Here is a 56,319-nt window from a genome sequence, read left to right as displayed (position 1 = left end):
CAGCGGCGTCCGCGGGGGCAACGACGGGGCCGGCGGGCGTTGGGAGCCGGTCTTCGCCGAGCGGTGATCGGGCGGTGTCGGGTGGTGGTCAGTCGGCGGTCAGTTCCTGGTAGGCCGTCAGCAGTCCGTCGATCGCCTTGCGGTCGGCGGGGCGCAAGGGGGAGCGGACCGGGCCCGCCGGCAGACCCAGCTCGTTGAGCAGGGCCTTGGCGGTGACCGTGCCGGGCAGGCCCGACGCCATCATCAACTCGATGAGCGGCGTGGCGCGTTGCTGGAGGCGGGCGGACACGGGGGTGTCGCCCGCCTCGAACGCGTCCAGGACCGCGCGGAGTCGGTCCGGTACGACATTGGCGACCGTGCTGATGTAGCCGGCCCCGCCCACCGCGTACAGCGCGAGATTGTGCTCCTCGCAGCCCGCGTAGTACGCCAACTCCGTGCGGGAGATGACCTTCTGGGCGCCGAGGAAATCGTAGGAGCAGTCCTTCACCGCCACGATCCGGGGATGCTCGGCGAGCCGGAGCATGGTGTCCGGCTCGATACGGACGCCGGTGCGGCCCGGGATGTCGTACAGCGCGAGCGGCAGCCCCGAGGCGTCGGCGATCTCCCGGAAGTGTGCCTCCACGGCGTCCTGCGGCGGCCGGCTGTAGTACGGCGTCACGACCAACAGCCCGTCCGCGCCCGCCTTTTCGGCCGCCAGGGCCAGTTCGACGGTGTGCCGGGTGTCGGAGGTGCCCACCCCGGCCACGATCGACACCCTGTCGCCCACCGCCTCCCGGACCGCCCGCACCAGCCGTGACTTCTCCTCGTCCGTCGTGGTCGGCGACTCGCCCGTGGTCCCGGACAGCACCAGACCGTCGCACCCCTCGGCCACCAGCCGCGCGGCGAGCCGCTGCGCCCCGTCGAGGTCGAGGGCGCCCTCGGTGGTGAAGGGCGTGATCATCGCGCAGAGGGCGCGGCCGAAGGGACGGGAGGGACGGGAGGGGTGGGAGGGCGAAGGCGTGGTCGTCATGGGAGTAGTGTCGGCGCAGCCACTGTGTAGCTCCACTTAATTTTTCTACGACATGGAAGTAAGCATCGCTAACGCTTTGGCTCCAGGCCCTATGTCCAAACGCGGGCGTCATGCGTCACCATGGCCGGGACGGTCAACGACCCCTGGTCCTGGGAGGCGTCATGAGGCTCGGCAAAGCACTCGCCACCGGAGTCGCGGAAGAGCGGCCGGAGTTCCCTGAGCACGAACTCGAACTCCCCGAAGCCGTCGAGGAGATCGAGGAGCCGAAGGCTCCCGAAGAGGCCCCGGCCGGCCGATGAGGCTGCGGCTTCCGGAGGAACGCCCGACGGAGCCGCCGACCGGATACAAGATCGCCCACCCGGTGCTGTCCCACGACGGCACCCGGGCCGGGTTCACCGGTGTGTCGCTGGGCGGCGCGCTGCCGTACGGAGTCCTCGCCGACGCGTCCTGCGTCTACGGCCTGCGGCACCGGGCACCGCACCGGCGCTGCGACTGCGGCTTCCACTGCGTGCACGACCGCACGGCAGCCGAGGCGCTGCTGTGCACGGCCGAGCACCGCACGGCCGTCCTGCTGGAGGTCACCGTCCTCGGCCGCTACCTCCGCTTCGAGCTGGGCTTCCGCTACGCCCGCCAGCGGGTGCGCACCGCCACCGTGGGCCCCTGCCCGTGCGGCGCGGCCGCCGCCGCTCTCGCCGACGCCGGCTGGGGCCGGCCGGGCTGGTGGGGCCTGGCCCCCTCCTGTGCGGGCTGCCTGCGCGGCCGTACGTCCGTCTCGCTCGCCGGATTCGCCCGGCTGGCCGGGGACGGGCTGCGGGTGGTCGCCGGGGCCGCGGTCCCGGGAGCCGTACGGCCGGCCGGGCTCGGTGTGCCCGAACTCACCGCCGAGGCGGCCCTGTTGCAGGCGCGCCTCGACTGGTTCCAGACCCAGCTGGCCCGGCTCGGCCGGCGCGGGCCGGGCGGCGGCCCGCAGGGATAGCGGGAGCCGGGCCGGGTACCCGGGGGGTCCGAACCGAGGGGACGAGAGGAGGGGGACACCGTGACCGGGACCACGGCCCCCGGGCCGGCACACGACGACCACCACTCGGTGGGTGAACTCGTCGGGCAGGCGACCGAGCAGCTCTCCCTGCTCGTACGACAGGAGATGGCCCTGGCCAAGGAGGAGCTGGCCGAGAAGGGGCGGCGCGCGGGCCGCGGCGGCGGACTGCTGGGCGCGGCGGGCGCCGTCGCCTATGCCGGTCTGCTCGCCCTGGCCGGCACGGCCGTCGCCGCGCTCTCGCTGGCGCTGTCCGTCTGGGCCGCGGCCCTCATCGTGACGGCGGTGCTGTTCGCCGTCGCGGGCGTGCTCGGCGCGACCGGCCGCGCCCAGCTCAAGCGCGCCGCGCCCCCCACGCCCGAGGAGGCCCTCGGCAGCGTCAGGGCGGACGTCGAGGAGATCAAGGAAAGGGCACACCGATGACCGACAAGGCGGCGGAGGGCGTCGGCCAGGGAGCCAAGGGCCCCGACGAGCTGCGCCGGCAGATAGCAGAGACCCGGGAACAACTCGGTGACACCGTCGAGGAGTTGGCGGGCAAGGCGGATGTGAAGGGCCGGGCCCGGGTCCGCGCGGCCGAACTGCGCGACCGGGCGGGCGCGATGACCGTACAACTGCGCAGCACCGCGGCCCAGGCGGGGCACGCCGTGCAGGACCGGGCGGCCCAGGCCGGGCACGCTGTCCAGGACCGGGCGCAGCAGGCCGGTCACGCCGTGCACGACAAGGCGGCCCAGGCCGGGCACACCGTGCAGGACCGGGCCACGCGCGCGGGGCAGGCCGTCGAGCACGGCGCCCCGCCCCCCGTCCGGACCGTCGTCCGGGCCGGGCTGCGGCACCCGGGGCCGGTGCTGGTCGCCGGTGCGGCGGTGGGCGCGGTCGTCGCGGTCGCGGCGGTACGGCGGCACCGCAGGCGCCACTGAGCGGGGACGGGGAGTGCGGCGACGGGCCAACCGCCGCCGCACTCCCCGCACTTGACCTCAAGCATGGTTGAGGTCGGAGGGTGGTGGTGCACAGACCACCGACGCACCCGGAGGCCGGCATGACCCGCCGTACCCACACCCACCCCGACCTCACCCGCCCCGAGTCCGGCGCCCCCTTCTTCAGCACCTGGCGCGTGGGCACACCGGAACGGCAGGCGCAGGCCGTCGAGGCCGTGGCCCGCACCTGGGACGGCCGCCCCTGGCCGACGAACGACCTGCTCGGCTACCACCTCTACACCGGCCGCGACGGCACCACCCTGCTGCACCACTCCCAGTGGCGGTCCGAGCAGGCCTACGAGGCCTTCGTCAAGACCCACCGCCAGGAGCGCAACGACGAGATCGACACCGCCGTGCCCGGCATCGAGCGGGTCGGACTCGACCGCTACCGCCGTTACCGCAGCAGGGAGCGGGCCGCCGGTGACACCCGGATACCGGGCCTGATCGTGATCGTGCGGATCGACTTCGAGCCGGACGCGGCCGGGAAGCGGGCCGACTGGGTCGACACCGTCCTCACCGCCCTGTCGAGCCCGGAGGCCGACCGGGGTCTGATCTCCGCCCACTTCCACCTCAGCACCGACGGCGGCCACGTCCTGAACTACGCCGAGTGGGAGAGCGACGACTCCTACGACGAGGCCGTCGCCGCGCCGGTGGGGCCGGAGTGGGTGCGGGTGCGGACGTATCCCGGCCTCAAGGGGTTCAGCGCCGTCCGCTACACGCACACCGTCGGGCTCGTGCCGTAGCCGGACCGGCGTGCGGGACCGCGTGGCGGGGCCGGCCGGACGGAGTGTCCGGCCGGCCCCGAGCGCACGCGTGTTACGGCTTGAACCGCAGCACCTGCGGGTCGTGGTCGCTGATCTGGTCGTGGAACTCCGCGTTGATGTGCACGCTGTCGTACTCGAAGTCGCAGCCGCGGCGGATCGACGGGGAGACCAGGATCTGGTCCAGGACCTGGCTGTTGCCCTGGTAGTCGTAGCTGTAACGCTCGCTCTTCGGCAGCGACTTGATCGCCGACCACAGCACGCCGCCGTCCTCCAGCAGCTTGGTGGTGTCGGAGAACTCGAAGTCGTTGATGTCACCGAGCGTGACCACGGCCGCGTTCTTCTGGGTCGCCAGGATGTCCTTGACGAACGCGTTCACGGCGGTCGCCTGGAGGTGGCGCTGGGTCTCCGAGCTGCGGACCGGCGGCTGGTACTGCGCGTGCAGCGCCTGGTCGCCGCCCTTGGAGGCGAAGTGGTTGGCGATCACGAAGACCGTACGGCCACGGAAGGCGAACTCGCCCACCAGCGGCTTGCGGCTGTCGTCCCAGGCCGCGTTCGCCGGGTCGATCCGGCCGGGCGACACCGTCAGGGCCGCCTTGCCGCCCTTCCTGGTCACGCCGGCCGCGGTGGTCGCGTCGCCGCCCGCGCGGTCCGTGAAGGAGACCCGCTTCGGGTTGAACAGGAACACCTGGCGGATGTTGCCGCCGGGCTGCCCGCCGTCGACCTTGTCGACCGGGTCGATCGAGCGCCAGTCGTACGCCGGGCCGCCCGCCGCGACGATCGCGTCGATCAGCTTCTGCATCGTCAGGTCGGCGGCGACCGTGCCGTCGTCGGTCGCGCCGTTGTTGTCCTGGATCTCCTCCAGGGACACGATGTCGGGCGACTTGAGGTTGTTCACGATCGCGGCGGCGTGGTCGTCGAACGTGGTGTCGGACGGGTCGAGGTTCTCGACGTTGTACGTGGCGACCGCCAGCTCGCCGTTCTTCTGCTTGCGGGTCGTCTCCCGCGCCAGGCCGCCGCTCTCCACGGTGCCGAGCGTGCTCGCGACGAGCGTGTAGCCGCCGAACCGGGTGTAGTCCAGCGGGCCGGTGGTGGTGCCGGCGAGGGTGTCGCCGACGTTCGCGGCGGGGAACGCGGAGGCCGCGCCGAGCGACTGGATCTGGAGGCGGCCGGTGTTCTGCGAGGTGTAGGAGCCGTACACCGTGCCGCCGCGGCGGTTGCGGTTCTCCCACGGCTTCACCGTGACCCACAGCTCGGCGAAGCGGTCCGTCGCGGTGACCACCCGGGCGTCGGAGACCTGGACGTTCATGCCCTCCAGGGACTCGTAGTAGTCCAGGGCGTACGTCGAGGGCCGCAGCGTCAGACCGTTGATCGAGCCGTTCGCGGCGGCGTCCCCGGCCGGGGTGTACGCGGCCGGCACCGACCGCGCGTCGACGACCGTGGCGGCCGGCACCGGGTTGCCGCTGGAGACGACGGTGAACACCGGCTTGGTGATCTCGGTGATCGACTGGTTGCCGGAGGAGGTGCCGCCCGGGACGAACTCCGACACGGTGCCGGACACGCTCACCGCGTCGCCGACGGCCACACCCTTGGGCGTGGAGCTGGTGAAGACGAAGATGCCCTCGCTGGTGGCGGCGTCGTCGTCGGCGTCCGGGTCCTGGATCCAGAAGCCGCGGGACGAGCCGTAGGTGCGTATGCCGGTGACGATGCCGGTCACGTCGGTGACCTGCTTGCCGGCGTACGGGGAGATGCGGGTGGTGCCCTGGATGTCATGGATGCGCACGGAATCGGCGTGCGCGGGGGACGTCAGGACGATGGTGGACGCCGCGGAACAGACAGCGGCGACGGTGAGCGCGGCGAGGCGCGCGGACGACTTGCTCGGCAACGGGATCCCTCCGGGGACGTGCGTGGGCGCCGGGACGAGGGTGGAGCGTGGAACGGCGGGGCCGCGACCGGTGGGGCGGCAACGGTGCATGCCGCGACCGGTGGGGCGGCGCGACGCGCGTAGAAATTACAGTGAACAGATGTCCAGCAGGTTTCTACGCGCGTAATCTCATGCCTGGTCAGGCCACTTGTCAAGGTTTCGGCCAGGTACGGCGGCCAACGGCCAGATGAACCGGGCGGCATGGGTCCAAATCCGTCTAGGCTGAGCGGCTGAGTGGTACGACGCGCCCCCTAGGAGAATCAGCCGATGTCAGACAGCTCCCCCCTGCCCCCGGTGCGGCTGCACCCCGAAGCGGAGCTGGCGCGGGACGCGCTGTCCACGCCCTTGCTGTCCCGTGCCGCCCGGCTCGCCCGCTGGGCCGGACCCGACACCCGGGTGGACGCCGGCGGCGGCCTCGCCGAGGACCAGCTCCCCGCCGCGGCCGAGGCACTCGGACTGACCGGGGACGACGCCGCCGCCAGTGCCAGTGAGGCCTGGCGCGTCGCCGTCGACACCGGGCTCGTCGAGATCACCGACGAGGAGACGGGCACCGTCACCGCGGGCGAGGACCTGGCGCTGCTCACCGGCGGCGCGCCGCAGGACGTGCTCGGCGTGTGGCTGGGCGCACTGGAGACCGTGCTCGCCGACGCGAGCGTGCCCGACCTGGACGACCTCGTCGACGCCATGGAGGAAGGCGGCGAGATCGACCTCTCCGCGCTGGACTGGGACCCCGAGGCCGAGGCGGAGTTCCTCGACGGGGTCCTCGGCAACCTGTACCTGCTGACCGTCAGCGACGACGGCCCCGGTGACGGGCCGGTCCCGCTGCCCGCCCTGGCCGCGTCGATGATCGTGCCCAGCGACATGGGGGAACCCACCAACGACGTACTGGAGCAGGTCTCCGACGCGATGATGCGGCTGGACGACCAGTTCCGGCTGCTGGAGCCCGTCGGACTCGTCGAGTTCCAGCCGGTCGACGAGGCGCTCATGGCCGACGCCGACGAGGAGCCGTCCGCGCCGGTCGACGACACGGACGTATCGCGGTACGGGATGGTACGGCTGACTCCGCTCGGCCTGTACGGGCTGCGGGCGCGGCTGCTCGACGCCGGGTTCGCGGCGCCCGCCGTGGGCGACCTCGCGGACAAGGGAGCCGACGCCCTGCTCGACGGCACGGCCTCCTACGCCCCGAACGCCGCCCGCGCCGAGACCGAACAGTGGCTGGCGCGACGCGAACCCCTCGCGGCCGCACGGGAGTTGCTCGCCGCCGCCCGCGGCGCGGACGCCGGGGCGCCGCTGCGCAGGCTGCGCTGCCAGCAGGCGCTCTCGCTCGTCGGACAGGAGGCCGAGCCCGCCCTGCGAGAAGTCCTCGACGACGCCGAACTGGGCGGGCTCGCCCGGGTGTGGCTCACCGAGCACGGGGCCACCGACGTCCCCGTGCCCTCGGAGGCGATGGTCTTCTGGCTGACCATCGACACGGTCGCCGCGCAACTGGCCGCCGAGGGCAACTCCGACGAACTCCAGGCACTGGTGGAGGGGCTCGCCCGCCAGCACGCCGGATTCTTCGCGGCCGCCTGGCGGGTCGACCACCCGGCCACGGCCGAAGTACTGGAAGCCATGGGGCGGCTGCACCCGGACAAGAAGGTGGCCAAGGAAGCGCGGAAGGCCGCGTTCAAGGCGCGGTCGCAGAAGGGCGATTGACCCCTCGCGCGCGGACCCCGCGTACGCCGGGAACCGACACCGCGTTGAGCGGTGTCGGTCCTCGCCGCCCGTATGCCCGGCGGTCTCAGCAGTGGTACACCGTCGTGTGCCTGAACGACGACGCCGCGCCGTTGAAGCCGTACGTCCCCCGGTACGCCGGCGGGTTCTGGTACTCGCCGACCACCGTGAGCGTCTCGGCGCAGGAGCCCGTGCCCGCACGCTTGGCGTCCAGCCTGATCGTCTGGCCGATGAAGCCGCCCGTGATGTTCCAGGGCGCCCCGCAGATGGTCCCCGTGATCTGACCGCCGGTGATCACGTGCGGGTAGGTGTTCGGGTTGTACTTCACCTCCATGTCGAAGGTGACCGAGCCGTTGTGCAGGACCAGCTTCGCCGCGGCGGACACCGCCTCGGGGGAGATTTGCTGCTGCAGCGCGAACGCCTCGTCGTGGGTCTTGACCTCCGCGCCCTGCGCGTTGTGGAAGTGACGCTCGGCCGAGGACGCGGCCTTCTGCTTGCGCGCCTGTGTCGTCATCGGATGCTCCTCCTCATGCCAGCTGCTCGGCGACCTCGACGCGCAGCAGCGCACGGACGTTCTCGATGTGGTTGACGACCGTCACCACCGACGAACCGGCGAACAGCAGCCCCACCGCCACGTTGTCGAGCGAGGTGACCAGGGACCCCGAGTCGCCGCCCGCGGAGATGTTCGTGGTGAGGATCTGGTCCTTGAAGCGGGCCGTCCCGGCCGTGCCGAAGTTGACGTCGATCGTCGCGTCGACCGCGATGATCCGGCCGAAACTGATGTTGGTCGTCCGGCCCGTCTTCCTCACCAGGTCCCCGACCGCCACATTGGCCTTGCGCCGCCAGGCGCGCGGCGCACCGCTGAAGTACTGCTCCCGGGTCGCGTCCTGGAAGTCCACCGCGCCCAGGGCCGCGTCGATGACGTTGTTGTGCTGCTCCAGCGGGATCTGCGGCGCGAACTGGATCGTCACGAAGCGGTCCAGGGTCGCGATCCGGTCCGCCGGGTCCGAGCCGCCGTCGAAGACACCCGGCTGCACGATCGGACTGCCCAGCTGTGCCCGGTTGGAGTCCGCGAGCACATGGTTGTTGGACAGGATGTAGAACTTCGCCGGAACGCCCAGACCCGGGCCGGGCGGATCGACCGTCGCGCCCGGCAGGAAGTCGTACACCACACTGCCGAGCGTGCCCGCCGTCACCCGCACGTTGCCGACCGAGAAGCCCGAAGGGCTCGGCCGCATACGGCGCTTGAGGATCTGCGGCTCGAACGCGCCGGCCGTGCCCAGCTCCTCCAGCAGCGGCTGCGACAGCCGCGCCAACTGCTCCTCGACGCTGCCGTCAGGGCCGTAGGAGACCCCTCGCCGCTCCTCGCGCCGGGCCCCCGACGCCCGCTGCTGGCGCTGGGCGGCGACATGGCCCACGGCCACCACGTCGGTGGGCGTGCCGTCGTCCATCCGGTACGGGATCACGTCCCGTTCCGGCAGCATCGACTCCGGGACCTTCTGGGTCACGAACACCAACACGGCCTCCTCGCCGGTCGGTTGACCCCCGCTCCACTTCACGCCGTGGCCGAAGCCGACGACGTTCGCCAGCGGCTGCTCACGCCGCAGGAAGTCCGACAACGCCTGCCGGCGCGAGTTGTCGGTGAGCTGTCCGCCGGTGGGACCTCGCATCAGTTCGGGCTGGCTCGTCACGGCCAGACCACCTTCTTCCCCGGTGATTTTCCGGTGTCATCGCGGTGCCGGGGCGCGCGGCGCGCTACTCCTGCGCGGAGACATCGCCGATCGCGAGTACGCGCACGGGTACGCCGTCGAGCTCGTCCGGAACCACGTCCTCTTCCCTGAGCCGGTCCCGGGGCACTTTGCGGGTCACGAAGACGACGATGACGTCCTCGCCCGTGTGCTCGTCCCTCCCGGTCCCGACCCCCGTCACATGGGCCATGCTCAGCAGCCGGCCCTCATGGAGGCTGCGTGTCCGACGTGCGTCCACTTCGGCTCGCCTCCCCCGGGTGCTTCAGGTGGATTGGTATCTATTGCCGCGGAGCACGCCGGTCAAGTACGTCCGCCGTAAATCATGGGTACTGCGGTGCTCTGTGCCGGTTGACCTTCTTTACGAAGATTCGTCCGACCAATTTCCCGGGCTGGAGGGGAGGTTGGTGTCCGTGCGTGCATGCGTGCGGGTTCGCACAGCAGGGCCCGGTGAGGTTCTGTCCGGCTCCGGAAGCGGCAGAAGCGCGTGTCATTAATTCGCTAGCCCGGCCCGCGGTACGCCTCCTACAGTGAGGACGTGTCCAGGTGCGAAGGCAGGACCTACTTCCACTGATAATGGGGCGGTCGCGGGTTCGAGTCCCGCCATCGGTACAACGCGCCGGTGTAGCTCAGGGGTTAGAGCACCTAATGTCGGTTCCGCCGACCTGAACTCTGGACACCACAATTTCATCGCACCTCCCGGTGCGCGGGCGACGGCTCCTTCTCTGCAAAAGAATCCCGGCCGCCGCCGACTTGATCTCGGGAGGCGCAGCTCATGGTGGGTGCCCGGTGCGCAGGCAGCGGATACTTCCGGGAACTGGTGGGGACGCGCTCCCCGTGCGGGTTCGAATCCCGTCATCGACCTCGGGTCGGTGTGGCGGAAAAGGAAGACGCGCCCGTTTATAAGCACCGCAGCCGACTTCGACCTCGGGCACCCTCCTTTTGCTGCGCCTCCTTCCGGAACGGCAACGAATTCGGGGGAATTCACCATGGCGCGATTCAACACCAAGGCCGCGCGGGCGCAGCCCACTTCGCGGGTGACGTCGACGGGACGCATTCTGCGTACGTACCAGGGCGGCCGAGGCCATGAGCGCGACGCGCGCTCCGAACTCTTTCTGCTCGCGGTCGCCAACTTCGTTTCTCAGCAGACCTTCTACGAGTCCGGGGCCGACCGCGACGACCGGTTCGCGCGCCTCGTGCGCGAACTCGCCGTCACCGACCCGGAGTGGACGGCCGGCCTGCTCGGCTGGCTGCGCGGCGAGGGCAACCTCCGTACGGCCTCCGTCGTGGGCGCCGCCGAGTACGTCAAGGCACGCCTCGACGCCGGCGCCACCGACGGGCCGTCGAACCGGCAGGTCGTCGACTCCGTGCTGCGGCGGCCGGACGAGCCCGGCGAGCTGCTGGCGTACTGGACGGCGACGTACGGCCGCAATGTGCCCAAGCCGGTCAAGCGCGGTATCGCCGACGCCGTACGACGGCTCTACGGCGGCAAGTCGCTGCTGAAGTACGACACGGCGTCCAAGGGCTACCGCTTCGGCGACATCCTCAACCTGGTGCACGCCGCGCCGGACCCGGACAAGCCGTGGCAGGGCGAGCTGTTCCAGTACGCCCTCGACCGCCGGTACCACCCGGAGACCGCCGTGCCGCCCGCGTCGAACCGGACGCTGGTCGCGCACCGCGAGCTGATGGCGCTGCCCGTCGCGGAGCGGCGTGCCGTCGTCACCTCGGCGGGCGGGGCCGAGCGGCTCGCGGCGGCCGGGATGACCTGGGAGGCGCTGGCGGGCTGGCTCCAGGGGCCGATGGACAAGGAGGCCTGGGAGGCCGTGATTCCGTCCATGGGCGCGATGGCATTGGTGCGGAACCTTCGGAACTTCGACGAGGCGGGCGTCTCGGACGAGGTGGCGGCCCAGGTCGCCGCGCGGATCAGCGACCCGGCCGAGGTCGCGCGGTCCCGGCAGTTCCCCTTCCGGTACCTCGCCGCGTACCAGCACGCGCCGTCGCTGCGCTGGTCGTACCCGCTGGAGCAGGCGCTCGGCCACTCGCTGGCCAATGTGCCGGCGCTGTCCGGGCGGACGCTGGTGCTCGTCGACCGGTCCGGTTCGATGTGGGCGCGGCTGTCGGACCGTTCGCAGCTCAACCGGGCCGACGCGGCGGCGATCTTCGGGACGGCGCTCGCGCTGCGGGCGCAGGACGCGGACCTCGTCGAGTTCGGCACGACGTGCAACCGCGTTCCCTTCCGCAAGGGGGAGTCGGTGCTGAAGATCCTGGACCGCTTCGGCGACCTGGGCGGCACCGACACCACGTCGGCGGTGCGGGCCCACTACCGGGGGCAGGACCGGGTGCTGATCGTCACCGACGAGCAGTACACGTACAGCCGCCACGGCGACCCGACCTCGCAGGTCCCGGCGGACGTACCGGTGTACACCTGGAACCTCGCCGGGTACCGGGCGGGCCACGGTCCGTCCGGGAAGGGCAACCGGCACACGTTCGGGGGACTCTCGGACGCGGCCTTCCGGATGGTTCCGCTGCTGGAGGCGGCGCGGGACGCGGACTGGCCGTGGGGCGCGGCGTGAGGTGAGCAGGGGCGTGAGGTGAGGAGCAGTGGCCCGTACCCGCCTGCCGGGTACGGGCCACTCGTGTGTTCTGCGGGCCGGTCGGCCGCTACAGCGCCTGGGCCGCCGGCTTCACCATGCCGCGGACCGTGCGGGACTTCACGAAGTCGCCCATGGCCGTCATCTCCCACTCGCCGGAGAACTGGCGGATCATCTTCGCCATCAGTACGCCGGTCTGGGGTTCGGCGCTGGTGAGGTCGAAGCGGACCAGTTCCTCGCCGGTGCCAGCGTCCAGGAGGCGGCAGTAGGCCTTGGCGACCTCGGTGAACTTCTGGCCGGAGAAGGAGTTGACGGTGAAGACCAGGCCGGTGACCTCCTGGGGGAGCCGTCCCAGGTCCACGGTGATGACCTCGTCGTCGCCGCCGCCCTCGCCGGTGAGGTTGTCGCCGGAGTGGCGGATCGCGCCGTTCACGATCTGGAGCTTGCCGAAGTAGCAGCTGTCGATGTGGTTGCGCTGCGGGCCGTAGGCGATGACCGAGGCGTCCAGGTCGATGTCCTTGCCGCGGTAGGCCGGCTCCCAGCCGAGGCCCATCTTGACCTGGGAGAGGAGGGGGCGGCCGCCCTTGACCAGGGAGACGGTCTGGTTCTTCTGGAGGCTGACCCGGCCCTTGTCGAGGTTGATCTTGCCGGTGGCCGGGGCCGGGGCGGTGGCGGGAGGGGCGGGCGGGGCCATGGGCGGGGCCGGCGGGGTGACCGGGGGCTGCATGGCGGGCGGGGGCACGGGGGCGGCAGCCGGGGTCGGGGCGGCCGGGGCCGGGGTCGGTTCCTCCACCGTGACGCCGAAGTCCGTCGCGATGCCGGCCAGGCCGTTGGCGTAGCCCTGGCCGACGGCGCGGGCCTTCCACTGGCCGTTGCGCAGGTAGATCTCGACGATCACCAAGGCCGTTTCGGAGCCGAGCTGCGGGGGAGTGAACGTGGCCATGACGGTGTTGTCGTCGGCGCTGCGGATGGTGGCTGTGGGCTCGATGCCCTGGAAGGTCTGGCCGGCGGCGTCCGGGCTGGCCGTGACGACGATCTTCTCGATGCCGGAGGGTACGGCGCTGGTGTCGACGGTGATGGCGTCGGGGGCGGTGCCGCCGCCCGAGCGGTATGTCACGCCCGGGCCGGTGGGCTGGTTGTAGAAGATGAAGTCGTCGTCGGAGCGCACCTTGCCATCGGCGGTGAGCAGCAGGCCCGATACGTCGAGCCGCACCGGGGCGGCGACGTCCACCGTCACGCGGGCGGCGGAGAGGGGAATGTTCGAGCCGGGGGTCATAGCTGTCATGCCGGGTGAACGAGCGGGGGCGATTTACCGTTCCCTTACCGAGCCCATTCGCCTGGCCCGGCCTTGTCTCGCCCCCGCCGCCCCTACCCGTCCCGTCCCCCAGGGGCTCCGCCCCTTCGACCCCGCCAGGGGCTCCGCCCCCTGCACCCCCGTTCGGCCTGAACGGCCTCGTCCTCAAACGCCGGACGGGCTGAGTGATGCGGACCGGCGCCAGCAGAGGGTCCCGGCGCTGCCGCCCCCTCGGGTGGGTGGGGGTTCGGGATGGTTGGTGGCTTGTCCTCAAGCGTCGGGCGGGTTGAGGGATGTGGGGCGGCGTTGGTGGAGGTTTCCGGGGCTGCCGTCCCCTCGGGTGGTGGAGGGGGTGATTTCAGCCCGTCCGGCGTTTGAGGACGAGGCCCGTTCAGGGGCGATGGGGGGTCTGGGGGCGTAGCCCCCGGGTGGGGTTGAAGGGGCGGAGCCCCTGGGGATGGGAATGGGTAGGGGCGGCGGGGGCGAGGAGGGTGTTACGGGATCACTACCGTTTTTCGGCCCACGCCCGCCGCGAACCGGTCCAGCGCTTCCGGGTAGCGGTCCAGCGGGATGCGGTCGCTGATGAAGATGTCGGGGTCGAGGACACCGTTGGCGAACAGTTCCGCCGCGCGTTCGAAGCTGTGCAGGACGGCCATGGAACCGGTGATGGTGATCTCCTGGTTGTAGATGCGGTACGGGTCGATCGTCACCCGCGTCGCGTAGTCGGCCACGCCGAACTGGAGGAAGGTGCCGGCCTTGGCCACCCTCTCCAGGCCGTCCTGGATCGCCGCCGCGTTCCCCGTGGCATCGATCACCAGGTCCCAGCCCTGCGGACGCTCCAGCTCGTCGGGGTTCGCGGCGGCGGCCGAGACGCCCAGGCGTCGGGCCGTCTCCAGGCGGGCCGCGTTCACGTCGACCATGTCCACGCTCGCCGCCCCCGTCCGCTTGGCCAGCTCCAGCATCATCAGGCCCATCGTGCCCGAGCCGTAGATCAGGACGTGGGCGCCGAGACGGGACCGGAGGACGTCGTAGCCGCGTACCGCGCAGGACAGGGGCTCCACCAGGGCCGCGTCCTGGGTGCGGACGTGCTCGGGGAGTTTCACGCAGTTCGCGACCGGGGCGAGGGCGTACTGGGCGGCGCCGCCCGCCGTCGTCACGCCGATGGCCGCCCAGCGCTCGCAGAGGTTGTTGTGGCCGGTACGGCAGTAGCGGCATTCGTAGCAGTACAGGGAGGGGTCCACGGCCACCCGGTCGCCCACCGACACCTCCGTGACCTGCGTGCCCACCCCGACCACCGCGCCCGCGAACTCGTGCCCCGGCACGATCGGCAGCTTCGGCGCGAACTCGCCCTGGAGGATGTGGAGGTCCGTTCCGCACAGGCCGCACGCCGCGACCTCGACCACGACGTCGCGCGGTCCCGGCGTCGGGTCAGGGACCTCCGTGACGACGGCACGGCCCACGGACTCGATGACGGCGGCCTTCATTTCACGGCTCCCAACGACAGGCCCTGGACCAGCTTGTCCTGGGCGGCGAACCCCGCGGCGAGCACCGGCAGGGAGATGACGAGCGACGCGGCGCACACCTTCGCCAGGAACAGGCCCTGGCTGGTGATGAAGCCGGTCAGGAAGACGGGGGCGGTCTCCGCCACCACGCCGGTCAGCACACGGGCGAACAGCAGCTCGTTCCAGCTGAAGATGAAGCAGATGAGGGACGTCGCCGCGATGCCCGGCAGGGCGATGGGGGCGACCACGCGCGCGAGGACGGTCGGCAGTCGCGCGCCGTCGATCTGGGCCGCCTCGATGATCGCGACGGGCACCTCGGCGAGGAAGGACTGCATCATCCACACCGCGATCGGCAGGTTCATGGCGGTGTAGAGGACGACCAGCGCCCAGATGTTGTCGAGCAGGCCGGTGTTCTTGGCGAAGAGGTAGATCGGCAGCAGGCCCGCCACCAGCGGCAGCATCTTGGTGGAGAGGAAGAAGAACAGGACGTCCGTCCACCTCTTCACCGGCCGGATGGACAGCGCGTACGCGGCGGGCAGCGCGAGGAGCAGCGTCAGCAGCGTGGCGGCCAGCGACGCCGTCATCGAGTTGATCAGTGACGGCCAGGGGCTCGCGCCGCCGTCCACGCCGAAGAACGCGCGGTAGCTGTCCAGGGTGAGGGAGGCGGCCACGGAGGGCGGGTTGGTCGCCGCGTCCGCCTCGGAGTGGAAGGAGGTCAGGACCATCCAGAGGATCGGGAGCACGAAGAGGAGGCCGGCCAGCCAGGCCGTCATCCCCAGGGCGGCGCCCCGGAGTCGGGACCGGCCGTGCGGCCGGACGGCTGCGGTGGTCATCAGTGGGACACCTCCGCGCGGAACAGGGACGACACCACGCGCAGGGCGAAGGTGGCGAGGACGATCGAGCCGATGACGACGATGACGCCGGCCGCCGAGGCCAGGCCGTTCTCGTGCGCCTGGTAGAAGGTCTGGTAGATGGTGTACGGCAGGTTCGCGGTGCCCAGGCCGCCGGAGGTGATGGTGTACACCGCGTCGAAGTTCTGCACGATGTAGATCGAGCCGAGCAGCACGCTCAGTTCGATGTAGCGGCGGATGTGCGGCAGCGTCATGTGGATGAACACCTGCCGGTCGCTCGCGCCGTCCACCCGGGCCGCCTCGATGAGCTGCGGGTCGCGGCTCTGCAGTCCGGCGAGCAGGATCAGCGTCATGAACGGGGTCCACTGCCAGATCAGCGACGCCTCGACGGCTATCAGCGGCATCTCGGAGATCCAGTCCGGCTGGGCGGCGCCGTCGCCTCCGATCCAGTGCAGGACGCCGTTGAAGAGCCCGTACTCGGGGTTGAACAGGACGTGCTTCCAGAGCAGGGCGGCGGCGATCGGCACCAGCAGGAACGGGGCGATGAGCATGGTGCGGACGGCGGCCCGGCCACGGAACTTCCGGTCCAGCAGGAGCGCCAGGATCAGGCCGAGCACCAGGCTGACGAGGACGACCGTGGCGGTCAGCAGGATCGTCGTCCCCACCGACTTGCGCAGTTCGGGTGTGCTGAGCACTTCGGAGTAGTTGGCGAAGCCGGCGAAGCGGCGGTCGTCCGGGTAGAGGGAGTTCCAGTCGAAGAACGAGATGACCAGGGTGGCCACGAAGGGCAGTTGCGTCACGACGATCATGAAGATCAGCGCGGGCAGGAGGGGCGCCCGGGTGGCCCAGGCGCGCATGCGGTTCGGCCGTCGGGCCGCCGGCCGCCGGGGAGCGGCGGCGACCTGTGCGGGGGGAGTCGTGACGGTCATGGCTACTGGTACTTCTTTCCGACGGCCTCGGCGAGCTTCTGCGCCTTGCTCAGCGCGCTGTCCACGGACTGGCGGCCGGCGATCGCGGCGCTGATCTCCTGGGAGACCTTGGTGCCCAGGTCGGTGAACTCGGGGATGCCGACGAACTGGATGCCGGGTGCGGGCCGGGGCTGCACCCCCGGGTCCTCCGGCTCGGCGTTCGCGATGGCGTCCCGGGTGACGTCGGCGAAGGCGGCCGCGTCCTTGCGGTACTCGGGGATGTCGTAGGTGGAGGCCCGCTTGCCGCCCGGCACGTTGGCCCAGCCGATCTTCTCGCCGACGAGCTTCTCGTACTCCTTGCCGGAGGCCCAGGAGATGAACTTCCAGGCGTTCTCGGCGTTCTTGGAGGCCTTCTGGATGCCCCAGGCCCAGGTGTAGAGCCAGCCGGAGCTTTCGGTCTTCTCGACCGGCGCGGGGGCGTAGCCGATCCTGCCCTTGACCGGCGATCCCGCGGCCTCCAGGGAGCCGGCGCCGGCGGTGGCGTCGTACCACATGGCCGTCTTGCCCTGGGTCATGTTGTTCAGGCATTCGGCGTAGCCGGACTGCGCGGCACCGGACTCGCCGTGCTTGCGGACGAGGTCGACGTAGAACTGTGTGGCCTCCTTGAACTCCTTGGAGTCCAGGCGGGCGTTCCAGTCCTGGTCGAACCAGGTGCCGCCGAAGGTGTTGACGACGGTGGTGAGCGGGGCCATGACCTCGCCCCAGCCGGGCAGGCCGCGCAGGCAGATGCCCTTCATGCCGGACTCGGCCGCGTCCACCTTGGCGGCGAGGTCGGCGACCTGCTTCCAGGTCGGCTTGGCGGGCATGGTCAGGCCGGCCTTCTGAAGGACGTCCTTGCGGTACATCAGGAAGGAGGACTCGCCGTAGAAGGGCTCGCCGTAGAGCTTGCCGTCCTCGGCGGTGAGGGCCTGCGTCATCGGCGTGAGGATGTCGTCCTGGTCGAAGGCGGTGTCGTCCTCGACGTAGGAGTCCAGGGCGTGCAGCCAGCCGTTCTTGGCGTAGATCGGTATCTCGTAGTTGCTCAGGGTGGCGACGTCGTACTGGCCGGCCTGGTTGGCGAAGTCCTGGCTGATCTTGTCGCGGACGTCGTTCTCGGGCAGGACGGTGAAGTGCACCTCGATCCCGGTGTCCTTGGTGAAGTGGTCGGCGGTGAGCTTCTGGAGCTCCACCATCTGCGGGTTGTTGACCATCAGGACGTTGAGGGAGTCGCCGCCGGAGGATCCGGATCCGCCGGCGCCAGCGCAGGCGGCGAGCGGAGTGATCAGCGTCCCTACGGTGGCCACGAGGAGGAGGGAGCGTGGCGCGCGTCGGCTCTGGGTTCGCATGGGAGTACTCCTGGGCATTTCGGCAGGAAGGGGACGGTGGCGGGTGTGGGGGTGCCCTGTGCGGTGGGTTGGTTGGGTCTCCGGAACTCGGGTGGGGGTGTCAGACGCGGATGACCTGCGGTCCCAGCAGGGAGTAGCGGTGGGCCTCGGCCGCGGGGAGCAGCGTGCTCGTCACGATCGTCTCCAGCGCGCCGATCTCGGCGAACCGGCAGAAGCTGACCGCGCCGAACTTGGTGTGCACACCGGCGAACACCGTGCGCCGGGCGGACCGGATCGCCTGCGCCTTGACCTCGCTGACGGAGGGGTCGGGGGTGGTGAGGCCGTGGTCGCGGGAGATGCCGTTGGCGCCGATGAACGCCAGGTCGATGACGAAGCCGGCGAGCATCTTCGTCGTCCAGTGGTCGACGGTGGCCAGCGTGCCGGACCGCACCCGGCCGCCGAGCAGCAGGACTGAGACGTTCTCGGCCTCGGCGAGCGAGCCGGCGACCGGCAGGGAGGCGGTGACCACGGTCAGCGGCCGGTCCCCGGGCAGGGCCTCGGAGACGAGCTGCGGGGTGAAGCCCTCGTCGACGAAGACCGTCTCGGCGTCCCCGAGCAGTCCGGCCGCGGCGGCCGCGATCCGGCGCTTCTCGGGGACGTGGCTGGTGGCACGGAAGGCGAGCGTCGTCTCGAAGCCGGCGCTCTCCACGGGGTAGGCGCCGCCGTGCGTCCGGCGGAGTAGCCCGTGGTCCTCCAGGACGCGCAGGTCCCGCCGTACGGTCTCCTTGGCGACGCCCAGTTCGTCGGCGAGCGCGGTGACGTCGACCGAGCCGGTGGCGCGGGCGCGGCGCACGATCTCGCGCTGACGTTCCTCGGCGGTCCTCGCCGTGTTCGCCGTCGTCATCGTCGACACCCGCTTCCGTGCTGTGCTGCGTGACTCGATCGCGACCGGAGCGATCGGTTCACGTTGCCCGTTCGGGCCCGGTGGGGCCCATGGGGGAAGTTCTACAGCCGGGTTTCGGGTCTGAACAGGTCTGTTGCCGAGTCGATGCTGCCCGCTTGTGCCCGTTTCGTTCGACGGGTGACCGCCTCGGACCTGCACGCCCGTGGCCCGCGGACGTGGGAACGGGCAGGGCGGATGCCCGAATGCGGAAGCGGACGGGCCCGTTCGGTGCCCGTCCGCTCCCCGGACGCTCGTTTTCCGCCGCGCCGACGGCTCAGTACGGCCAGATCGGCGGGTCGTTCACGAAGTGGCCGCCCAGGCAGGCGTGCGCGATGTTCTCCGGGTCCGGCTCGCCCTGCTCGGCGATGAGCTTCGCGGCGTAGGGCTCGGAGTCGTCCTGGGGGTCGTAGCCGAGGGAGCGGGCGGTGGTCAGGTCCCACCACAGGCGGGTGTTGGCGGAGGAGCCGTAGACGACTGTGTGGCCGACGTCGTCGGCGGTCAGGGCCGCGTGGAAGAGGCGGGCACCGTCGGCGGGGCTCAGCCACAGCGACAGCATGCGGACGCTGGTCGGCTCGGGGAAGCAGGAGCCGATGCGCACCGAGACGGTCTCCAGGCCGTACTTGTCCCAGTAGAACTGCGCGAGGTCCTCGCCGAAGGACTTCGACAGGCCGTAGAAGGTGTCCGGGCGGTGCGGGGTGTCGACGGGGACGAGGGGGGCGTCGCCCTGCGGGCGGGGTGTGAAGCCCACCGCGTGGTTGGAGGACGCGAAGACGATCCGTGCGACGCCCTCCTCGCGCGCGGCCTCGTACAGGTGGTACGTGCCCTCGATGTTGGCCTTGAGGATCTTCTCGAAGGGGGCTTCCAGGGAGATGCCCGCGAGGTGGACGATCGCGTCGACGCCCCGGACGGCCTCCCGCAGCGCCGCCCTGTCGGCCAGGTCGGCGACGATCGCGTCCGGCTCGCCCTCGATGGGCCGCAGGTCGAGCAGGCGCAGCCGGTAGCCGTGGGCGGGGAGCAGGTCCCGCATCAAGGTGCCGAGTCCGCCGGCGGCGCCGGTGAGCAGGACGGTGCGCGGCGCTGGCATCCTCGTTCTCCTTGGATCGACGGCCGTATGGGTGCCCGATGTTCACATGCGTGGACAAGCTAAGGATCATCTTCGTGGCTCGTCAAGGGTGGCGGAGTTTATGTTCATGAACATAAACTCCGGCCAGAAATTCGTACGCCCGGAGGAGGGTACGTGGTGAAGGCGTCGGCATTCGTCTACCCCTGGGACGTCAACGGGGACCCCGAGGCGGCCGGGCGGATCGCCGCCCTCGGCGTCCGGCAGGTGACGCTGGCCGCCGCCTACCACTCCACCCGGGCCCTGACCCCCCGCCACCCGCGCCACCGCATCGTCACCGCCGAGCACGCCGCCGTGCTCTACCCCACGGACGACCGCTGGCGGGACCGGGAACTGCGCCCCCGCGCGGCCGGCGACTGGGCGCCCGGCGACGCCTACGGCGAGGCGGCCCAGGCGCTTGCGGACGCCGGCCTAGAGGTGCACACCTGGGTCGTGCTCGCGCACAACTCCCGCCTGGGCGCCGACCATCCGCACACCTCCGTCGTCAACGCCTACGGAGACCGCTACCCGTGGGCCCCGTGCATCGCGCAGCCCGCCACGCGCGCGTACCTGACCGACCTGGCCGCCGAGGCCGCCGTACGGCCCGGCGCGCACGGCACCGAACTGGAGTCCCTCGGCTGGTACGGGCTCGCCCATCTGCACGCCCACGACAAGACCGCGGGCGTCGCACTCGGGGAGGCCGGGCAGTACCTGATGTCGCTCTGCTTCTGCCCGCACTGCCGGGCCGGATACGGCGAACAGGGCCTGGACGCCGACGAGTTGGCCGCCGCCGTACGGGCCGCGCTGGAGCCGCTGTGGCGGGGCACGGCGTCGGACGAGGGCTGGGCGGACGTCGAGAAGCTGCTCGGGGAGGACAACGCGGCCGCCACGCGCGCGTGGCGCGACACCGTCGCCCGCACCCTCCAGGAGGCCGCGGTCGGCGCGGTGCGGGCCGCGGCCCCCCACGGCTTCCAGGTGCTGCTGCACGCCGACCCGGTGGCCTACCACTGCGGGGCCAACGCCGGTGTGGACCCCGGGCACATCCTGTCCGTCGCGGACGGCGTGGTCGTACCGTGCACGGGCGGCCCCGGCCCGCTGACGCCGTTCGCGGACCAGGGGCGCGGGGTCCTCGCCGCCAACTTCACCGTGGTCTCCGGCATGGGCGGCAGTCCGGCCACCCTGGCCGCGGACGCGGCACGCGCGCGTGACCTCGGGGCGACGGAACTGCGGCTGTATCACGCCGGATTGGCCTCCGACGCCGACCTGGAGCTGGTGCGCGCCGCGCTCTGAAACGCCGTCAGCAGGAGTGCCGCGCCGGTCACCGTCAACAGCAGCCGGTGGTCGACCGGTTCGACCAGGGCGGCGCCGACGGCCAGTCCGACGACGTTCGGGGTGAACATGAGTGTGTGAGCGGTGGCCGTGGCCCGGCCCAGCAGCGGCCCCGGTGTCTCGCGCTGCACCTGGGTCAGCGCGGCGATCAGCACGCAGGGCAGCCCCGCGCCGATCGCCGCGCTGCACGCCAGGGCCACCGGGTCGGACGGCACCGCCCGCAGGGTCACGGCGGCCCCGGTCAGAGCGATGCCGTACGCCGCGAAGCGATGCGGGCCGAGGCGGCGCAGGGCGGGACCGGAGAGCAGGCCCACCGCCACGGAACCGGCGCCCTGGACGGCGTACAGCACACCCGCGTACGCGGGGGAGTGGCCGAGGGCCTCGACGACGGCGTGGACCAGCGTGCCGTTGAGGCCGGCGAGGAGCATCGTGGTGCCGCCCGCCAGGACCAGCAGACGGGTCGGCGGCCGGGACCACAGGTACCGGGTACCCGCCCGCCAGTCGGTCGTGGTCCGCTCCGGCCCGCCCTCCCGCACGCGCAGGCAGGCGTACAGGGCCGCGGCCGCCACGAAGGTGGCCGCGTCCAGCAGGGCCACGCTCGGTCCGCCGTACACCGTGTACAGGGCGGCGCCCGCCGGCGGAGCGAGGATCTTCATGCCCTCGCCGGCCGTCATGCGCAGTCCGTTGAAGTCGCCGAGCAGGGGCTTCGGTACGGCGGAGGCGACGAGCGCGGACTCGGCCGCGTCATGGACGGCGCCCGCAGCCCCGTACACGAACAGGACCGCGAAGAGCAGCCAGAGGTGGTCGGGCGAGTCGACGGTGAGGAGGGGCAGCAGCAGGGCCGCCAGCAGCAGGTTCGTGCCGATGAGCAGCGGCCGACGGCGGGTGCGGTCGGCGAGCGCGCCCAGCACGGGGCCGGCCACGGTGGGCGCCCACAACGCCAGCATGCACAGCGCGGCCAGCCCGTCCGAACCGGTGAGGTCCTTGACCCACACACCCGACACCAGCCACAGCGCCGAGGTGCCGAAGCCGGAGACCACGACTCCGGTGAGGCAGAGCCCCGCGTTGCGGTCGCGCAGGACGGTCCATGTCGTCTTCATGCCTGGTCATCGTGCGGCTAAGGGGCGGAGGTGCGGATGGGGCAGGTGCCTTAGACACGAGGCTGCTCCGGGCGTGAGCGATGAGTTTCCGGGGCGGGGGCGGTCACCCCTTCACGACCGTTCCCGGACTGCCGAGGAGCAGCGCATGACGGATCAGATCATCGACCTGGGCCCCCAGACCCGCGTCCTGGCCGGCCTCGCCGACCGCGTGAGCGACGAGCGGCTGACGGACCCGACGCCGTGTCCGGAGATGCGGCTGCGCAACCTGCTGGGACACCTGCTGGGCCTGTCCGTCGCCTTCCGCGACGCCGCCCGCAAGGATCTCGGCCCCATGACCGACACCAGCCCGACCGCCGCCGTCCCGGACATCGGCGCCGGCTGGCGCGAGGAACTGCCCAAGGCGCTCGACGAACTCGCCGAGGCCTGGCGGGACCCGGACGCCTGGACCGGCATGACCCGGGCCGGCGGCGTCGACCTGCCCGGCGCGGTCGCCGGTGCCGTCTGTATCGACGAACTCGTCATCCACGGCTGGGACCTGGCCCGCGCCACCGACCGGACCTACGAGCCCGACCCGGCCGCGCTGAAGGCCTCGTACGACTTCCTCCTCGCCTCCGCCGACGATCCCGGCCGGGGCGCCATCTTCGGCCCCGTCGTGCCGGTGCCGGAGGACGCGCCGCTGCTCGACCGCGCGGTGGGGCTCAGCGGGCGGGACCCGGGGTGGGTGCGGCTGTGATCGGGGGCGGGGGGTGAGGCCCGGTCTCCCCGGTGTGCGGTGAGACCCGGTCTTCCCGGTGTGCGGTGAGACCCGGCCTTCCCGTGGTTCGGACGCGGGGTCCGGAGCCTTCGCGAAGTTGCGGCGGCACAGTGATCCGGCGTGGCTGGACGCCGTCCGGATCCCGCATGCGCATACCGGCCGCCCTCCGTGCGACGGCCCCCTCCGTGCGACGGCCGCTCTCCGTGCGGCGGCCGCACGGCCGGCCCGGCACGACGTTCCTGCGCCCACCGCGCGCGAAGTCCTGCACGAAGCCGGGGCCTTCGGCCCGCGGACCGAAGGCCCCGGCGGGCGCCCGCTCACCCCTCCCGTGACTCAGGAGCCCGCCCCGCGCGCCGGACTCGCCGACTCCGCGCGCCTGTTGAGGCGCAGCGCCGACACCGGCGTACATCGCGATGGCGAACGGATGCGCCCGTTGTCCAAGGAGCCGGAGCCGTCGCGCGCATCCTGAACTCCCTTTGTCAGAAGCATTGACGAAGCACAGAGGCGCTCCTACCGTCATCGCGTCGTACTTCGTACGTCATATATGAGACGCGATACGTGAGATCCGATACGCGATCCCCGCCGGGGACGCGAGATCCGAGAGGCGCGCATGACCTCTGTGCCCACGCCGATCCCCTCCCGCACGCAGTACGTGCTGGAGGAGATCAAACGCCGCATCCTCACCGGGCAGTTGACCCCCGGGCAGGCCCTGGTCGAGACCGAGCTGGCCGCGCAGTTCGGGGTGTCCAAGACCCCGGTGCGCGAGGCGCTCAAGACCCTGGCCGGCACCGGGCTCGTGGTGATGAGCCAGTACAAGGGCGTCACGGTGCGCATGGTGGACGCCGACATGGCGCGCGAGGTCTACGACGTGCGGCTGCTCCTGGAGCCGGAGGCGCTGAAGCGCGCCGTGCGCCGGAGGGCCTCCCTCGACGCCGCCCGGGACGCGCTGACCCGTGCCGACTCCGCCACCGACACCGCCGAACGCTCCCTGGCCAACCGGGAGTTCCACCGCGCCCTGTACCTGCCCTGCGGCAACCCGCTGCTCGGCCGGATGCTCGACGAGGTCCGCGACCAGGCCGCCCTAGTCTCCGCCGTCGCCTGGGCCGCCTCGCCCTCCTGGGAACGGGAGGCCGGCGAGCACCGCGAGATCCTGCGGCTCGCCCTCGACGGCGACGCCGACGGCGCCGCACGCGCCCTGCACGCCCACATCGCGTCCTTCGTGCGACGGGCCTTCCCCGACATCGAGATCGAGGCCCAGGGAGAGGGCGGTCAGGCATGACAACGACGTTCGAGACCCAGCGGGCGGCCCTGGCCGACGTGGTGTCGATCCCGGTGACCCCGTTCGCCGAGGACGGCGGCGTCGACCAGGACACCCACCGGGCCCTGCTGCGTCGTCTCCTCGACGGAGGGATCAGGACCCTCACCCCCAACGGGAACACCGGCGAGTTCTACGCCCTCTCCCCGCAGGAGCGCAGGCTCGTCACCGAGATCACGGTCGACGAGGCCGGCGACCGCGCCGTGATCCTCGTCGGCGTCGGCCACGACGTGCCCACCGCCGTCGCCTCCGCCCGGCACGCCCGGGAGCTGGGCGCCGCGATGGTGATGGTCCACCAGCCCGTCCACCCCTACGTCGCGCAGGGCGGCTGGGTCGACTACCACCGCGCCATCGCCGAGGCGGTGCCCGAGCTCGGTGTCGTCCCGTACATCCGCAACGCGCAGCTCCACGGCGCCCGGCTCGCCGAACTCGCCGACCACTGCCCGAACGTCATCGGCGTGAAGTACGCCGTCCCGGACGCGGCCCGGTTCGCCGGCTTCGCCCGGGACGCCGGTCTGGAACGGTTCGTGTGGGTGGCCGGGCTCGCCGAGCCGTACGCCCCCTCCTACTTCTCGGCCGGCGCCACCGGCTTCACCTCCGGACTGGTGAACGTCGCCCCGGCCGTCTCGCTGAACATGATCGAAGCCCTGCGCTCCGGCGACTACCCGACCGCCATGAAGGTCTGGGAGCAGATCCGCCGCTTCGAGGAGCTGCGCGCCGCCGACGCCCACGCCAACAACGTCACCGTCGTCAAGGAGGCCCTGGCCTCCCTCGGTCTGTGCCGCCGCGACGTCCGCCCGCCGAGCAGGCCGCTGCCCGAGGACGAGCGCGCCGAGGTCGCCGCGATAGCCTCCGGGTGGGCCGTATGACCGGCAGAGCGCGGATGCGCCCCGAGGAGCTGAGAAGCCATCAGTGGTACGGCACCGAGGGCCAGTTGCGCACCTGGTCGCACAACGCCCGGATGTGCCAGCTCGGTTACGAGGCGGAGGAGTACCGGGGGCGCCCGGTGGTCGCCGTCCTCAACACCTGGTCCGACATCAACCCCTGCCACGTCCATCTGCGCGAGCGGGCCGAGGCGGTCAAGCGGGGTGTGTGGCAGGCCGGCGGATTCCCGCTGGAGTTCCCGGTCTCCACGCTCTCGGAGACGTACCAGAAGCCGACCCCGATGCTCTACCGCAACCTCCTCGCGATGGAGACGGAGGAGCTGCTGCGGTCGTACCCGATCGACGCGGCAGTGCTGCTCGGGGGCTGCGACAAGTCGACGCCCGCGCTGCTCATGGGCGCGACCTCGGCCGACGTACCGTCGATCTTCGTGCCCGCGGGCCCGATGCTGCCGGGGCACTGGCGCGGCGAGACCCTCGGCTCCGGCACCGACATGTGGAAGTACTGGGACGAGCACCGCGCGGGCAACCTGACGGACTGCGAACTCCGGGAGCTGCAGGGCGGGTTGGCCCGCTCCCCGGGGCACTGCATGACCATGGGGACCGCGTCCACCATGACCGCGGCGGCGGAGACCCTCGGCATGACTCTGCCGGGCGCCTCCTCGATCCCGGCCGTGGACTCCGGGCACGAGCGGATGGCCGCCGCCTCCGGGCGCCGCGCCGTGGAGCTGGCCTGGACCGGGCTGAAGCCCTCCGGGATCCTCACCCGCGAGGCCTTCGAGGATGCCGTCACCACGGTGCTCGGGCTCGGCGGCTCCACCAACGCGGTCATCCATCTGATCGCGATGGCGGGCCGCGCGGGCGTCGGGCTCACCCTGGACGACTTCGACCGCATCGCGCGTACCGTGCCGGTGCTGGCGAACGTCCGGCCCGGCGGACGGACGTACCTCATGGAGGACTTCCACTTCGCCGGCGGCCTGCCCGCCTTCCTCTCCCGGATCACCGACCTGCTGCACCTGGACCGGCCGACGGTGAGCGGCACCCTGGGCGAGCAGCTCGCGGGCGCCGTCGTGCACGACGACGACGTCATCCGCACCCGCGGGAACCCGGTCGCGAGCGAGGGCGGGGTCGCCGTCCTGCGCGGCAACCTGTGCCCGGACGGCGCCGTCATCAAGCACATCTCCGCCGAACCGCACCTGCTCAAGCACACCGGCCCCGCCGTCGTCTTCGACGACTACCGGACCATGCAGCGCACCATCAACGACCCGGCGCTGAACATCACCGCCGACTCCGTGCTGGTGCTGCGCAACGCCGGACCCAAGGGCGGACCGGGCATGCCCGAGTACGGCATGCTTCCCATCCCCGACCACCTGCTCAAGCAGGGCGTGCGGGACATGGTCCGGATCTCCGACGCCCGGATGAGCGGCACGAGTTACGGCGCCTGTGTGCTGCACGTGGCGCCGGAGTCGTACGTCGGCGGACCGCTCGCCCTGGTCCGCTCCGGCGACCCGATCACCCTGGACGTCGAGGCCCGCACCCTCCGACTCGACGTGGACGACGCGGAGTTGGAGCGCCGCAGGGCCGCGTGGACGCCACCGCCCGTGCGCGACGAGCGCGGCTACGGCGCCCTCTACAACGAGCAGATCACCCAGGCCGACACCGGCTGCGACTTCGCGTTCCTGGCCCGGCCGGGCACGGTGCAGGACCCGTACGCGGGCTGAACGACGCTCGGCCGCCCCGCTTCATGGCCGAGATACCGAACAACAACCGGCAAACGCTTCACCCGTACGAGGCCGCACGAGAAACGCACAAGAACGGAGAACAGTCATGGCCCGAGCCGCAGCCGTGGCGAAACCGCCCGCGCCACCGAGGCGGCGCCGTACCTCCGCCACACCCCGCAGGCTCCCGTACCTGCTGATCGCTCCCGCCGCCCTGCTCATGGTGGGTTTCATCGCCTACCCGGTCATCAGCGTCTTCTACTACAGCCTGCAGGACTACAACCCCACCAAGCCGTGGCGGAACGGCTACGCGGGCTTCGACAACTTCGTCCACGCCTTCACCGAGGACCCGCTGTTCTGGGACACGCTGGTCTTCAGCGCCAAGTGGGTCTTCGTCGAGGTCGGGCTCCAGCTGCTGTTCGGGCTCGCGCTGGCCCTCATCGTCAACCAGACCTTCGCCGGCCGTGCCCTCGGCCGCGCCCTGGTCTTCTCCCCGTGGGCCGTCTCCGGCGTGCTCACCTCCGCGATCTGGGTGCTGCTCTACAACTCCCAGACGGGCATCACCCGTTACCTCGCGGACCTGGGCATCGGCTCCTACGGCACCAGCTGGCTGTCGGATCCCTCCACCGTGTTCCCGGCGGCGATCGTCGCCGACCTGTGGCGCGGTGTCCCCTTCTTCGCGATCCTCATCCTCGCCGACCTCCAGTCCGTCTCCAAGGACCTGTACGAGGCCGCCGAGGTCGACGGGGCCAGCAGGATCAAGCAGTTCTGGCACATCACGCTGCCCCATCTGAAGGACGCCATCATCCTGTCCACGCTGCTGCGCGCGGTGTGGGAGTTCAACAACGTCGACCTGCTCTACACCCTCACCGGCGGCGGACCCGCGGGCGAGACGACGACACTCCCGCTGTACATCGCCAACACCAGCGTCGACGCCCACAACTTCGGCTATGCGTCGGCACTGACCACCGTCGCGTTCGTGATCCTGCTCTTCTGCTCGATGGTCTATCTGCGGCTGAGCAAGTTCGGAGGTGACAGCAAGTGAGCATCAAGGAAGCCACCCCTCTCGTGCCCGCCGCCCGGAAGACCCCGCCGCCCTCGGCCCCGAAGACCGGGCACCGTGCCTGGGACGAGGTCCCGCGCTGGCAGATCTACCTGCCGCTCGGCATCTACCTGCTCTTCACCCTGATCCCGTTCTACTGGATCCTGCTCTTCGCGCTCCGCCCGGCCGGCTCCACCTCGCTCGTGCCCTGGCCGATGACCGGGGACCACTTCGAGAAGGTGTGGAACGAGCGGAGCTTCGGCACCTACTTCCAGAACAGCGTCCTCGTCGGCGTGGCCACCCTGGTCATGACGACGGTGGTCGCCCTGGCCGGCGGCTACGCCCTCGCCCGCTTCGACTTCAGGATCAAGAAGGCGTTCATGCTGGGGCTGCTCTGCTCCCAGTTCGTGCCGGGCGCGCTGCTGCTGGTGCCGCTGTTCGAGATCTTCGCCGAACTCCGGATGATCAACTCGCTGGGCAGCGTCATCCTCGCGGAGACCGTCTTCCAGCTACCGCTGTCGATCATCCTGCTCAGCAACTTCATCAAGAACGTGCCCTACTCCCTGGAGGAGGCCGCCTGGGTCGACGGCTGCGGACGGTTCACCGCCTTCCGCATCGTCGTCCTCCCGCTGCTGCGGCCGGGGTTGATCGCCGTCGGCTCCTTCGCCTTCGTCCACTCCTGGAACCACTTCCTGTTCGCCCTGATGTTCCTGAACAACCAGGAGAAGCAGACCATCCCCGTCGGTCTCAACACCCTGATGAGCGCGGACAGCGTCGACCTCGGCGCGCTCGCCGCGGGCGGCATCATCGCGGCCGTACCCGTGGTCGTCGTCTTCGCCTTCATCCAGAAGTGGCTGATCACGGGCTTCAGCGCCGGGGCGGTGAAGGGATGAGGAAGCTCCGACTCCTCGTGCCGGCGATCCACAACCATGACAACTCCGGCAGCGAGCCAGGGAGGATCCCATGACCGTACCCCTCGTGCTCGCGGGCGCGCGCGGCCACGGCCGCTGGCACCTGGACAACATCCGCCGCCTCCAGGACAAGGGAGTCGTCCGGCTGGCCGGCATCTGCGAGCTCACCCCGCTCACCGCCGCCGAACTGCCCGACGGCCTCGGCACGCCCGAGCAGTCCGCGGACCTCGGCGCCCTGCTCGACGCCACCGGCGCCCGGGTCGCGGTGATCTGCACGCCGATCCCGACCCACACCGACCTCGCCCTGACGGCCGCCGCCAGGGGAGTGCACCTGCTGCTGGAGAAGCCGCCCGCGCCGTCCTACGCCGAGTTCCGGCGGATGGCCGACGGGGTCGCCGCGGCCGGGGTCGCCTGCCAGATCGGCTTCCAGTCCCTCGGCTCGCACGCACTGCCCGCGATCCGCACACTGATGGCCGAGGGCACGATCGGCGAGGTCGTCGGGATCGGCGGCGCCGGCGCCTGGGCGCGCGCCGAGGCCTACTACCGGCGGGCACCCTGGGCGGGCAGGCGCCGGCTGAACGGCGTCGACGTGATCGACGGCGCGCTCACCAACCCGCTCGCGCACGCCGTCGCCACCGCCCTCGCCCTCGGCGGCTCGACGCGCGCCGAGGACGTCACCGAGGTCGAGACCGAGCTGCTGCGCGCCAACGACATCGAGTCCGACGACACCTCCTGCGTGCGCGTCTCCACCGCGCAGGGCCACCCCGTCACGGTCGCCGCCACCCTGTGCGCCGAGGAGCCGGACGAGCCGTACGTCGTGGTGCACGGCAGCCGCGGCCGGATCACCTTCTGGTACCGGCAGGACCGCGTGCTGCTGCAGCGCGCCGACCACGGCCCCGAGGAGCACGAGTACGGCCGTACCGACCTGCTGGAGAACCTCGTCGCCCACCTCACCGACGGCACCCGCCTGCTGGCCGCACCGGAGGAGACCGGTGCCTTCATGAAGGTCGTCGAGGCGATCCGGCTGGCCCCCGACCCCACCCCGCTGCCCGCCGGTTCCTGGCACCTGCTGCCCGACGAACAGCGCCGGGTGGTGCCCGGCGTCGACGCCCTGGTCGCGGCCGCCGCCGACACCCTCGCCCTCTACTCCGAGCTGGGCGCCCCCTGGGCGCTCCCGAGCGCTCCCCGGAAAGAGGTGAGCACATGATGACGGCCCACGAGGCCCCGGTCCTGAAGGTCGCGGGCCGCCCGGTCGCCCGGTACGTCACCCGCCCCGCACTGCCGGACCGGCTCTCCCCCCGCCCCTACCTGCACCCCGTCACCACCCTGGCCGGCACGGCGGTCACCGAGCTGAGCCCCGCCGACCACGCACACCACCTCGGCGTCGGTGTCGCCGTCCCCGACGTCGAGGGGCACAACTTCTGGGGCGGGCGCACCTTCGTCCGCGACCGGGGCCCCACCGAGCTGGCCAACCACGGCGCCCAGCGCCACGCAGGCTTCCCGCTGCGCGACCCCGGCGGGTTCGTGGAGGAGCTGCGCTGGATGGCCGCGGGCGCGGAGCTGCTGCACGAGCGCCGGACCGTGAAGGTCACCGAACTGACCGACACCGCCTGGGCGTTGGACTTCGCCTTCTCGCTCACCAACGTCACCTCCGGCCCGCTGTCCATCGGCAGCCCGGCCACCAACGGGCGCCCCGGCGCCGCCTACGGCGGCTTCTTCTGGCGGGCCCGCAAGGAGGAGGCGGCGCCGGAGGTGTTCTCCGCCGACGCCGACGCCGACGGCGAGGGCGAGTCGCGGGTGCACGGCAGGCGCGCCGACTGGCTCGCGCTGGCCGGCGCCACCTGGACGCTGGTGTTCGCCGGGGCCACCGAACGGACCCGCCGGGACCCCTGGTTCGTGCGCACCGCCGAATACCCGGGCGTGGGCTCGTCGTTGGCGCACACCGAGCGGCTGCCGATCCCGTCCGGCGACACGCTCGAACGGCGGATCGTCACCGTCGTCGCCGACGGCCGGCTCGACCGGGACGCGGCCGCCGCCCTGGTCCGCAAGGCGGTGAGCCCGTGACCACCTACGCCAACCCCGTCCTGAACGCCGACTGGTCCGACCCGGACGTCGTCCGCGTCGGCGACGACTTCTACCTGACCGCCTCCAGCTTCGGCCGGGTGCCAGGACTGCCCCTGCTGCACTCCCGGGACCTGGTCAACTGGACCCTGGTCGGCCACGCCCTCGAACGCCTGGAGCCCGCCGCCGAGTTCCGCACCCCGCGCCACGACTGCGGCGTGTGGGCCCCGTCCCTGCGCCACCACGACGACCGCTTCTGGATCTTCTGGGGCGACCCCGACCGGGGCATCCACCAGGTCAACGCCCCCGAGATCCGCGGCCCGTGGACCCGTCCGCACCTGCTGAAGGCCGGCCGGGGCCTGATCGACCCCTGTCCCCTGTGGGACGAGGAGACCGGCGAGGCCTACCTGGTGCACGCCTGGGCGAAGTCCCGCTCCGGCATCAAGAACCGCCTCACCGGCCACCGGATGAACCCCGACGGCACCGAACTCCTCGACGAGGGCCAGGTGATCGTCGACGGCGACCGCATCCCCGGCTGGTTCACCCTGGAGGGCCCCAAGCTCTACCGGCACGACGGCTGGTACTGGATCCTGGCCCCCGCCGGCGGAGTGGCGACCGGCTGGCAGGGTGCCTTCCGCTCCCGCGGGTTCTTCGGGCCCTACGAGGAGAAGGTCGTCCTTGAGCAGAAGGACACCGATGTCAACGGCCCGCACCAGGGCGGCTGGGTGCGCACTCCGTCCGGCGAGGACTGGTTCCTGCACTTCCAGCAGCGCGGCGCCTACGGCAGGGTCGTCCACCTCCAGCCGATGCGCTGGAGCGATGGGGGCACCTCCCGGTCGAGCGAAGCCGACAGTGGGGGAGGCTGGCCCGTGATCGGGGACGACGGCGCCCCCGTCGCCGTACACCGCACCCCCGATCTGCCGCCGCAGCCGCCCGCCGCGCCCGCCACCGACGACGACTTCCCCGGCGGACGGTTCGGTCGGCAGTGGCAGTGGACCGCCAACCCCCGCGACGGCTGGGCGACCCAGCACTCCGCGGACGGCCTGCGGCTGACCTGCGTCCGCTCGGCCGACGCGCACGACCTGCGCAAGCTGCCGAACGTGCTCACCCAGCGGCTGCCCGGCACCCCCTCGGCGGTCGAGGTCGAACTGCGGCTGGACAGCGACGAACCGGGGGCGCGGGCCGGGCTCGCGGTGCTCGGGGACGCGTTCTGCTGGATCGGCCTCCAGCGCGGGGCGGACGGCTCGGTCCACCTCGTGCACCGGTTCGCGGAGGCTGTGGCGGACGGGGAGCGGGACGCCGACCGTCCCCGGCTCGCCCCCGAGGGCACGGCACGGCTGCGCATAGAGATCGGCACGGGCGCCCGCTGCCGCTTCTCCTACGACACCGGCGACGGCCGCCAGCCCTCCGGCCAGGTCTTCGCCGCCACCCCCTGGCGCTGGGTCGGCGCCCTGCTCGGCCTGTTCGCCCTCGCGCCCGCCGGTCAGGGACGCACCGGCGCCGCCACCTTCACGCACTTCAGGGTCAGCCCTCTGTAACTCACTTGATCCGTACGCCTGTTGGGAGCCGCAATGAAGCACTTCCGTAGCAAGCGCTTGCCCGGCGCGGGCAGAGCCCTGGCCGCCGTGGTCGGCCTGGTCACGGCCCTGTGCCTGGGCTCGGCCGGGGAGGCCGCCGCCGCACCCGCCGACGCCGCGCGACCCGGCACCGCACCCGCCGACGCCGCGCGACCCGGCACCGCCCCAGCCGCCGACCGCTTCTCCAGCCGCCCCCACGGCTTCGCCTCCCTCGCCGGCGGCACCACCGGCGGCGCCGGGGGCAAGGTCGTCACGGTCACCGACCAGGCCTCGCTGGCCAGGTACGCGGCGGCGCCGGAGCCGTACGTCATCCGCGTGTCGGGGTCGATCGACGTCGAGCCGTTCGGCTCGGACATCGTGGTCGGCTCGGACAAGACGATCATCGGCGTCGGCGACACCGGCGAGATCGTCCACGGCGAACTCCACCTCAAACCCGGTACGAGCAACGTCATCATCCGCAACCTGACGATCCGCGACAGCTATGTCGAGGGCGACTGGGACGGCAAGACCACGGACTTCGACGCCATCCAGATGGACGCGGTCGACCACGTCTGGATCGACCACAACCGCTTCACGCACATGGGCGACGGACTGCTCGACATCCGCAAGGACAGCCGGTACGTCACCGTCTCCTACAACCGGTTCACCCACCACAACAAGGCGCTCGGCATCGGCTGGACGGATAACGCCGAGACCCAGATCACCATCGACCACAACTGGTTCTCCGGGACGAAACAGCGCAACCCCTCGGCCGACAACTGCGCCTACGCGCACCTGTACAACAACTACTTCTCGAACCAGGTCACCGACGGCGACCCCGTGTGGACGTACGGCAGTTGGGCGCGCGGCCGGACGAAGATGGTCATCGAGAACAGCTACTACGACGGTGTCCAGCACCCCCATCAGGCGGACGCCACCGCCGAGTTGGTGCAGCGCGGGTCGATCCTGCGGAACACCACGGGCCGCCACGACACGTGGGGCGACGCCTTCGAGCCACGGGAGTTCTACGACTACCGGATCGACCCGGCCGCCGCCGTGCCCGCGCTCGTGCAGCGTTTCTCCGGGCCGCAACGGCGGATCGGCACGGTGCTGCACGTCCCCGCCGACTACCCGACCGTGCAGGCCGCCGTGGACGCCGTGCCCAACGGCAACACCGTGCCGGTGACCGTCGCCGTCGCGCCCGGGACGTACCGAGCGAAGGTCTTCGTCCCCGCGACGAAGCCGAACATCCTGCTGCAGGGGACTGGACAAGATCGGTCCGACACCGTCATCGTCTACGACACGCCCGCCGAGTACGGCGGCTCCACCGGGAGCGCGACCGTACGGATCGCCGCCAATGACGTCACGGCGCGGAACCTCACTTTCAGCAACGACTTCGACGAGGCCGCGCACGAACTGAACGGCGAGCAGGCGCTGGCGATGAAGACGACCGGCGACCGGATCGTCTTCGAGAACACCGCCTTCCTGGGCAACCAGGACACCCTGATGACCGACAGCCCCAAGCTGACCACCATCAGCCGGGTCTACATCCGCGACTCGTACATCGAGGGCGATGTCGACTTCATCTACGGACGGGCGACCACCGTCGTCGAACGCTCCGTGATCAAGGCGCTCAGCCGGGGCTCCGCCACCAACAACGGTTACATCACCGCCGCCTCGACCTGGAAGGGCAACCCCTACGGGTTCCTGATCACGGACTCCAGGGTGGTCAGCGACGCCCCGGCCGGGTCCTTCCACCTCGGCCGGCCCTGGCACCCCGGCGGTGAACCGGACGCCGTCGCCCAGGTGCTGATCCGCGACACCGAGCTGCCGGCCGCGGTCAAGGCCTCGCCGTGGACCGACATGAGCGGCTTCTCGTGGAAGGACGCGCGGTTCACCGAGTACCGCACCTACGGCCCGGGGGCCCAAGTCACCGCGGACCGGCCGCAGATGAGTGACGAGGAGGCGCGGTCGTACACCGTCGCCGACTACCTCGCGGGCGCGGACGGTTGGGCTCCGCACGCCCGCCACCACTGACCCCACCACTTCCTATCACCCCTGATCCAGAAGAACTGGTCCGGAAGAACTGGTCCAGAAGAACTGGTCCGGAAGAACTGATCCAGAAGAAGAGAGCCGACCGATGAAGATCAGCATCCGTAGAAGCAGGCGCGCTGCCACAGCCGTCGCCCTGGGCTCCGTACTCGCCCTGACCGCCACCGCCTGCGGTGACGACGGCAGCGGCGGTGGCGGGGGCAACGGAGCCGAGGGCTCCGGCACGGGAAAGATCGTCTTCTGGGACAACAACGGCGGTGTCCGCACGGACATCTGGAAGGAGATCATCGCCGACTTCGAGAAGGCGAACCCGGACATCGAGGTCGACTACGTCGGCATCCCCTCCACGGAGGTGCAGTCCAAGTACGACACCGCCATCCAGGGCGGCGGGCTGCCGGACGTCGGCGGGGTCGGCGCGGCGATGCTCGCCGGGATCGCCGCGCAGGACGCGCTGGAGCCCGTGGAGGAGCGGCTCGCCGGGTCCTCCCTGGACGGCAAGCTCAACGAGGACATGGTCGAGTCGGTGAAGGTGGCCGGCGGCTCCGACCACATGTACTCGATCCCCACCTCCGCCAACAACGGCGTCCTCTACTACCGCACCGACCTGTTCGACAAGGCCGGTCTCGAGGAACCGAGCACGTGGGAGGCCTTCTACCAGGCCGCCGAGAAGCTGACCGACGCCAAGAAGAACGAGTTCGGCTACACCATCCGCGGCGGCGCGGGCTCGATCGCGCAGGCCCTGGACGCGATGTACGGACAGTCCGGCATCACCTCCTTCTGGGACGCGAGCGGCGAGAAGACCACGGTCAACGACCCGAAGAACGTGGAGGCGCTGGAGAAGTACGCCGCCCTCTACAAGAAGGTCACCCCGGCCGCCGACCTGAACAACGACTTCACCAAGATGGTCGCCCAGTGGGACTCGGGCACCATCGGCATGCTGAACCACAACCTGGGCTCCTACCAGGACCACGTGAAGGCGTTCGGCGCAGAGAAGTTCCGGGGCATTCCGCAGCCGGTCGGTCCGGGCGGCAAGCGGGTGCAGGTGTCCAACCCGGTCGACGGCCTGGGCCTGTTCAAGAGCTCCAAGAACAAGGAAGCGGCCTGGAAGTTCATCGAGTTCGCCGCCTCGCACGAGTCGAACTCCAAGTGGAACGAGTCCGCGGGCGCGATTCCGTCCCACACGGAGGCGGCGAAGGACGCGTGGATCGGTGAGGCGGAGCCGACGAAGCTGGCCGCGGCCGCGTTGAACGACGGTTCCACGACTGTCGTCCAGCTTCCTTACTACCTGCCCGACTGGAACACGATCTCGAAGGCGGACAACGAGCCGAACTTCCAGAAGGTGCTGCTCGGGAAGATGAGCGCGAAGGACTTCCTCGACACGTTGGCGGAGCAGCTGAACGAGGCCCAGGCCGAGTGGAACGAGCAGAAGGGCTGAGAGCTCGGTGGTTTCTGTCGTGGGGGAGCTGCGGGCCGTCGTGGCCGGTCGCGCGGTTCCCCGTGCCCCTGGTAGGTCGAGTCACCCTTCCTGAAAGGAACCCCGTGTCGCTTTCCCGTAGGCAAGTCGCCGCTGCCGCCTTCGCGGCCGTTCCCCTCGGAGTCGCGGTCGGCGGGACCGCGCAGGCATCCTCGCGTCGGACCCGGACCCTCTACCTCGCCGGTGATTCCACCGCCGCCCAGAAGTACGCCGACGCCGCGCCCGAGACCGGGTGGGGCATGGCGCTCCCGTTCCTGCTGCACAAGGGCCTGCGCGTCTCCAACCACGCGGTCAACGGGCGGAGTTCGAAGAGTTTTGTCGACGAGGGCCGACTTGATGTCGTCCTCGGCGCCCTTCGGCCCGGTGACCTCCTGCTGATCCAGTTCGGGCACAACGACGAGAAGACCGCGGACCCCACGCGGTACACCGAGCCCTGGACGACGTACCAGGACCACCTGCGCCTGTATGTCGACGGCGCCCGGTCCCGCGGCGCCCGGCCCGTGCTCGCCACCTCGGTCGAGCGGCGGAAGTTCGACGCGGGCGGCACCGCGCAGCCCACCCACGGCGACTACCCGGCGGCCATGCGTGCGCTCGCCGAGGAGGAGGGCGTGGCGCTGCTCGACATCCAGGCGCTGTCGCTGGCCCTGTGGCAGGAGCTGGGCGCGGAGGAGACGAAGAAGTACTTCAACTGGACCGCCACCGAGCAGGACAACACGCACTTCAACCCGCCCGGCGCGATCGCCGTCGCGCGGCTCGTGGCCCGGGAACTGCTGCGCACGCGGGTGCTGCGCCCGCAGGACGTGCGCAGGATCGACGAGGAGATCCCGGAGTCCTGGATCACCTGGCCCGAGGCCTGAACCCCTACCGAGAGAAGAGAGCCGCACCATGAACGCACTGAAATGGCATGGGCATGCCACCACCAGGGCGGCCGCGCTGATCGGCTGCACCGCGCTCGTCCTCGGTGTCACCGGCACCGGCGTCGCCCAGGCCGGCTCCCGTGACCTGGGCCGGGAGGTCCTGGCCGCCGGGGACGGCTGGGCCTCGGAGGGTGCCGGTACCACCGGCGGTTCGGCCGCCGACGCCGAGCACGTCTACACCGTGACCACGTGGGAGGAGTTCAGGGCCGCCCTGAAGGACGGCGGTGACGCCCCGAGGATCATCAGGGTCAAGGGCATGATCGACGCCGTGTCCCAGGGCTGCGAGGCCTTCGAGGCCGAGGGGTACGACTTCCGGCAGTACCTCGCCGACTACGCCCCGGCCGTCTGGGGCAACGACACCCCCGTCAGCGGTGAGCAGGAGGACCTGCGGGCCGCCTCCGCGGACAACCAGGACAAGGCCATCAAGGCGGCCGTCCCCGCCAACACCACCATCGTCGGAGTCGGCAAGGACTCCGGGATCCTCGGCGGCAGCCTCCAGATCAAGGGCGTGGACAACGTCATCCTGCGCAACCTGACCATCGAGGCCCCGCTCGACTGCTTCCCGCAGTGGGACCCGACCGACGACGACAACACCGGCGCCTGGAACTCCGAGTACGACGGTGTGGTGGTCTACGGCTCCACCCATGCGTGGATCGACCACAACACGCTCACCGACGGCCGCCACCCCGACAGTTCCCTGCCGTCCTACTTCGGCAAGACCTACCAGCAGCACGACGGCCTGCTCGACATCGTGCGCGGGGCGAACCACGTCACCGTGTCGTGGAACTCCTTCGCGGACCACGACAAGACCATGCTGATCGGCAACAGCGACAGCGCGGCCGCCACCGACGCGGGCAAGCTCAAGGTCACGCTCCACCACAACCGCTTCGAGGGCATCGTGGAGCGGGCGCCCCGCGTGCGGTTCGGGCAGGTCGACTCCTACAACAACCACTTCGTGGTGACCAAGGAGCAGAAGTTCGGCTACGTCTTCGGCATCGGCATCGAGTCCCGTCTCCACGCCACGCACAACGCCCTCACGCTGGCCCCCGGCGTCAGCGTCGGCAAGGTGCTGAAGAAGTGGAAGGAGGCGCCGCTGACCGCCGAGCACAACTACGTCAACGGCAAGCTGACGGACCTGATCGCCGTGCACAACGCGGAGATCCCCGAGGAGACCCTTCAGTCCGGCGCGGGCTGGACCCCGACCCTGCGCACCAAGGTCGACCGGCCGCAAGCAGTTCCGGGCATCGTCGACCGCCGGGCCGGCGCCGGCGGCTGCTGACCCGGCGGGGGCCGGGGCGCGCGACCGCCCCGGCCCCCCGCCCACCCCGCCTCCCACGGCGAGGAACACCCCCGTAGGCCACCGCACCTCCAAGGAGCACCCGCATGCCCTGGCCCCACCACGAACCGCCCCTGTCCAGAAGGGGATTCCTGACGGCGGGCGCCGGTGCCGCCGCCGTGATCGGCCTCGCCCCCGCCCCCGGGCGGGCCGGCACCCGCCGCCCCTTCGGCCGCCACGGCTCGCCCGCCGCCCGCCTCACGCCCACCACCCTGTACGTCGACCCGCACGGCCGCGGCGACCACACCACCGTCCAGGCCGCGGTGGACGCCGCCACCGGAAGCGGCTGGACGCTGGTCCTCGCGCCGGGCACCTACCGAGAGACGGTCTCGGTCACCGCCGCCCGCACCGGGATGACCTGGCTCGGTGCCGGCGACGACCCGCGCGACGTCGTCATCGTGTACGACAACGCCGCCGGCACCCCCAAGCCCGACGGCTCGGGCACGTACGGCACCACGGGCTCGGCCACCACCACCGTGCGCGCCGACGGCTTCACCGCCCGCCGGATCACCTTCGCCAACGACTGGCTGCGCGCCGACCATCCGGAGATCACCGGCACCCAGGCCGTCGCGATCAAGGTGACGGGCGACCGCTCGGCCTTCCACCACTGCCGCTTCCTCGGCCACCAGGACACGCTGTACGCCGACACGAACGCGCTGACCCGCTTCGCCCGGCAGTACTTCTCCCACTGCTACGCCGAGGGCGACGTCGACTTCGTCTTCGGCCGGGCCACGGCCGTCTTCGAGCACTGCCACTTCCGCACCCTGACCCGCACCGACCTGGCGGGCGCCCCCTACGGCTTCGTCTTCGCGCCCTCGACGGCGGGCGCCAACCCCAACGGCTACCTGGTCACCCGCAGCCGGGTGACCAGCGAGGCCCCGGACGCCTTCTACAAGCTGGCCCGCCCCTGGGTGCCCAGCTCCGACCCCACCGCCCGCCCCAGGCTCACGGTCCGGGAGACCTGGCTGGGCCCCGGCATCGACGCGGTCGCGCCCTACGCCACCATGTCCAGCGGCCACCCCTGGCAGGAGCAGCGGTTCGCCGAGTACCGCAACACCGGCCCCGGCGCCCGGACCACCGTCCCCGCCAACCGCCCCCAACTCACCGACGAACAGGCCGAGTCACAGACCCGAGCCGCCCTGCTCGGCGAGTGGGAGCCGTGGCGGGACGCCCGCTGAGCGCGACGATCGACTGAGCCAAGCGGACCTGGCGCATTCGACTGCAGTTCCTCGCGCCCCAAAAGGGGCGCGAGGAACTGCGCGACCGGCCACGACGAGTCCCCGGGCGAACGACGACCCGTCGCGGCACTTTCAGCGGAGCGCTCAGCGCTTGACCGGCCGGACCGACTCCAGGGTCGGCACCACCGGGACGATCGTGCCGTCCGCGGCGAAGCGCAGGCGGTCGATCGTGGTCTCCCGGTGCATGCCGTCGCCGCCCGGCCGGCCGGGGCCGTTCAGGGCGAAGCGGTGGTAGACGATGTACCAGTCGTCGGTGCCGGGGGTGTTGACCACCGAGTGGTGGCCGGTGCCCTTGATGCCGTACTCGGGCCGCTTGGCGAGGATCGTGCCGTGCTTGGTCCACGGGCCGAGCGGGGACGGGCCGGTGGCGTAGGCGACGTGGTAGTTCTCGCTGCGGGTGTCGTCCTCGGACCACATGAAGTAGTACGTGCCGTTCCGCTTGATCACGAAGGCGCCCTCACGGAAGTTCTCGGGGGTGATGTCCTTCACCGCGGCCGGGTCGAACGACACCATGTCGTCGTTGAGCGGTACGACATAGCCGCGGCCGTTGCCCCAGTACAGGTACGCCTGTCCGTCGTCGTCCGTGAAGACCGCCGGGTCGATCATCTGGCCGCCCCAGGCGCCGCCCTTGGCCACCAGGGGCTTGCCCAGGGCGTCCTTGAAGGGGCCGGCGGGGGAGTCGGCCACCGCCACGCCGATCTGCTGCTCGGCGCAGAAGTAGAAGTAGTACTTGCCGTCGCGCTCGGCGATCGCCGGTGCCCAGGCGTAGGTGTCACCCCAGCTCACGTCGGGGCCGAGGTCGAGGATGACTCCGTGGTCCTTCCAGTGGACCAGGTCCTTCGACGAGTACGCCTTGAACCGCGTCCCGCTCCAGCCGCGGAAGCCGTCGGTGGTCGGGTAGATCCAGTACTCGCCGTTCAGGTAGTGCACGTCCGGGTCGGCGTTCAGGCCGGGCAGGACGGGACTGCGGGTCGGCACCGCCTCGACCGTCCAGGTGCGGCTCGTGCCGTCCGCCGCCGTGACGGTGTACGTCCGCGGGGTGCGGAAGTCGCGCCGGGTGCCGGACCTCGGGCTGACCGTGGCGCCCTCGCCCACCCACAACTGCGGGGCGAGACGCCGCAGATCGGCGTTCGGCTCCATCGGGAGGACGACCTTGTTCGCCGACTCGGTGACGATCGCGTACCCCTTCTGCCCGCGCGCCGTCGCGTCCACCAGTGAGGTCGGGCTCTCGGGGTAGGCGGCCAGCAGCCGGTCGTACTCCTTCTGCGTCACCGGGATGACCGTGCCGTGCCGCGGGCTCGCGGGCAGTTGGTAGTCCGTCGACGGGGTCCACCGGCCGGAGTCGAGGTCGGTGGTCTCGAAGGGGAGGTAGCCGCGGCCGCCGTACTCGTCGATGAACAGGTACCACTTGTCCTCGGTGTTGGACTTGAACACCGTCGGTCCCTCGCCGCGGTCCATCGCCCCGCTGCCGATGCAGTCGGAGACGAACTCGTACGAGGTGTCGGTCAGCGAGGACGACTTCTCACCGGTGACGAACTTCGAGCAGGGGCTGCCGGAGGAGGGGTCCCGCTCGTCCTTGGTGTAGCGGTAGTAGGTGCCCGCGTGCTCGACGACCGTGGAGTCGATGACCGAGTAGCCGGGGTCGTTCCACACCTTGGGCTCGCTGAAGGTGCGGAAGTCCTTCGTGGTCGCGTACAGCATCTTGTTGTACGTCGAGCCGGTGTGGCCGGGGTCGTCGTCGGCGTACAGCTTCGACGCCCAGAAGACGACGTACTCGCCGAGCGAGGCGTCCCAGTAGGCCTCCGGCGCCCAGGTGTTGCCCGCGTTGTCGGGGGAGACCTTCACCAGGCGCTGGTCGGTCCAGTTCACCAGGTCGGTGGACTCCCAGACCATGATCGACTTGCTGCCGTGCCGCTGGACGTGGTCCCAACTGCCGCTGGAGTTGCGGTACATGCGCAGATCGGTGGCGATCATGTAGAACTTGTCGCCCTCGGGGGAGCGGATCACGAACGGGTCGCGCAGCCCCTTCTCCCCGATCGTGGAGGTCAGGACCGGTTTGCCGGCGTTCAGCTCGCGCCAGTGCAGGGCGTCGTTGCCCCGGCTGAGGGCGTAGCGGATCTGCTCGCCGTCGGCGGTGCCCTCGCCGGTGAAGTAGGCGAAGAGATAGCCGGCGTACTTGGGCTGCTTCACGGGTGGTGCTCCGGAGTGGGCGGAACCGGGCGGGGCGGTGAGGAGGGCGAGGAGGAGCGAGAGACAGGCGACGAGCAGGAGGCGTGGGCGCATGTCAGTCCCTGTGTGGGTGTGGGGGTTTCTGTTGAAGGTGGGGCGCCCTCGGAGTGTTACCAGCCGGAAACAGCACGTCAATCGGTAGCGGTGGGATGGAAGTGAGCGAAAGTTTCGGTCGCTTTCGCCGGGGGCGCCAACCCCGCCCCCGGGCCGGGCACCGGACCCGAGAAGCGCGCCCCCGCCGGTCGTCACCGGCGGGGGCGCTTCATCTGCTGACCGAGGGGGGCTCAGGTCAGCAGGTCTTTGGGGTTACTACTGGTACGTGATGTCAGACGCGCCGAAGCGGCATGACGTTCCGTCCGCGGCCACACCGAGCCGATTTCGAAGGCCGGGGCACCGGCGACCACCGCCCGCCGCCCGGTGAGCCCGGTGACCCGGCGGCGGACGCGCTGTTCGGCTCGTGCGGTCATGCCCATTCCTTGCGTGGGGAGAGGTGCCTTGCGCTTCCTGGTCGCCACGGGTGCGGAAAGGGTTGCCGCGCCCTCGGAACTTTTTCGCGCCTTCCTTCGCGGCTGCCTTCCGCGGGCCCTACGAGCCGCCCTCGGCGTTCGGGCCGTCGCCCTCCTGCGGGGCGAAGCCGCCGGCCACGGACCACTGCTTGCCGCCCGCCCGGGCCGTCGCCGTATAGCGGTCGTCCTTGGCGTCCCGGCCCCCGCGCTCATGGTTGTACTGGCCCGCGAACACCCACTCGCCCTTGCGGGCCGTACGGCCCTCCTTGAGCTTCCAGGTGTACACGAGGAAGCCGTCACGCTCCTCGACGGTGAGCGTGAAGTCGTCCTCCGGCAGCGACCGCCAGGCACCGGACGAACTCACCCCGCCGGTCTGCGCCACCTTCAGCACGACCGTGAGCCCGGTCAGTTCCTCGTCCGTCCTCAGCGTCACGTTGCTCTGCGCCCAGAACTCGTTGCTGTGCGGGTCCACCGTGCCCTCCGACCACAGCGGGCCGTCCTGCGCGTCCGCCGCGGGCGGCTGGGCCGTCGCCGACGGCTGAGTCTGCGTGGGCGTCGCACTCGGCTTCCGGCCGCCCTCCCCGGAGCGCTCCGGAGTCGGGTCCGCGGGCGGGGCCGGCGGGGCAGGCGCACGGCTGGTCGTGTCCGGCGACGGCGTGGGTGTCGGCGAGGTCGTCACCGACCGCTGCGGGGTGTCCTCCTTCACGGCCGACGCCACCGCGTAGCCGCCGACCGCGAGCACGCCCGCGACCGCGGCCGTCGCGCTGACCACCCGCACCCAGCCGAAGACCGGCGGACGGGTGGCCCGGTGGTCGGGACGGGTCTGTTCCGCCATGCCGCGCTCGACCCGGGCGAGGATGTGCTCGCGGTTCGGCTCGTGCTCCCCGGCCGCCTGGTGCAGCCGGGCGCGCAGCTCGTCGTGCACGTCCCGCTGCATCCTCATCGGTCCCTTCCTGCGGCATTGCGCGCCATGGCCGTCTGCATCCTCAGCGGTGACTCCTGTGTGCCGAGCAGCCGCTGGAGCTCCGCCATTCCCTTGGACGTCTGGCTCTTCACCGTACCGACCGAGACGCCGAGGGCCAGTGCGGTGTCCTTCTCCGAGAGGTCGAAGGCGTGCCGCAGCACCACGCAGGCGCGTTTGCGGAACGGGAGTCTACGCAACGCCTCTTGGACGTCGACGACGCCCGCCACGTCCGGGTTCTCCGTCTTCTCCTCGCGCTGCGACCAGAACAGCGCGATGCGCCGCCGCTCACGGACGGCGCTGCGGATCCGGGTACGGGCCAGGTTGGCGACCACACCGCGCGCGTAGGCGGCCGGATGGTCGGCCGCGCGGACCCGGTCCCACCGGTGCCACAGCGCCAGCAGCGCGTCCGCCGCCAGATCGTCGGCGGCGTCCGGGTCGCCCGTCAGCAGATGGGCCAGCCGGGACAGTTCGGCGTAGTGGCGCTCGAAGAAGGCATGGAACTCCACGGAGGCGGCGTCGTCGACGACTGTGCCCACGGGCGACCTCTCCTGCCGATGAGTGGCATGTGAATGACGTGTGGTGGTCCGGCGATCTTCCAGCGATCTTCCGGTCGAGGTCCGGAAGCGTAGCAGTGATCGAACACGTGGTTCGTACGGGGCTTCGAACACCGTGTGGCGGGCCGCACGGTGAGCAGGCCCGATCCGTAACACGGGGAAAACCTGAAACGGGTTCGACGCAGGAACAATCCAGCCAGCATCCGCACACCGATCAGTCAGGCACCGAGGAGCGACCCGCATGCCCGAACTGCAGAAGACCGTCGACCGGCCGGAGGACGCGCCCCCGGCCGTAAGCAGCGTCGACCGCTTCTTCAAGATCTCCGAACGGGGGTCCACCTTCGGTCGTGAGATACGCGGCGGCTTCGCCACGTTCTTCACGATGGCCTACATCCTTGTCCTGAATCCCATCATTCTCGGCAGCGCGACGGACAAGTTCGGCCACCAGCTCAACCCGGTCCAACTCGCCACCGCCACCGCCCTGGTGGCCGCCGTGATGACGATCGTCATGGGCGTCGGCGGCAACCTGCCGCTCGCCCTCGCCGCCGGCCTCGGCCTCAACGCCGTCGTCGCCTACCAGATCGCCCCGCTGATGAGCTGGGACGACGCGATGGGCCTGATCGTCCTCGAAGGCCTGCTGATCTGCGTACTGTCGGCCACCGGGCTGCGCGAGGCCGTCATGCACGCCATCCCGCAGGCGCTCAAGCAGGCGATCAGCGTCGGCATCGGCCTGTTCATCGCCTTCATCGGCTTCGTCGACGCAGGCTTCGTCACCCGCATCCCCGACGCGGCGAACACCACCGTCCCGGTGCAGCTCGGCGGTACCGGCACCCTCTCCGGCTGGCCGATGTTCGTCTTCTGCCTCGGCCTGCTGCTCACGGTCGGGCTGCTCGCCCGCAAGGTCAAGGGCGCCATCCTGATCAGCATCGTCGCCACGACGGCCGTCGCCCTCGTCGTCAACGCGATCGCCGACGTCGAGACCTGGGGCCTGACCACGCCCACGTGGCCCAACCAGCTGGTCGACACCCCCGACTTCGGGCTCCTCGGCGACTTCAGCCTGTTCGGGGCGTTCGGCGAGGCCACCGTCATCACCGTCGTCCTGCTCGTCTTCACGCTGATCCTGTCCGACTTCTTCGACACCATGGGCACCGTCGTCGGCATCAGCGCGGAGGCGAACCTGCTGGACGAGCAGGGCAAGGTCGGGAACCTGGGCCGCGTGCTGTTCATCGACGGCGCGGCGGCGGTTGCGGGCGGCGCGGCGTCCGCGTCCTCCGCGACCTCCTACATCGAGTCGGCGGCCGGGGTCGGCGAGGGCGCCCGCACGGGCTTCGCCAACCTGGTCACCGGCGGCCTCTTCGCCCTCGCCCTGTTCCTCACCCCGGTCCTGACCATCGTCCCGCTCCAGGCCGCCGCCCCCGCCCTCGTCGCGGTCGGCTTCCTGATGATGACCCAGGTCAAGTACATCGACTGGGACAAGTACGAGACCGCCGTCCCGGCCTTCCTCACCATGGCCGTCATGCCGTTCACCTACTCGATCACCAACGGCATCGGGGCCGGCTTCGTCTCCTACGTCCTGATCAAGGCGGTGCTGGGGAAGACGAAGGAGGTCCACTGGCTGATGTGGATCACGTCGACGCTGTTCCTGGTGTACTTCGCGATCGATCCCATCGAGCAGATGCTGGGCGTGAAGTAGCCGCCGGGGCCCCGCACTACCCCTTGAGCGCCGCCTCCATCATCGCCTTGGCCACCGGCGCGGCCAGCCCGTTGCCGCTGACCTCCGACCGGGCCGCGTCCGACTGCTCCACCATGACCGCCACGGCGACCTCCTTGCCGTCGGCCTCGGCGTACGAGGTGAACCAGGCGTACGGCGTCTGGCTGTTGTTCTCGCCGCGCTGGGCCGTACCGGTCTTGCCGCCCACGGTCGCGCCCGGGATCCGCGCGTTCGTGCCGGTGCCCTCCTCGACGACCGTCCGCATCGCCGACCGCAGTTCGTCGGCGGTCTCGGAGCTCATGATGCGGGTCGTGCCGGCCTCGTCGTCGTAGTCCTTCAGGACGTCGCCGCCGCTGTCGGTGATCTCCGACACCATGTGCGGCGACACCAGCTCGCCGCCGTGGGCGACGGCCGCCGACACCATGGCCATCTGCAGCGGCGTCGCGGTGACGTCGAACTGGCCGATGCCGGTCAGGGCGGTCTGCGCGTCGTCCATGCCGGAGGGGTACACGCTCTCGTACGCCCGTACCGGTACGTCCTGCTTGTCGTCGTTGAAGCCGAACTTCTCCGCTGTCGCCCGCACCTTGTCCTGGCCCAGGTCGTAGGCCATCTTCGCGAAGACGTTGTTGCAGGAGTACTGCAGCGCCACCCGGATCGAGGCGTTCTCGCAGGGCGCCGACCTGTTCTCGTTCTCCAGGACCGTCACCGTGCCCGGCAGGGTGTACGGGTCGGGGCTGTCGGTCTTCTCGTCCACCGACCTGTACAGCCCGTCCTCCAGCGCGGCCGCCGCCACGACCAGCTTGAACGTCGAGCCCGGCGCCACCGGCTGGCGCAGCGCGCGGTTGGTCAGCGGTTTGTCGGGGTCCTTGGTCAACTGCTTCCAGGCCGACCCGGCGGTGTTGGCGTCCGTCAGCGACGACGGGTCGTACGACGGGGTCGACACGACCGCAAGGATCTTCCCGGTCGCCGGGTCGATCGCGACCGCCGCGCCCTTCTTGTCGCCCAGCGCCTCGTACCCCGCCTTCTGCACGTCCGGGTCGATCGTGGTGACCACGTTGCCCGGCTCCGCCCGCTTGCCGGTGACCGTGTCCATCACGGTCTTCAGCCGGTCGTCCGTGCCGTTGAGCAGGTCCTGGTAGATGCCCTCCAGCTGGGTGGGCGCGTAGGCCTGCGAGGCATAGCCGGTCACCGCCGCGTACAGCTCACCGTCGGTGTACGTGCGCTTGTACGCGAGGTCGCTTCCCTTCGTCCTCGCCGAACCGGTGACCGCCTCACCGGCCACGATGATGTTCCCGAGCGGTGCCGCGTACGTCGCGATCACGTTCCGCCGGTTGTCCTTGTCGTTCGCGAGCGCCCGGCCCTCGTAGAACTGCACCCAGGTCGCCCTGACCAGCAGAGCGAGGACCATGAGCAGCGTGAAGACCGCGGCGCGCCTGATCGTCTTGTTCATCCCGCCGTGAGGACGAGCGACGCCGGGCGGATCGTTCCCCCGCGCGGCTTTTCTCATCGAGCGTTCATGAAGCCCGCCTCGTACGCGGCGATCACGGCCTGGGTGCGGTCCCGGGTGCCGGTCTTCGCCAGTACCGCCGCCACGTGCGACTTCACGGTGGCGGGGCCGACCTCCATCCGCCGGGCGATCTCCGCGTTGGTCAGCCCGGCCGCCATCAGCCGCAGCACGTCGCTCTCCCGCCCGGTGAGCCTCGCCACCCAGGGCGCGGGCGCGGGGTACGCGCGCGCGTGCTCGGCGGCGAGGGTGCGCACGGCCGCCGGGAACAGCAGGGTGTCGCTGCGCGCGACCAGCCGTACCGCCTGTACGAGCGCGTCCGCGTCGGCCCGCTTGAGCAGGAACCCGGCGGCCCCGGCGCGCAGGGCGTCGTACACGTAGGAGTCGTTCTCGAAGGTGGTCACGACGACGATGCGGGGCGGATCGGGAAGCGTGGCGAGGATCTGCTCGGTGGCGCGGATGCCGTCGACCTCCGGCATGCGTACGTCCATCAGCACGACGTCGGGCCGCCGCTCCCGTACGACGGACACGGCCTCGGCGCCGGTGGCCGCCTCGCCGACCACCTCCAGGTCCGGCTCGGCGGAGAGGATGGCGCGCAGGGCGGTGCGGACCATGCGCTCGTCGTCGGCGAGGACGACCCGGACGGGCGGACGGGGGGTCATACGGGTCCTTTCATGCGGGGCTGCTCAGGGGGAGGCGTATGTGTGGGCGTCGGCCGACGGCGTCGATGCCGGCCCGTGCGGTGCCGGGCAGGCTGCGGCCGTCGCCGGGGCGGCGCGGGTCTTTTCACGCGGGGCTCCTCAGCGGGAGGCGTACACGCAGGCGCCAGCCGGCCGCGTCGGCGCCCGCCTCGGCGGTGCCGCCGAGCAGCCGGGCCCGGTCGGCGATGCCGCGCAGGCCGTGGCCGCCGCCGGGGCGGCAGGGGGCGGCGGCGCCGAGGGGGTTGTCCAGGGTGATCTCCAGATGCCCGTCCGCGACGGCGATCCGCAGGGTCACGGTGACCTGCCCGCCCGCGTGCTTCAGCGCGTTGCTCAGCCCCTCCTGCACGATGCGGTACGCCTCGCGGGACACCACCGGCGGCAGCGACTCGGGGTCGGCGTCGACGGTGGCCCTCACCCGCAGCCCGCCGGCCCTGGTGCGGCGCAGCAGACCGTCGAGATCGGCGGCGAGGGTGGGCGCGGGCGCGGTGCCCGGTGCGTCGCCCTCCCGCAGCACTCCGAGGACGGCGTCCAGTTCACCGACCGTACGCCGCGTGGTGTCCTCGATCGCGGCGAGCGCCTCCCGCACGAACTCCGGGTCGCTGTCCAGAACCCGGCGGGCCGCGCTCGCCTGGAGCGCCACCGCGCTCAGGGCGTGCCCGACGGAGTCGTGCAGCTCGCGCGCCAGCCGGTTGCGTACGGCGAGATCGGCGGCGCGGGCCTCGGCCGCCGCGAGCCGGTCCTCCGGGGTCGGGCCGAGCAGCGCGGGCGCCCAGCGGGCGAGCAGCGCGCCCGCACCGGCCGCGCAGGCGGCGAGCGCCACCAGACAGGCCACGCCCGCGACCGGCATCAGCGCCAGCAGCCGGCCGTCGCCCATGGCCTCGGGGAGTCCGAGCAGGTCGTCGTCGAACAGGGCGACGACCGGCAGGGCGATCAGCACGGCGGCGAACGGCGGCACCGCCAGCGACATCCCCGCGATGATCCCGCCGAAGCCGAGATGCAGCGTGAACCAGGCAGCCGTACGCCGCCTCGCCACCCGGCTCCGGGCGGGACCGTAGGACAGCCTGCCCTCGTCGACCCCGCACAGCGACCGCACCACGACGGCCTCCATGGAACGGGTCAGTGGGAACAGCCACGCGGTGAGCGCGGCCAGCGGCAGTCCGACGACGAACGACAGCACCTGCGCGCGGAGGTCGTTGAAGACGTACCGCGAGTCGAGCGCGGGCCCGACGACGAGCTGCCCGACGAAGACATACGGCATGGCGAGCGCGCCGCCGAGGATCAGATGGATCCACCGCCGGCGCGTCCGCCGCCCGAACAACAGCCGGGCGAACTCCCTCACGTGCGGCGCCGGAGGAGGACGGCGGACCGCTCCGCGAGGAAGTGGGCCCCCACGGCGGCCACCAGGATGCCGGTGATCATCTGGCCAGCGTAGGCGAAGTGCATCGCCGGGGTGAGGCGGTCGCCGACGTCGTCCGTGCCGGTCAGGGAGGCGAGCGACAGCCAGGCGCCCCAGCAGGCGACAGCGCCCGAACCGACCCAGGCCAGCGCGAGCGGCACCCCGACCGGCAGCACGGGCGCGCCGCGGAAGGCGAGCAGCCAGGCGCCGGCCACGGCGGCGAGGAGGAAGAGCACGTCCACGGCCTGCAGCACGTGGAAGTCGGTGGTGCGGTCGGCGACCCGGCCCGCGCTCAGGCCGGCGGTGCCGCCGCAGGCCCACAGCAGATGGCAGGCGAGCGGGAACAGGGCGACGACGGCGGCGGCGACGGCACCGGCACGCCGGACGGAGGCGCCGGAGCCGCGCGGCAGGTCCCAGATCCGGCCGTGCCACAGCTCGCCCCAGCGGTCACGGGCGTACAGGACGAAGAGCGTGCCGAGCGCCAGGCCCTGGACGATGAAACCGCCGTAGACGACCCCGAACACCCACTCGTGGAGGAACGGGGCGGCCGCCGAATCACCTCCCGTGTCATCGGCGGTGCTCACCGTGCCGCCGAGGAGCCGCACGAGAAGTTGGAGCGGGAAGCCGGTCATGATCGGCGCGAGCAGGCCGGTGGCGACCCATACGGGCACCGCCAGCAGCCAGGCCGGGACGCGCAGCCCCCAGGGGCGGGTCAGCACCAGGGCCAGCACGATGACGCCGGAGTCCATCAGCAGCGTGATCCCGTTGGCGACCGCCATGGCCGTCCGGTGCTCCAGCAGCGAGCTGCCCTCCGGAATGCCGATGTGGCTCCCGGCCAGCCAGGCCACCTTGAGTCCGACGTACGGCAGACAGGAGACGATGGCCACGGCCCGCAGCGCCCGCCGGGGGAGGGAGAGGGGGAGGGCGCCGGACTTCGGCCCGCGTTCGGCTTCGGCGAGGAGTGACTGCGTCATGCCCTCACGCTCTCGCGGCACCCCCGGCGCCCGCCTCCTGCACGGCGACGATCCCTCTCCGCCGTGCGGGGGAGAGGGGGCTCAACCCTCCAGGACCAGCACGACCTCGTCGATCTCCTCGCCGCGGGCGTTGGCGAACCCGCGCGCGTGGGCGGTCACCCGGAACCCGCACTTCTCCAGCACGCGCCGCGACGCGGCGTTGTCCGCGGCGGCGCGGGCGTACAGCGGGCGTTCGGGGACCTCGGCGACCAGCGCCGCGAGGGCGGCCTTGGCGATACCGCGTCCCCAGTACGCGCGGTCGATCCAGTAGGTGACCTCGCGCTCGCCGGGCTCCCCGTACACCGCCGTGCTGCCCACCACGTCACCGTCCACGAGGATCGTGCGGTGGACGGCGTCGGAGGCGAGGGCCCGTTTCCAGTGGGCGTCGAACGCGTCCCGGTCGGCCGGGTCCTTGGGGGTGAAGGCGGCCATGCGGACGGCCTCGGGGTCGTTCATCTGCCGGAAGAAGACCGGCAGATCACTGTCGTGGACCGTGCGAAGGGTGAGCTCCATGCCTCAGAGCCTACGAGTGGCCAGGGTCAGCCGGTCCCGGGCGTCGAACAGCGCGTCCTTCACCATCTGTTCGTGGGCGGGCGTCAGCCGCGCCACCGGCACCGAGCAGCTGATCGCGTCCCGCGCGGGGGTGCGGTAGGGGACCGCCACGCCGAAGCAGCGCAGCCCGAGGGTGTTCTCCTCGCGGTCCACGGCGAAGCCCTGCTCGCGCACCTGGTGCAACTCCTCGATGAGCTTCTCCCGGTCCGTGATCGTGTTCTCCGTGAGCGCCGGCAGGGTCTCCGGGAGCATCTTGCGGACCTGCTCGTCGGTGTACGTGCTCAGCAGCGCCTTGCCCAGGGAGGTGGAGTGCGCCGGGAGGCGGCGGCCCACGCGCGTGAAGGGGCGCAGGTAGTGCTGGGACTGACGGGTGGCCAGGTAGACGACGTTGGTGCCGTCCAGGCGGGCCAGGTGGATGGTCTCGGTGGTGTCGTCCGCCAGCCGGTCCAGCGTCGGGCGGGCCGCCGCCACCACTTCGTCGCCGTCGATGTAGGAGGTGCCGACCAGCAGCGCCCGCACGCCGATGCCGTACCGCGTGCCCGTCGCGTCGGTCTCCACCCAGCCCAGCTCCACGAGGGTGCGCAGCAGCATGTACAGGCTGGACTTGGGGTACCCGACGGCCTCTTGGACCGCCGCGAGGGAGTGCATACCGGGGCGGCCGGCGAAGTACTCGAGCAGTTCGACCGTCCGCACCGCGGACTTGACCTGCGCTCCGCCCCCCGTCTCGCCAGCCGACATCGCCCTTGACCCCTTCGTTCGACGAGAAGCTGAAGATATAGTCTCCAACGGCATATTCACCATCAGAGACGATGTTCAGTATATCGAACGACCCTGGTGGATGACCCGTACTGCGGCATGACATGTGTGGAGGGACCTGCGGTGGCAGCAGCACCAGTCTGGAGTGTCGACCCCCGTACCGGGAAGCAGCGCGAGCAGGTTGCGGTGGAGGCCACGGCCCAGGAGGTGGACGCCGCCGTCCGCGCCGCGCACGACGCCCGCGCGGCCCTGGCCGACCGCACGGTCCGCGCCGCCTTCCTGCGCACGGCCGCCGAGAAGCTGGAGGGCGCCAAGGAGCAGCTCGTCGAGGCGGCCGACGCCGAGACCGCGCTCGGGCCGGTCCGGCTCACCGGCGAACTCGCCCGCACCTGCTACCAGTTGCGGGCCTTCGCCGACATCGTCGACGAGGGCGCCTTCCTCGACGTCGTGATCAACCACCCCGACGACACCGCGACCCCGCCCATCCCGGACCTGCGCCGCTACAAGGTGCCCCTCGGGGTCGTCGCCGTGTACTCGGCCTCGAACTTCCCCTTCGCCTTCTCCGTCGCCGGCGGCGACACCGCGAGCGCGCTCGGCGCGGGCTGCCCGGTCGTCGTCAAGGCCCACCCCGACCACCCCGGCCTGTCCGAGCTGGTCGCCAAGGTGCTGCGCACGGCCGCCGCCGAGCACGGCGTCCCCGAGGGCGTGGTCGGTCTCGTCCACGGCTTCGAGGCCGGCATCGAGCTGATCAGGCACCCGCTGGTCGCGGCGGCCGGCTTCACCGGTTCGGTACGGGGCGGGCGTGCCCTCTTCGACGCGGCGGCCGCCCGTCCGGTCCCGATCCCCTTCCACGGCGAGCTGGGCTCCCTGAACCCCGTGCTGGTCACGGAGGCCGCCGCCGCCGAGCGCGCGGAGGCCATCGGCGCGGGGCTCGCGGGCTCCATGACCCTGGGCGTCGGCCAGTTCTGCGTGAAGCCCGGTCTGGTGCTGGCCCCGGCCGGCGACGCGGGCGACCGGCTCCTCAAGTCCCTGACGGACGCGGTCAGCAACACCGACGCGGGTGTCCTGCTGGACCACCGCATGCGGGACAACTTCGTCGCCGGGGTCGCCGAGCGCGCCGAACTGCCCGACGTGGAGACGCCCGTGACCCCGGGCGCCGGCAGCGAGCACACGGTGAGCGCGGGCTTCCTCACGGTGCCGGCGGACCGGCTGGCCGCCGAGGGCGCCTACGACCTGCTCCTGGAGGAGTGCTTCGGGCCCGTCACCGTCGTCGCCCGCTACGCCGACGAGGACGAGGCGAAGACCGTGCTGTCGCGGCTGCCGGGCAACCTCACGGCGACCGTTCACGTGTCCTCGGAGGAGGCGGAGGGCAAGGGCCGCGGCCCCGAACTGCTCGCGGAGCTGACCCCGCTGGCCGGCCGCGTCCTGGTGAACGGCTGGCCGACGGGCGTGGCCGTGGCCCCCGCCCAGCACCACGGCGGCCCGTACCCGGCGACCACGTCCACCTCCACGTCCGTCGGCGGCACGGCGATCGAGCGGTGGCTGCGACCGGTCGCCTACCAGGGCGCCCCCGAGGCCCTGCTCCCGCCGGAGCTGAAGGACGACAACCCCCTGGGCCTGCCCCGGCGTTTCAACGGCCGTCTGGAGCGCTGACCCCGCGATGGACGTAGAGCTCCCGGAACTCCCCTTCCCGCTGCGCGCCCACGGTCCCGACGGTCACTGGTCCTACGAGGGCGGCGTGCTCACCGGCCGGGCAGGCTCCCGGCAGGACCGCTTCGTGCCGCCCACCGGCGAGGCGCTGGACCCCGCCTCCGACGCGCCGCGGCTGCTGGGCGCCCCCGAGGGGGACTTCCGGCTCGTCGCCCGGGTCACCGTCGGGTTCGCCGGGGCCTTCGACGCCGGGGTGCTCTACGTCCATGTCGGGGAACGGGCCTGGGCCAAGCTCTGTCTGGAGTACTCCCCGGACGTGCCCACCGTCTGCACGGTGGTCACCCGGGGACACTCCGACGACGCGAACTCCTGGACGGTGGAGGGCGATTCGGTCTGGCTACGAGTGAGCCGCACCGGACGCGCCTTCGCCTTCCACGCCTCCCACGACGGCCACCACTGGACCTTCGTCCGCCTCTTCACCCTGGCCGACGAGAAGGAGACCGGCGCGGCCCTCGTCGGCTTCATGGCCCAGTCGCCGATGGGGGAGGGGTGCGTGGTGACCTACGACCACCTGGAGTTCAGGCCGGGCGGACCGAGCGACCTGAGAGACGGAAGCTGAGCAGGAACGTCGTCAGGAGCAGGGCCGCGCTGATGGCCAGGCTCCACCGCATGCCCGCCGCGAACCCGTCGGAGACCAGCGCGCCGAACACGGCGATCCCCAGCCCTCCGGCCACCTGCCGCGCCGCGTTGAGCACCCCGGCCGCCAGCCCCGCCCGCTCGGCGGGGACCGCGTCCATCATCGCCGCGGTCAGCGGCGGCACCGTCAGCGCGCAGCCCAGCGCCATCGGCACCAGGAGCACGGCCACCAGGGCCGGAGGCGTGCCGGCGTCGACGTAGAGCAGGACCAGCAGGCCCACGACGGCCAGCGCCTGGCCCGCCAGCATGGGCAGGCGCGGGCCGTGGCGTCCCGCGAGCTTGCCCGCCACCACGTTCGTCACCGCGATCAGCCCGGTCATTGGCAGGAACATCAGGCCCGCGTGCAGCGCGGACAGCCCCTGGACCTGCTGGAAGAAGAGCGAGAAGACGAACACCAGGCTGTAGAAGGCCACGCTGACCGCCGCTCCCGCCGCCACCGCCGCCGTCACCGTCCGGTCGCGGAAGAGCCCGAGCGGCACCACCGGGTGCGCGTGCCGGGACTCGACACGGAGGAACGCCACGGCGGCGGCGACGCCGACCGCCAGGGCCGCCCAGCCCGCCGTCCCGCCCTCGATCACCGCGAACGCCACCGACGTCAGCGCCAGCGCCGCCGTCACCTGGCCCGGAACGTCCAGCGGCGCCGGACGGCGCTCCGAGCGCGGGGCCCGCACCAGCAGGGCCAGGATCAGCAGTCCGACCGGCAGGTTGACGAAGAAGATCCCGCGCCAGTCCCAGGCCGTGGTGAGCGCCCCGCCCGCCACCGGGCCGAGCGCCACCGCCGCCGAACCGCCCGCCGCCCACGCGGCCACCGCCCGGGCCCGCCCCGCCGGGTCGGGGAACGCCTGCCGCACCAGCGCCAGCGAGGCCGGGAGCACGACCGCCGCCGCCATGCCCTGCACCGCCCGCGCACCGAGCAGCACCGGCAGGTTCGGGGCGAGTCCGCAGGCCACCGAGGCCAGCGTGAACACCGCGGTGCCGAGCGCGTACGCCCGGCTCGCCCCGGCGCGGTCCGAGAAGGCGCCGGTGGAGAGCATCAGCGCGGCGAAGGGCAGCGTGTAGGCGTCCACCACCCACTGCAAGCCGGACATCCCGCTGTCGAAGGAGCCGCCGATCGCGGGCAGGGCGACGTTCACCACGGAGGCGTCGAGGCAGATCAGCCCGAAGCCGAGGAGGGCGGCGGTCAGGGTGAGCGCGGGGGAGGGCCGCTTCGCGGGCAACGGGAGAGGAGTTTCCGGCAGTTGGACGGTCTGCTTCGTTGACATGCCCCCATGCTGCGGATCACGCGCGGCGTACAGTAGTGGCCCGAATGCCATACGTCCGGAGGTTCTGGCCATGCACCGAGTCGCCGTCATCGCCCCCTTCCGGGTGTCGATGTTCAACCTCGCCATCCCGGAGCTGTTCTTCGAGCGGACGTACGTGGACGGCGTGCCCGGCTACGAGGTGACCGTCTGCACGCCCGAGCCGGGGACGATCGTCACGACCGGGGGCCTGGACCTGCACGTCGGCAAGGGCCTTGAGATCCTCGACGACGCCGACACCGTGCTCGTCGCGGGCACCGGCGAGCGGTTCGAGCCGGAGCCGCGCACCGTCGCCGCCGTCCGCGCGGCCGCGGCGGCCGGCAAGCGCGTCGCCTCCATCTGCAGCGGCGCCTTCGTGCTCGCCGAGGCCGGCCTGCTCGACGGCCGCAGCGCCACCACGTACTGGCAGCTCACCCAGGAGCTGCGCGAGCGCTACCCGGCGCTCGACGTCAAGGGCGACGTCCTCTACGTGCAGGACGGCCAGATCCTCACCGCCTCCGGCTACGCGGCCGGCATCGACATGTGCCTGCACATCATCCGCACCGACTACGGCGCCGCCGTAGCCAACGAGGTGGCCCGCCTCGCCCTGGTCGCCCCGGTCCGGCCCGGCGGCCAGACCCAGTTCACCCAGACCCCGCTGCCGCCCGAGCGCGGCACCGCCTGCGCCGACACCCGCGGCTGGGCCATGCGCAACCTCGACAAGCCGCTCACCCTCACCGACCTGGCCCGGCACGCGGGGGTGAGCGTGCGCACCCTCACCCGCCGCTTCCACGCCGAGAGCGGGGTGAGCCCCCTGCAGTGGCTGCTGCACCAGCGCGTCGAGCGGGCCAAGGAACTGCTGGAGACCACCACGCTCCCCATGGACCAGGTGGCCCGCGCCTGCGGCCTGGGCACCGCCGACTCGCTCCGCGCCCACCTGGTGCGCCGCACCGGGCTGACCCCGAGCGCCTACCGGACGCAGTTCAGCCGGATGGGAATGAAGGTGGGAACGAAGAGGGGCGTGCAGACGGGAATGAAGAGGGGAGTGCAGAAGGGAATGAAGCAGGTCGCTTGAACGTTCATCCACTTTTGCGGAGGCCGTCTCCGCATCCGTCCGAGTGGAGAGAGCCGAGAACATGCGCGTCGAGATCTGGAGCGACATCGCCTGCCCCTGGTGCTACGTGGGCAAGGCCCGCTTCGAGAAGGCGCTCGCGGCCTTCCCACACCACGACCGGGTCGAGGTGGTGCACCGCTCCTTCGAGCTGGACCCCGGCCGCGCCAAGGACGACACCGGCCCCGTGATTCCCATGCTCGCCAAGAAGTACGGCATGAGCGAGGCGCAGGCCCAGGCCGCCGAGGACAACGTGGGCGCCCAGGCCGCCGCCGAGGGCCTCGGCTACCGCACCCGCGGCCGC

The 56,319-nt window shown here is 71.5% G+C and carries 52 protein-coding genes and 1 tRNA gene (2 of these 53 only partly in view); 29 read left to right on the top strand and 24 right to left on the bottom strand.

Going from position 1 to position 56,319, the window contains the following annotated elements; genetic code table 11:
• Nucleotides 1–67: the final stretch of a WD40 repeat domain-containing protein gene (locus ICC28_RS28145; RefSeq protein ID WP_188291538.1), read on the top strand. The gene continues 1,151 nt to the left of window position 1, outside the view; the window shows 67 of its 1,218 coding nt (coding positions 1,152–1,218); its start codon lies beyond the left edge, outside the window; its stop codon occupies nt 65–67.
• A 21-nt stretch (nt 68–88) separates the two neighbouring features.
• On the opposite strand, the gene dapA is transcribed toward ICC28_RS28145, so the two are convergent.
• Entirely contained in the window at nt 89–1,009 is a 921-nt protein-coding gene (gene dapA / locus ICC28_RS28140) for a 4-hydroxy-tetrahydrodipicolinate synthase (RefSeq protein WP_188291537.1), read from the bottom strand.
• Nucleotides 1,010–1,170: 161 nt separating this feature from the next.
• On the opposite strand from dapA, the gene ICC28_RS28135 reads away from it, so the two are divergent.
• The 5 genes from ICC28_RS28135 to ICC28_RS28115 all read left to right on the top strand — a co-directional run bounded on the left by ICC28_RS28135 (nt 1,171) and on the right by ICC28_RS28115 (nt 3,759).
• A complete protein-coding gene (locus tag ICC28_RS28135; RefSeq protein ID WP_188291536.1) occupies nt 1,171–1,308 on the top strand; it encodes a hypothetical protein in 138 nt (45 codons plus the stop codon).
• On the top strand, nt 1,305–1,985 hold the full coding sequence (locus ICC28_RS28130; protein WP_188291535.1) for a hypothetical protein: 681 nt from the start codon (nt 1,305–1,307) through the stop codon (nt 1,983–1,985). Before ICC28_RS28135 ends, ICC28_RS28130 begins: the two co-directional genes overlap by 4 nt.
• Before the next feature lie 60 nt (nt 1,986–2,045).
• Nucleotides 2,046–2,465, top strand: coding sequence for a phage holin family protein (locus ICC28_RS28125; RefSeq protein WP_188291534.1), 420 nt, complete (start codon nt 2,046–2,048; stop codon nt 2,463–2,465).
• On the top strand, nt 2,462–2,959 hold the full coding sequence (locus ICC28_RS28120; RefSeq protein WP_188291533.1) for a DUF3618 domain-containing protein: 498 nt from the start codon (nt 2,462–2,464) through the stop codon (nt 2,957–2,959). Before ICC28_RS28125 ends, ICC28_RS28120 begins: the two co-directional genes overlap by 4 nt.
• Before the next feature lie 119 nt (nt 2,960–3,078).
• Nucleotides 3,079–3,759: an antibiotic biosynthesis monooxygenase gene (locus ICC28_RS28115; RefSeq protein WP_188291532.1), complete on the top strand. Its 681-nt coding sequence runs from the start codon at nt 3,079–3,081 to the stop codon at nt 3,757–3,759.
• A gap of 73 nt (nt 3,760–3,832) precedes the next feature.
• On the opposite strand, the gene ICC28_RS28110 is transcribed toward ICC28_RS28115, so the two are convergent.
• The gene (locus ICC28_RS28110) at nt 3,833–5,662 is read right to left on the bottom strand and encodes an endonuclease/exonuclease/phosphatase family protein (protein ID WP_188291531.1); all 1,830 of its coding nucleotides are present in this window, start codon (nt 5,660–5,662) and stop codon (nt 3,833–3,835) included.
• Nucleotides 5,663–5,968: 306 nt separating this feature from the next.
• Here ICC28_RS28110 and ICC28_RS28105 point away from each other — a divergent pair, with 306 nt between their 5' ends.
• Nucleotides 5,969–7,396, top strand: coding sequence for a hypothetical protein (locus tag ICC28_RS28105; protein WP_188291530.1), 1,428 nt, complete (start codon nt 5,969–5,971; stop codon nt 7,394–7,396).
• A gap of 85 nt (nt 7,397–7,481) precedes the next feature.
• Here the strand turns inward: ICC28_RS28105 and ICC28_RS28100 are convergent, their stop codons facing one another.
• From ICC28_RS28100 to ICC28_RS28090, 3 genes are all read right to left on the bottom strand, one after another.
• Nucleotides 7,482–7,928: a hypothetical protein gene (locus ICC28_RS28100; protein ID WP_188291529.1), complete on the bottom strand. Its 447-nt coding sequence runs from the start codon at nt 7,926–7,928 to the stop codon at nt 7,482–7,484.
• Nucleotides 7,929–7,941: 13 nt separating this feature from the next.
• Nucleotides 7,942–9,105, bottom strand: coding sequence for a hypothetical protein (locus ICC28_RS28095; RefSeq protein WP_282702124.1), 1,164 nt, complete (start codon nt 9,103–9,105; stop codon nt 7,942–7,944).
• Nucleotides 9,106–9,169: 64 nt separating this feature from the next.
• Nucleotides 9,170–9,400, bottom strand: coding sequence for a hypothetical protein (locus ICC28_RS28090; protein ID WP_188291528.1), 231 nt, complete (start codon nt 9,398–9,400; stop codon nt 9,170–9,172).
• A 298-nt stretch (nt 9,401–9,698) separates the two neighbouring features.
• Between ICC28_RS28090 and ICC28_RS28085 the strand changes: the two genes are divergently transcribed.
• Both ICC28_RS28085 and ICC28_RS28080 read left to right on the top strand, forming a co-directional pair.
• Nucleotides 9,699–9,768 (top strand) — tRNA-Ile (locus ICC28_RS28085).
• 380 nt (nt 9,769–10,148) lie between these two features.
• Nucleotides 10,149–11,732, top strand: a complete 1,584-nt coding sequence (locus tag ICC28_RS28080; RefSeq protein ID WP_188291527.1) for a TROVE domain-containing protein — start codon at nt 10,149–10,151, stop codon at nt 11,730–11,732.
• Nucleotides 11,733–11,820: 88 nt separating this feature from the next.
• On the opposite strand, the gene ICC28_RS28075 is transcribed toward ICC28_RS28080, so the two are convergent.
• The 7 genes from ICC28_RS28075 to ICC28_RS28045 form a co-directional block, all read right to left on the bottom strand.
• Nucleotides 11,821–13,026: a TerD family protein gene (locus tag ICC28_RS28075; RefSeq protein WP_188291571.1), complete on the bottom strand. Its 1,206-nt coding sequence runs from the start codon at nt 13,024–13,026 to the stop codon at nt 11,821–11,823.
• A gap of 512 nt (nt 13,027–13,538) precedes the next feature.
• Nucleotides 13,539–14,528 (bottom strand): zinc-dependent alcohol dehydrogenase family protein, encoded by a 990-nt coding sequence (locus tag ICC28_RS28070; RefSeq protein WP_188291526.1) that lies wholly within the window; start codon nt 14,526–14,528, stop codon nt 13,539–13,541.
• The gene (locus ICC28_RS28065) at nt 14,525–15,379 is read right to left on the bottom strand and encodes a carbohydrate ABC transporter permease (protein ID WP_188291525.1); all 855 of its coding nucleotides are present in this window, start codon (nt 15,377–15,379) and stop codon (nt 14,525–14,527) included. The genes ICC28_RS28070 and ICC28_RS28065 overlap by 4 nt, the downstream gene beginning before the upstream one ends.
• Nucleotides 15,379–16,326, bottom strand: a complete 948-nt coding sequence (locus ICC28_RS28060) for a carbohydrate ABC transporter permease (RefSeq protein WP_188291524.1) — start codon at nt 16,324–16,326, stop codon at nt 15,379–15,381. Before ICC28_RS28060 ends, ICC28_RS28065 begins: the two co-directional genes overlap by 1 nt.
• Nucleotides 16,327–16,328: 2 nt before the next feature.
• Nucleotides 16,329–17,690 (bottom strand): ABC transporter substrate-binding protein, encoded by a 1,362-nt coding sequence (locus ICC28_RS28055; protein WP_188291523.1) that lies wholly within the window; start codon nt 17,688–17,690, stop codon nt 16,329–16,331.
• A 100-nt stretch (nt 17,691–17,790) separates the two neighbouring features.
• Complete coding sequence (locus ICC28_RS28050; protein ID WP_188291522.1) at nt 17,791–18,573, bottom strand: DeoR/GlpR family DNA-binding transcription regulator; 783 nt, start codon at nt 18,571–18,573, stop codon at nt 17,791–17,793.
• Between the two features lie 313 nt (nt 18,574–18,886).
• A complete protein-coding gene (locus tag ICC28_RS28045) occupies nt 18,887–19,696 on the bottom strand; it encodes an NAD-dependent epimerase/dehydratase family protein (protein WP_188291521.1) in 810 nt (269 codons plus the stop codon).
• Between the two features lie 156 nt (nt 19,697–19,852).
• Here ICC28_RS28045 and ICC28_RS28040 point away from each other — a divergent pair, with 156 nt between their 5' ends.
• Entirely contained in the window at nt 19,853–21,001 is a 1,149-nt protein-coding gene (locus ICC28_RS28040; RefSeq protein WP_188291520.1) for a hypothetical protein, read from the top strand.
• On the opposite strand, the gene ICC28_RS28035 is transcribed toward ICC28_RS28040, so the two are convergent.
• On the bottom strand, nt 20,947–22,140 hold the full coding sequence (locus tag ICC28_RS28035) for an MFS transporter (protein ID WP_188291519.1): 1,194 nt from the start codon (nt 22,138–22,140) through the stop codon (nt 20,947–20,949). The two genes, ICC28_RS28040 and ICC28_RS28035, sit on opposite strands and share 55 nt — an antisense overlap.
• 145 nt (nt 22,141–22,285) lie before the next feature.
• On the opposite strand from ICC28_RS28035, the gene ICC28_RS28030 reads away from it, so the two are divergent.
• The 14 genes from ICC28_RS28030 to ICC28_RS27965 all read left to right on the top strand — a co-directional run bounded on the left by ICC28_RS28030 (nt 22,286) and on the right by ICC28_RS27965 (nt 39,335).
• Nucleotides 22,286–22,873 (top strand): TIGR03086 family metal-binding protein, encoded by a 588-nt coding sequence (locus ICC28_RS28030; protein WP_188291518.1) that lies wholly within the window; start codon nt 22,286–22,288, stop codon nt 22,871–22,873.
• A 631-nt stretch (nt 22,874–23,504) separates the two neighbouring features.
• On the top strand, nt 23,505–24,173 hold the full coding sequence (locus ICC28_RS28025; protein WP_188291517.1) for a GntR family transcriptional regulator: 669 nt from the start codon (nt 23,505–23,507) through the stop codon (nt 24,171–24,173).
• Nucleotides 24,170–25,078, top strand: coding sequence for a dihydrodipicolinate synthase family protein (locus tag ICC28_RS28020; protein ID WP_188291516.1), 909 nt, complete (start codon nt 24,170–24,172; stop codon nt 25,076–25,078). Before ICC28_RS28025 ends, ICC28_RS28020 begins: the two co-directional genes overlap by 4 nt.
• Nucleotides 25,075–26,811, top strand: coding sequence for an L-arabinonate dehydratase (gene araD / locus ICC28_RS28015; protein ID WP_188291515.1), 1,737 nt, complete (start codon nt 25,075–25,077; stop codon nt 26,809–26,811). The genes ICC28_RS28020 and araD overlap by 4 nt, the downstream gene beginning before the upstream one ends.
• 106 nt (nt 26,812–26,917) lie before the next feature.
• A complete protein-coding gene (locus ICC28_RS28010) occupies nt 26,918–27,853 on the top strand; it encodes a carbohydrate ABC transporter permease (protein ID WP_188291514.1) in 936 nt (311 codons plus the stop codon).
• The gene (locus ICC28_RS28005; protein WP_188291513.1) at nt 27,850–28,743 is read left to right on the top strand and encodes a carbohydrate ABC transporter permease; all 894 of its coding nucleotides are present in this window, start codon (nt 27,850–27,852) and stop codon (nt 28,741–28,743) included. Before ICC28_RS28010 ends, ICC28_RS28005 begins: the two co-directional genes overlap by 4 nt.
• 70 nt (nt 28,744–28,813) lie before the next feature.
• Complete coding sequence (locus tag ICC28_RS28000) at nt 28,814–29,968, top strand: Gfo/Idh/MocA family protein (protein WP_188291512.1); 1,155 nt, start codon at nt 28,814–28,816, stop codon at nt 29,966–29,968.
• Nucleotides 29,968–30,825: a PmoA family protein gene (locus tag ICC28_RS27995; RefSeq protein WP_188291570.1), complete on the top strand. Its 858-nt coding sequence runs from the start codon at nt 29,968–29,970 to the stop codon at nt 30,823–30,825. Before ICC28_RS28000 ends, ICC28_RS27995 begins: the two co-directional genes overlap by 1 nt.
• Entirely contained in the window at nt 30,822–32,360 is a 1,539-nt protein-coding gene (locus ICC28_RS27990) for a glycoside hydrolase 43 family protein (RefSeq protein ID WP_188291511.1), read from the top strand. Before ICC28_RS27995 ends, ICC28_RS27990 begins: the two co-directional genes overlap by 4 nt.
• Before the next feature lie 33 nt (nt 32,361–32,393).
• Nucleotides 32,394–34,415, top strand: a complete 2,022-nt coding sequence (locus tag ICC28_RS27985) for a pectinesterase family protein (protein ID WP_188291510.1) — start codon at nt 32,394–32,396, stop codon at nt 34,413–34,415.
• Between the two features lie 103 nt (nt 34,416–34,518).
• Complete coding sequence (locus ICC28_RS27980) at nt 34,519–35,865, top strand: ABC transporter substrate-binding protein (RefSeq protein ID WP_188291509.1); 1,347 nt, start codon at nt 34,519–34,521, stop codon at nt 35,863–35,865.
• Nucleotides 35,866–35,969: 104 nt separating this feature from the next.
• Nucleotides 35,970–36,761 (top strand): rhamnogalacturonan acetylesterase, encoded by a 792-nt coding sequence (locus ICC28_RS27975; RefSeq protein WP_188291508.1) that lies wholly within the window; start codon nt 35,970–35,972, stop codon nt 36,759–36,761.
• Between the two features lie 28 nt (nt 36,762–36,789).
• Nucleotides 36,790–38,100 (top strand): polysaccharide lyase family 1 protein, encoded by a 1,311-nt coding sequence (locus tag ICC28_RS27970; protein ID WP_188291507.1) that lies wholly within the window; start codon nt 36,790–36,792, stop codon nt 38,098–38,100.
• Nucleotides 38,101–38,204: 104 nt separating this feature from the next.
• Nucleotides 38,205–39,335 carry a pectinesterase family protein gene (locus ICC28_RS27965; RefSeq protein WP_188291506.1) on the top strand — a complete coding sequence of 377 codons (1,131 nt, stop codon included), beginning with the start codon at nt 38,205–38,207 and terminating at the stop codon, nt 39,333–39,335.
• A gap of 144 nt (nt 39,336–39,479) precedes the next feature.
• Here the strand turns inward: ICC28_RS27965 and ICC28_RS27960 are convergent, their stop codons facing one another.
• The 4 genes from ICC28_RS27960 to ICC28_RS27945 all read right to left on the bottom strand — a co-directional run bounded on the left by ICC28_RS27960 (nt 39,480) and on the right by ICC28_RS27945 (nt 43,630).
• Nucleotides 39,480–41,678: a family 43 glycosylhydrolase gene (locus ICC28_RS27960; RefSeq protein WP_188291505.1), complete on the bottom strand. Its 2,199-nt coding sequence runs from the start codon at nt 41,676–41,678 to the stop codon at nt 39,480–39,482.
• 230 nt (nt 41,679–41,908) lie between these two features.
• A complete protein-coding gene (locus ICC28_RS27955; RefSeq protein ID WP_188291504.1) occupies nt 41,909–42,091 on the bottom strand; it encodes a hypothetical protein in 183 nt (60 codons plus the stop codon).
• A gap of 118 nt (nt 42,092–42,209) precedes the next feature.
• The gene (locus ICC28_RS27950) at nt 42,210–43,073 is read right to left on the bottom strand and encodes a hypothetical protein (protein WP_188291503.1); all 864 of its coding nucleotides are present in this window, start codon (nt 43,071–43,073) and stop codon (nt 42,210–42,212) included.
• Nucleotides 43,070–43,630, bottom strand: coding sequence for a SigE family RNA polymerase sigma factor (locus ICC28_RS27945; RefSeq protein ID WP_188291502.1), 561 nt, complete (start codon nt 43,628–43,630; stop codon nt 43,070–43,072). The genes ICC28_RS27950 and ICC28_RS27945 overlap by 4 nt, the downstream gene beginning before the upstream one ends.
• Nucleotides 43,631–43,889: 259 nt before the next feature.
• On the opposite strand from ICC28_RS27945, the gene ICC28_RS27940 reads away from it, so the two are divergent.
• Complete coding sequence (locus ICC28_RS27940) at nt 43,890–45,341, top strand: NCS2 family permease (protein WP_188291501.1); 1,452 nt, start codon at nt 43,890–43,892, stop codon at nt 45,339–45,341.
• A 16-nt stretch (nt 45,342–45,357) separates the two neighbouring features.
• Here ICC28_RS27940 and ICC28_RS27935 read toward each other — a convergent pair whose 3' ends face one another.
• The 6 genes from ICC28_RS27935 to ICC28_RS27910 form a co-directional block, all read right to left on the bottom strand.
• A complete protein-coding gene (locus ICC28_RS27935; protein ID WP_188291500.1) occupies nt 45,358–46,809 on the bottom strand; it encodes a peptidoglycan D,D-transpeptidase FtsI family protein in 1,452 nt (483 codons plus the stop codon).
• 53 nt (nt 46,810–46,862) lie between these two features.
• On the bottom strand, nt 46,863–47,525 hold the full coding sequence (locus tag ICC28_RS27930) for a response regulator transcription factor (RefSeq protein WP_188291499.1): 663 nt from the start codon (nt 47,523–47,525) through the stop codon (nt 46,863–46,865).
• Nucleotides 47,526–47,649: 124 nt separating this feature from the next.
• Nucleotides 47,650–48,903 carry a sensor histidine kinase gene (locus ICC28_RS27925; protein ID WP_188291498.1) on the bottom strand — a complete coding sequence of 418 codons (1,254 nt, stop codon included), beginning with the start codon at nt 48,901–48,903 and terminating at the stop codon, nt 47,650–47,652.
• Entirely contained in the window at nt 48,900–49,934 is a 1,035-nt protein-coding gene (locus ICC28_RS27920) for a hypothetical protein (protein WP_188291497.1), read from the bottom strand. The genes ICC28_RS27925 and ICC28_RS27920 overlap by 4 nt, the downstream gene beginning before the upstream one ends.
• Before the next feature lie 81 nt (nt 49,935–50,015).
• Nucleotides 50,016–50,486 (bottom strand): GNAT family N-acetyltransferase, encoded by a 471-nt coding sequence (locus tag ICC28_RS27915; protein ID WP_188291496.1) that lies wholly within the window; start codon nt 50,484–50,486, stop codon nt 50,016–50,018.
• A gap of 3 nt (nt 50,487–50,489) precedes the next feature.
• The gene (locus tag ICC28_RS27910) at nt 50,490–51,263 is read right to left on the bottom strand and encodes an IclR family transcriptional regulator (RefSeq protein ID WP_188291495.1); all 774 of its coding nucleotides are present in this window, start codon (nt 51,261–51,263) and stop codon (nt 50,490–50,492) included.
• 141 nt (nt 51,264–51,404) lie between these two features.
• On the opposite strand from ICC28_RS27910, the gene ICC28_RS27905 reads away from it, so the two are divergent.
• Both ICC28_RS27905 and ICC28_RS27900 read left to right on the top strand, forming a co-directional pair.
• The gene (locus ICC28_RS27905; RefSeq protein ID WP_188291494.1) at nt 51,405–52,934 is read left to right on the top strand and encodes an aldehyde dehydrogenase (NADP(+)); all 1,530 of its coding nucleotides are present in this window, start codon (nt 51,405–51,407) and stop codon (nt 52,932–52,934) included.
• Nucleotides 52,935–52,941: 7 nt separating this feature from the next.
• Complete coding sequence (locus ICC28_RS27900) at nt 52,942–53,550, top strand: DUF1349 domain-containing protein (protein WP_188291493.1); 609 nt, start codon at nt 52,942–52,944, stop codon at nt 53,548–53,550.
• On the opposite strand, the gene ICC28_RS27895 is transcribed toward ICC28_RS27900, so the two are convergent.
• Nucleotides 53,510–54,889, bottom strand: a complete 1,380-nt coding sequence (locus ICC28_RS27895) for an MFS transporter (protein ID WP_188291492.1) — start codon at nt 54,887–54,889, stop codon at nt 53,510–53,512. The genes ICC28_RS27900 and ICC28_RS27895 overlap by 41 nt on opposite strands.
• Before the next feature lie 70 nt (nt 54,890–54,959).
• Between ICC28_RS27895 and ICC28_RS27890 the strand changes: the two genes are divergently transcribed.
• Complete coding sequence (locus ICC28_RS27890) at nt 54,960–55,979, top strand: GlxA family transcriptional regulator (protein ID WP_223189640.1); 1,020 nt, start codon at nt 54,960–54,962, stop codon at nt 55,977–55,979.
• A 61-nt stretch (nt 55,980–56,040) separates the two neighbouring features.
• Nucleotides 56,041–56,319, top strand: partial view of a DsbA family oxidoreductase gene (locus tag ICC28_RS27885; protein ID WP_188291491.1) — the start only. 438 nt of this gene lie beyond the right edge of the window; only the first 279 of its 717 coding nucleotides appear in the window; the start codon lies at nt 56,041–56,043; its stop codon lies beyond the right edge, outside the window.

The sequence above is a fragment of the Streptomyces sp. TRM68416 genome (genome assembly GCF_014596915.1).
GTDB lineage: Bacteria > Actinomycetota > Actinomycetes > Streptomycetales > Streptomycetaceae > Streptomyces.
This window is presented reverse-complemented; position numbering and strand designations above follow the sequence as displayed.

Coding starts and splice junctions, on each gene's coding strand:
- dapA (WP_188291537.1), bottom strand. CDS start 1,009: ATGACGACCACGCCTTCGCCCTCCCACCCCTCCCGTCCCTCCCGTCCC.
- ICC28_RS28135 (WP_188291536.1), top strand. CDS start 1,171: ATGAGGCTCGGCAAAGCACTCGCCACCGGAGTCGCGGAAGAGCGGCCG.
- ICC28_RS28130 (WP_188291535.1), top strand. CDS start 1,305: ATGAGGCTGCGGCTTCCGGAGGAACGCCCGACGGAGCCGCCGACCGGA.
- ICC28_RS28120 (WP_188291533.1), top strand. CDS start 2,462: ATGACCGACAAGGCGGCGGAGGGCGTCGGCCAGGGAGCCAAGGGCCCC.
- ICC28_RS28115 (WP_188291532.1), top strand. CDS start 3,079: ATGACCCGCCGTACCCACACCCACCCCGACCTCACCCGCCCCGAGTCC.
- ICC28_RS28105 (WP_188291530.1), top strand. CDS start 5,969: ATGTCAGACAGCTCCCCCCTGCCCCCGGTGCGGCTGCACCCCGAAGCG.
- ICC28_RS28100 (WP_188291529.1), bottom strand. CDS start 7,928: ATGACGACACAGGCGCGCAAGCAGAAGGCCGCGTCCTCGGCCGAGCGT.
- ICC28_RS28080 (WP_188291527.1), top strand. CDS start 10,149: ATGGCGCGATTCAACACCAAGGCCGCGCGGGCGCAGCCCACTTCGCGG.
- ICC28_RS28075 (WP_188291571.1), bottom strand. CDS start 13,026: ATGACCCCCGGCTCGAACATTCCCCTCTCCGCCGCCCGCGTGACGGTG.
- ICC28_RS28070 (WP_188291526.1), bottom strand. CDS start 14,528: ATGAAGGCCGCCGTCATCGAGTCCGTGGGCCGTGCCGTCGTCACGGAG.
- ICC28_RS28065 (WP_188291525.1), bottom strand. CDS start 15,379: ATGACCACCGCAGCCGTCCGGCCGCACGGCCGGTCCCGACTCCGGGGC.
- ICC28_RS28060 (WP_188291524.1), bottom strand. CDS start 16,326: ATGACCGTCACGACTCCCCCCGCACAGGTCGCCGCCGCTCCCCGGCGG.
- ICC28_RS28055 (WP_188291523.1), bottom strand. CDS start 17,690: ATGCGAACCCAGAGCCGACGCGCGCCACGCTCCCTCCTCCTCGTGGCC.
- ICC28_RS28050 (WP_188291522.1), bottom strand. CDS start 18,573: ATGACGACGGCGAACACGGCGAGGACCGCCGAGGAACGTCAGCGCGAG.
- ICC28_RS28045 (WP_188291521.1), bottom strand. CDS start 19,696: ATGCCAGCGCCGCGCACCGTCCTGCTCACCGGCGCCGCCGGCGGACTC.
- ICC28_RS28035 (WP_188291519.1), bottom strand. CDS start 22,140: ATGAAGACGACATGGACCGTCCTGCGCGACCGCAACGCGGGGCTCTGC.
- ICC28_RS28030 (WP_188291518.1), top strand. CDS start 22,286: ATGACGGATCAGATCATCGACCTGGGCCCCCAGACCCGCGTCCTGGCC.
- ICC28_RS28025 (WP_188291517.1), top strand. CDS start 23,505: ATGACCTCTGTGCCCACGCCGATCCCCTCCCGCACGCAGTACGTGCTG.
- ICC28_RS28020 (WP_188291516.1), top strand. CDS start 24,170: ATGACAACGACGTTCGAGACCCAGCGGGCGGCCCTGGCCGACGTGGTG.
- araD (WP_188291515.1), top strand. CDS start 25,075: ATGACCGGCAGAGCGCGGATGCGCCCCGAGGAGCTGAGAAGCCATCAG.
- ICC28_RS28010 (WP_188291514.1), top strand. CDS start 26,918: ATGGCCCGAGCCGCAGCCGTGGCGAAACCGCCCGCGCCACCGAGGCGG.
- ICC28_RS28000 (WP_188291512.1), top strand. CDS start 28,814: ATGACCGTACCCCTCGTGCTCGCGGGCGCGCGCGGCCACGGCCGCTGG.
- ICC28_RS27995 (WP_188291570.1), top strand. CDS start 29,968: ATGACGGCCCACGAGGCCCCGGTCCTGAAGGTCGCGGGCCGCCCGGTC.
- ICC28_RS27985 (WP_188291510.1), top strand. CDS start 32,394: ATGAAGCACTTCCGTAGCAAGCGCTTGCCCGGCGCGGGCAGAGCCCTG.
- ICC28_RS27980 (WP_188291509.1), top strand. CDS start 34,519: ATGAAGATCAGCATCCGTAGAAGCAGGCGCGCTGCCACAGCCGTCGCC.
- ICC28_RS27970 (WP_188291507.1), top strand. CDS start 36,790: ATGAACGCACTGAAATGGCATGGGCATGCCACCACCAGGGCGGCCGCG.
- ICC28_RS27965 (WP_188291506.1), top strand. CDS start 38,205: ATGCCCTGGCCCCACCACGAACCGCCCCTGTCCAGAAGGGGATTCCTG.
- ICC28_RS27960 (WP_188291505.1), bottom strand. CDS start 41,678: ATGCGCCCACGCCTCCTGCTCGTCGCCTGTCTCTCGCTCCTCCTCGCC.
- ICC28_RS27955 (WP_188291504.1), bottom strand. CDS start 42,091: ATGACCGCACGAGCCGAACAGCGCGTCCGCCGCCGGGTCACCGGGCTC.
- ICC28_RS27950 (WP_188291503.1), bottom strand. CDS start 43,073: ATGAGGATGCAGCGGGACGTGCACGACGAGCTGCGCGCCCGGCTGCAC.
- ICC28_RS27940 (WP_188291501.1), top strand. CDS start 43,890: ATGCCCGAACTGCAGAAGACCGTCGACCGGCCGGAGGACGCGCCCCCG.
- ICC28_RS27935 (WP_188291500.1), bottom strand. CDS start 46,809: ATGAACAAGACGATCAGGCGCGCCGCGGTCTTCACGCTGCTCATGGTC.
- ICC28_RS27930 (WP_188291499.1), bottom strand. CDS start 47,525: ATGACCCCCCGTCCGCCCGTCCGGGTCGTCCTCGCCGACGACGAGCGC.
- ICC28_RS27920 (WP_188291497.1), bottom strand. CDS start 49,934: ATGACGCAGTCACTCCTCGCCGAAGCCGAACGCGGGCCGAAGTCCGGC.
- ICC28_RS27915 (WP_188291496.1), bottom strand. CDS start 50,486: ATGGAGCTCACCCTTCGCACGGTCCACGACAGTGATCTGCCGGTCTTC.
- ICC28_RS27910 (WP_188291495.1), bottom strand. CDS start 51,263: ATGTCGGCTGGCGAGACGGGGGGCGGAGCGCAGGTCAAGTCCGCGGTG.
- ICC28_RS27900 (WP_188291493.1), top strand. CDS start 52,942: ATGGACGTAGAGCTCCCGGAACTCCCCTTCCCGCTGCGCGCCCACGGT.
- ICC28_RS27895 (WP_188291492.1), bottom strand. CDS start 54,889: ATGTCAACGAAGCAGACCGTCCAACTGCCGGAAACTCCTCTCCCGTTG.
- ICC28_RS27890 (WP_223189640.1), top strand. CDS start 54,960: ATGCACCGAGTCGCCGTCATCGCCCCCTTCCGGGTGTCGATGTTCAAC.